Origin of the sequence: Aquibium sp. ELW1220 (genome assembly GCF_030398385.1) — a bacterium.
Taxonomy (GTDB): Bacteria; Pseudomonadota; Alphaproteobacteria; order Rhizobiales; family Rhizobiaceae; genus Aquibium.
Window position 1 is genome coordinate 1 of record NZ_JAOAOQ010000033.1, and the last position, 56,486, is coordinate 56,486.

50 protein-coding genes (1 of these 50 running past the window's edge) are annotated in these 56,486 nt (G+C 68.5%); 30 read left to right on the forward strand and 20 right to left on the reverse strand.

What is annotated here, in order from left to right; genetic code table 11:
• Positions 1 to 162: 162 nt before the first annotated feature.
• Together bchJ and bchE are read right to left on the reverse strand one after the other, a co-directional pair.
• On the reverse strand, positions 163 to 795 hold the full coding sequence (gene bchJ / locus N1F91_RS23075; RefSeq protein ID WP_289995712.1) for a bacteriochlorophyll 4-vinyl reductase: 633 nt from the start codon (positions 793 to 795) through the stop codon (positions 163 to 165).
• A 4-nt stretch (positions 796 to 799) separates the two neighbouring features.
• Positions 800 to 2,425 (reverse strand): magnesium-protoporphyrin IX monomethyl ester anaerobic oxidative cyclase, encoded by a 1,626-nt coding sequence (gene bchE, locus N1F91_RS23080; RefSeq protein ID WP_289995714.1) that lies wholly within the window; start codon positions 2,423 to 2,425, stop codon positions 800 to 802.
• A gap of 542 nt (positions 2,426 to 2,967) precedes the next feature.
• On the opposite strand from bchE, the gene ppk2 reads away from it, so the two are divergent.
• Entirely contained in the window at positions 2,968 to 4,062 is a 1,095-nt protein-coding gene (gene ppk2 / locus N1F91_RS23085; RefSeq protein ID WP_289995716.1) for a polyphosphate kinase 2, read from the forward strand.
• Between the two features lie 72 nt (positions 4,063 to 4,134).
• Positions 4,135 to 5,082 carry an AEC family transporter gene (locus N1F91_RS23090; RefSeq protein WP_289995717.1) on the forward strand — a complete coding sequence of 316 codons (948 nt, stop codon included), beginning with the start codon at positions 4,135 to 4,137 and terminating at the stop codon, positions 5,080 to 5,082.
• A gap of 106 nt (positions 5,083 to 5,188) precedes the next feature.
• Here N1F91_RS23090 and N1F91_RS23095 read toward each other — a convergent pair whose 3' ends face one another.
• A complete protein-coding gene (locus N1F91_RS23095) occupies positions 5,189 to 5,911 on the reverse strand; it encodes a GntR family transcriptional regulator (protein WP_289995718.1) in 723 nt (240 codons plus the stop codon).
• A gap of 143 nt (positions 5,912 to 6,054) precedes the next feature.
• Here N1F91_RS23095 and N1F91_RS23100 point away from each other — a divergent pair, with 143 nt between their 5' ends.
• Together N1F91_RS23100 and N1F91_RS23105 are read left to right on the forward strand one after the other, a co-directional pair.
• Positions 6,055 to 6,342, forward strand: coding sequence for a UxaA family hydrolase (locus N1F91_RS23100; RefSeq protein ID WP_289995719.1), 288 nt, complete (start codon positions 6,055 to 6,057; stop codon positions 6,340 to 6,342).
• A gap of 73 nt (positions 6,343 to 6,415) precedes the next feature.
• Complete coding sequence (locus tag N1F91_RS23105) at positions 6,416 to 7,597, forward strand: UxaA family hydrolase (RefSeq protein WP_289995720.1); 1,182 nt, start codon at positions 6,416 to 6,418, stop codon at positions 7,595 to 7,597.
• Between the two features lie 3 nt (positions 7,598 to 7,600).
• Here the strand turns inward: N1F91_RS23105 and N1F91_RS23110 are convergent, their stop codons facing one another.
• Positions 7,601 to 7,954, reverse strand: coding sequence for a HepT-like ribonuclease domain-containing protein (locus N1F91_RS23110; RefSeq protein ID WP_289995722.1), 354 nt, complete (start codon positions 7,952 to 7,954; stop codon positions 7,601 to 7,603).
• Positions 7,954 to 8,253, reverse strand: a complete 300-nt coding sequence (locus N1F91_RS23115; protein WP_289995723.1) for a nucleotidyltransferase domain-containing protein — start codon at positions 8,251 to 8,253, stop codon at positions 7,954 to 7,956. Before N1F91_RS23115 ends, N1F91_RS23110 begins: the two co-directional genes overlap by 1 nt.
• 105 nt (positions 8,254 to 8,358) lie before the next feature.
• On the opposite strand from N1F91_RS23115, the gene N1F91_RS23120 reads away from it, so the two are divergent.
• From N1F91_RS23120 to N1F91_RS23135, 4 genes are all read left to right on the forward strand, one after another.
• Positions 8,359 to 9,288 (forward strand): hydroxyacid dehydrogenase, encoded by a 930-nt coding sequence (locus N1F91_RS23120; protein WP_289995725.1) that lies wholly within the window; start codon positions 8,359 to 8,361, stop codon positions 9,286 to 9,288.
• Entirely contained in the window at positions 9,288 to 10,295 is a 1,008-nt protein-coding gene (locus tag N1F91_RS23125) for an Ldh family oxidoreductase (protein WP_289995727.1), read from the forward strand. The genes N1F91_RS23120 and N1F91_RS23125 overlap by 1 nt, the downstream gene beginning before the upstream one ends.
• 19 nt (positions 10,296 to 10,314) lie before the next feature.
• Positions 10,315 to 11,772, forward strand: a complete 1,458-nt coding sequence (locus N1F91_RS23130) for an NAD-dependent succinate-semialdehyde dehydrogenase (RefSeq protein WP_289995729.1) — start codon at positions 10,315 to 10,317, stop codon at positions 11,770 to 11,772.
• A 68-nt stretch (positions 11,773 to 11,840) separates the two neighbouring features.
• Positions 11,841 to 12,860: an aldose epimerase family protein gene (locus N1F91_RS23135; RefSeq protein ID WP_289995730.1), complete on the forward strand. Its 1,020-nt coding sequence runs from the start codon at positions 11,841 to 11,843 to the stop codon at positions 12,858 to 12,860.
• Here the strand turns inward: N1F91_RS23135 and N1F91_RS23140 are convergent.
• Positions 12,847 to 13,788 (reverse strand): sugar kinase, encoded by a 942-nt coding sequence (locus N1F91_RS23140; RefSeq protein ID WP_289995731.1) that lies wholly within the window; start codon positions 13,786 to 13,788, stop codon positions 12,847 to 12,849. The genes N1F91_RS23135 and N1F91_RS23140 overlap by 14 nt on opposite strands.
• Before the next feature lie 179 nt (positions 13,789 to 13,967).
• Here N1F91_RS23140 and N1F91_RS23145 point away from each other — a divergent pair, with 179 nt between their 5' ends.
• Genes N1F91_RS23145 through N1F91_RS23155 form a run of 3 tightly spaced genes read left to right on the forward strand, consistent with a single transcriptional unit; the run spans position 13,968 to position 16,142 of the window.
• Entirely contained in the window at positions 13,968 to 14,396 is a 429-nt protein-coding gene (locus tag N1F91_RS23145; protein ID WP_289995732.1) for a FixH family protein, read from the forward strand.
• Between the two features lie 7 nt (positions 14,397 to 14,403).
• On the forward strand, positions 14,404 to 15,666 hold the full coding sequence (locus N1F91_RS23150; RefSeq protein WP_289995733.1) for a cytochrome c peroxidase: 1,263 nt from the start codon (positions 14,404 to 14,406) through the stop codon (positions 15,664 to 15,666).
• Positions 15,667 to 15,710: 44 nt separating this feature from the next.
• A complete protein-coding gene (locus N1F91_RS23155) occupies positions 15,711 to 16,142 on the forward strand; it encodes an ion channel (protein WP_289995735.1) in 432 nt (143 codons plus the stop codon).
• An 86-nt stretch (positions 16,143 to 16,228) separates the two neighbouring features.
• Here N1F91_RS23155 and N1F91_RS23160 read toward each other — a convergent pair whose 3' ends face one another.
• The 4 genes from N1F91_RS23160 to N1F91_RS23175 form a co-directional block, all read right to left on the reverse strand.
• Positions 16,229 to 18,859 carry an AAA family ATPase gene (locus N1F91_RS23160; RefSeq protein WP_289995736.1) on the reverse strand — a complete coding sequence of 877 codons (2,631 nt, stop codon included), beginning with the start codon at positions 18,857 to 18,859 and terminating at the stop codon, positions 16,229 to 16,231.
• Positions 18,856 to 19,980, reverse strand: coding sequence for a DNA repair exonuclease (locus N1F91_RS23165; RefSeq protein ID WP_289995738.1), 1,125 nt, complete (start codon positions 19,978 to 19,980; stop codon positions 18,856 to 18,858). The genes N1F91_RS23160 and N1F91_RS23165 overlap by 4 nt, the downstream gene beginning before the upstream one ends.
• Positions 19,981 to 20,151: 171 nt before the next feature.
• Positions 20,152 to 21,150, reverse strand: coding sequence for a hypothetical protein (locus N1F91_RS23170; RefSeq protein WP_289995739.1), 999 nt, complete (start codon positions 21,148 to 21,150; stop codon positions 20,152 to 20,154).
• A 128-nt stretch (positions 21,151 to 21,278) separates the two neighbouring features.
• Positions 21,279 to 21,920 carry a methyltransferase domain-containing protein gene (locus N1F91_RS23175; RefSeq protein WP_289995741.1) on the reverse strand — a complete coding sequence of 214 codons (642 nt, stop codon included), beginning with the start codon at positions 21,918 to 21,920 and terminating at the stop codon, positions 21,279 to 21,281.
• A 553-nt stretch (positions 21,921 to 22,473) separates the two neighbouring features.
• On the opposite strand from N1F91_RS23175, the gene N1F91_RS23180 reads away from it, so the two are divergent.
• The 9 genes from N1F91_RS23180 (at position 22,474) to N1F91_RS23220 (ending at position 32,529) form a co-directional block, all read left to right on the forward strand.
• Positions 22,474 to 23,832, forward strand: coding sequence for a sugar ABC transporter substrate-binding protein (locus tag N1F91_RS23180; protein ID WP_289995742.1), 1,359 nt, complete (start codon positions 22,474 to 22,476; stop codon positions 23,830 to 23,832).
• Between the two features lie 25 nt (positions 23,833 to 23,857).
• A complete protein-coding gene (locus N1F91_RS23185; RefSeq protein WP_289995743.1) occupies positions 23,858 to 24,784 on the forward strand; it encodes a sugar ABC transporter permease in 927 nt (308 codons plus the stop codon).
• Complete coding sequence (locus tag N1F91_RS23190) at positions 24,781 to 25,641, forward strand: carbohydrate ABC transporter permease (RefSeq protein ID WP_289995745.1); 861 nt, start codon at positions 24,781 to 24,783, stop codon at positions 25,639 to 25,641. Before N1F91_RS23185 ends, N1F91_RS23190 begins: the two co-directional genes overlap by 4 nt.
• Positions 25,642 to 25,687: 46 nt before the next feature.
• Complete coding sequence (locus N1F91_RS23195; protein ID WP_289995746.1) at positions 25,688 to 26,368, forward strand: GntR family transcriptional regulator; 681 nt, start codon at positions 25,688 to 25,690, stop codon at positions 26,366 to 26,368.
• A 59-nt stretch (positions 26,369 to 26,427) separates the two neighbouring features.
• A complete protein-coding gene (gene ugpC / locus N1F91_RS23200; RefSeq protein ID WP_289995747.1) occupies positions 26,428 to 27,507 on the forward strand; it encodes a sn-glycerol-3-phosphate ABC transporter ATP-binding protein UgpC in 1,080 nt (359 codons plus the stop codon).
• A 20-nt stretch (positions 27,508 to 27,527) separates the two neighbouring features.
• The gene (locus N1F91_RS23205) at positions 27,528 to 28,961 is read left to right on the forward strand and encodes an aldehyde dehydrogenase family protein (RefSeq protein ID WP_289995781.1); all 1,434 of its coding nucleotides are present in this window, start codon (positions 27,528 to 27,530) and stop codon (positions 28,959 to 28,961) included.
• Positions 28,962 to 29,208: 247 nt separating this feature from the next.
• Positions 29,209 to 30,441 (forward strand): mandelate racemase/muconate lactonizing enzyme family protein, encoded by a 1,233-nt coding sequence (locus N1F91_RS23210; protein WP_289995748.1) that lies wholly within the window; start codon positions 29,209 to 29,211, stop codon positions 30,439 to 30,441.
• 32 nt (positions 30,442 to 30,473) lie between these two features.
• Complete coding sequence (locus N1F91_RS23215; protein WP_289995782.1) at positions 30,474 to 32,072, forward strand: GMC family oxidoreductase; 1,599 nt, start codon at positions 30,474 to 30,476, stop codon at positions 32,070 to 32,072.
• Positions 32,056 to 32,529 carry a hypothetical protein gene (locus tag N1F91_RS23220; protein ID WP_289995749.1) on the forward strand — a complete coding sequence of 158 codons (474 nt, stop codon included), beginning with the start codon at positions 32,056 to 32,058 and terminating at the stop codon, positions 32,527 to 32,529. The genes N1F91_RS23215 and N1F91_RS23220 overlap by 17 nt, the downstream gene beginning before the upstream one ends.
• A 46-nt stretch (positions 32,530 to 32,575) precedes the next feature.
• Here the strand turns inward: N1F91_RS23220 and N1F91_RS23225 are convergent, their stop codons facing one another.
• Complete coding sequence (locus tag N1F91_RS23225; RefSeq protein ID WP_289995751.1) at positions 32,576 to 33,793, reverse strand: MFS transporter; 1,218 nt, start codon at positions 33,791 to 33,793, stop codon at positions 32,576 to 32,578.
• 248 nt (positions 33,794 to 34,041) lie between these two features.
• Between N1F91_RS23225 and N1F91_RS23230 the strand changes: the two genes are divergently transcribed.
• The 7 genes from N1F91_RS23230 (at position 34,042) to N1F91_RS23260 (ending at position 41,013) form a co-directional block, all read left to right on the forward strand.
• Entirely contained in the window at positions 34,042 to 35,163 is a 1,122-nt protein-coding gene (locus N1F91_RS23230; protein ID WP_289995752.1) for an ABC transporter substrate-binding protein, read from the forward strand.
• A complete protein-coding gene (locus N1F91_RS23235) occupies positions 35,160 to 35,966 on the forward strand; it encodes an ABC transporter ATP-binding protein (protein ID WP_289995753.1) in 807 nt (268 codons plus the stop codon). Before N1F91_RS23230 ends, N1F91_RS23235 begins: the two co-directional genes overlap by 4 nt.
• 18 nt (positions 35,967 to 35,984) lie before the next feature.
• On the forward strand, positions 35,985 to 36,821 hold the full coding sequence (locus N1F91_RS23240; protein WP_289995755.1) for an ABC transporter permease: 837 nt from the start codon (positions 35,985 to 35,987) through the stop codon (positions 36,819 to 36,821).
• A gap of 57 nt (positions 36,822 to 36,878) precedes the next feature.
• Complete coding sequence (locus tag N1F91_RS23245) at positions 36,879 to 38,204, forward strand: NtaA/DmoA family FMN-dependent monooxygenase (protein ID WP_289995756.1); 1,326 nt, start codon at positions 36,879 to 36,881, stop codon at positions 38,202 to 38,204.
• Positions 38,205 to 38,252: 48 nt separating this feature from the next.
• Positions 38,253 to 38,999, forward strand: a complete 747-nt coding sequence (locus N1F91_RS23250) for a GntR family transcriptional regulator (protein ID WP_289995757.1) — start codon at positions 38,253 to 38,255, stop codon at positions 38,997 to 38,999.
• Between the two features lie 94 nt (positions 39,000 to 39,093).
• Positions 39,094 to 39,597 (forward strand): flavin reductase family protein, encoded by a 504-nt coding sequence (locus N1F91_RS23255; RefSeq protein ID WP_289995758.1) that lies wholly within the window; start codon positions 39,094 to 39,096, stop codon positions 39,595 to 39,597.
• A gap of 90 nt (positions 39,598 to 39,687) precedes the next feature.
• Positions 39,688 to 41,013: an NtaA/DmoA family FMN-dependent monooxygenase gene (locus N1F91_RS23260; protein ID WP_289995759.1), complete on the forward strand. Its 1,326-nt coding sequence runs from the start codon at positions 39,688 to 39,690 to the stop codon at positions 41,011 to 41,013.
• 97 nt (positions 41,014 to 41,110) lie between these two features.
• On the opposite strand, the gene N1F91_RS23265 is transcribed toward N1F91_RS23260, so the two are convergent.
• From N1F91_RS23265 to N1F91_RS23305, 9 genes are all read right to left on the reverse strand, one after another.
• Positions 41,111 to 42,067 (reverse strand): acetamidase/formamidase family protein, encoded by a 957-nt coding sequence (locus N1F91_RS23265; protein WP_289995760.1) that lies wholly within the window; start codon positions 42,065 to 42,067, stop codon positions 41,111 to 41,113.
• Positions 42,068 to 42,137: 70 nt separating this feature from the next.
• Positions 42,138 to 42,521: an AtzH-like domain-containing protein gene (locus N1F91_RS23270; RefSeq protein ID WP_289995761.1), complete on the reverse strand. Its 384-nt coding sequence runs from the start codon at positions 42,519 to 42,521 to the stop codon at positions 42,138 to 42,140.
• Complete coding sequence (locus tag N1F91_RS23275; protein ID WP_289995762.1) at positions 42,518 to 44,014, reverse strand: amidase family protein; 1,497 nt, start codon at positions 44,012 to 44,014, stop codon at positions 42,518 to 42,520. The genes N1F91_RS23270 and N1F91_RS23275 overlap by 4 nt, the downstream gene beginning before the upstream one ends.
• Positions 44,014 to 45,630 carry an ABC transporter substrate-binding protein gene (locus tag N1F91_RS23280; RefSeq protein WP_289995763.1) on the reverse strand — a complete coding sequence of 539 codons (1,617 nt, stop codon included), beginning with the start codon at positions 45,628 to 45,630 and terminating at the stop codon, positions 44,014 to 44,016. The genes N1F91_RS23275 and N1F91_RS23280 overlap by 1 nt, the downstream gene beginning before the upstream one ends.
• 34 nt (positions 45,631 to 45,664) lie before the next feature.
• Positions 45,665 to 46,567, reverse strand: a complete 903-nt coding sequence (locus tag N1F91_RS23285) for an ABC transporter permease (RefSeq protein ID WP_289995764.1) — start codon at positions 46,565 to 46,567, stop codon at positions 45,665 to 45,667.
• On the reverse strand, positions 46,564 to 47,517 hold the full coding sequence (locus tag N1F91_RS23290; protein ID WP_289995765.1) for an ABC transporter permease: 954 nt from the start codon (positions 47,515 to 47,517) through the stop codon (positions 46,564 to 46,566). The genes N1F91_RS23285 and N1F91_RS23290 overlap by 4 nt, the downstream gene beginning before the upstream one ends.
• A complete protein-coding gene (locus tag N1F91_RS23295) occupies positions 47,514 to 48,548 on the reverse strand; it encodes an ABC transporter ATP-binding protein (protein ID WP_289995766.1) in 1,035 nt (344 codons plus the stop codon). The genes N1F91_RS23290 and N1F91_RS23295 overlap by 4 nt, the downstream gene beginning before the upstream one ends.
• The gene (locus N1F91_RS23300) at positions 48,545 to 49,582 is read right to left on the reverse strand and encodes an ABC transporter ATP-binding protein (RefSeq protein ID WP_289995767.1); all 1,038 of its coding nucleotides are present in this window, start codon (positions 49,580 to 49,582) and stop codon (positions 48,545 to 48,547) included. Before N1F91_RS23300 ends, N1F91_RS23295 begins: the two co-directional genes overlap by 4 nt.
• A 234-nt stretch (positions 49,583 to 49,816) precedes the next feature.
• On the reverse strand, positions 49,817 to 52,174 hold the full coding sequence (locus tag N1F91_RS23305) for an amidase family protein (RefSeq protein WP_289995769.1): 2,358 nt from the start codon (positions 52,172 to 52,174) through the stop codon (positions 49,817 to 49,819).
• A gap of 484 nt (positions 52,175 to 52,658) precedes the next feature.
• Here N1F91_RS23305 and N1F91_RS23310 point away from each other — a divergent pair, with 484 nt between their 5' ends.
• From N1F91_RS23310 to N1F91_RS23320, 3 genes are all read left to right on the forward strand, one after another.
• A complete protein-coding gene (locus N1F91_RS23310) occupies positions 52,659 to 53,306 on the forward strand; it encodes a cupin domain-containing protein (RefSeq protein ID WP_289995770.1) in 648 nt (215 codons plus the stop codon).
• 442 nt (positions 53,307 to 53,748) lie between these two features.
• Positions 53,749 to 55,323: an ABC transporter substrate-binding protein gene (locus N1F91_RS23315; RefSeq protein WP_289995772.1), complete on the forward strand. Its 1,575-nt coding sequence runs from the start codon at positions 53,749 to 53,751 to the stop codon at positions 55,321 to 55,323.
• A 129-nt stretch (positions 55,324 to 55,452) separates the two neighbouring features.
• A protein-coding gene (locus tag N1F91_RS23320; protein ID WP_289995774.1) for an MFS transporter crosses the window boundary here: on the forward strand, positions 55,453 to 56,486 show its 5' portion. Its footprint extends 229 nt past the window's final position; 1,034 of the gene's 1,263 nt are visible here — the first part of the coding sequence; it begins with the start codon at positions 55,453 to 55,455; the stop codon falls past the right edge of the window.

Consider the following 56,486-nt stretch of genomic DNA (forward strand, 5'->3'; position numbering starts at 1 on the left):
CTTCAAGTCGACGCTCCCCGAGAAGTGGAAATCCTTCCGGGACACCGTCAACGACAACTTTCACATCGTCCGACCCGACAAATTTCGGGTTATCGGGTAGACGGGGTATTACTTAATTCGACTTGAAGACTTCTCAGGGAACGTTCGGGATTATGCCCGAATTCAGTAAACTGTCCCCGCATTTCCCGCCCGCATCTCTCCGCGCCGCCGCCCCGCCAGCCGTATCGCGAAGCGACAGACGCCGCCTGCGCCCTGCTGCGCCCCGCAGCGCACCTCTCGGCAGCGGCAGCGCTCGCTGACGAGGCTGCAGTACAGCCCCTCGAAAACGGCCGCATGCCAGACGCAGAGCGGATGCGCGGACGTCTCGCCGGCCACGAACGGATTGCCCGCGATCTCGAAGGTCCACGCATCGACCGCCCGGAACCGGCCCGTGCCCGCGAAGGTCCAGGCGTGCCGCGCGATGGCGCCCGAGAGCAGGTGCGCTGCGGGCCCGGCCGGCAGCAGCCGCAGCACGGTCCGCGCCGGCGCCGGGATGCGGTTGGCGAGGATGTAGTCGGCGGTCCGCGCGCCGGCCTCGGCCAGAAGCCCGGGCCAGGAGACGGGCTCGGCCGCGCGGACGGCGCGGTGCAGCCGCACCGCCTCGCCTTGCGGGATCATCGCCGTCCCCTCCGGCGGTCCGGCTAGCCCCGCCGCCGTCAGCAGCGGGCCGACGCGCGCGGCGCCCAGCCGTTCCTCCACCACCGGCAGGAGCTGCAGCACCGCGTTCGGCCCGATCCGCCCGCCCGCCGCCCGCACATCCTCAGGCGCCCTCCATCTGCTGCGTGCCGCCGCCGCAGGCGCGCAGCTCCGACCGCTCCTTCATCTGGGCGCGCACGGCCTCCCGCCGCTCGGCCGCGCGCGCGGCGCGGTCGGCCGATGCCTCCCAGTCGTCCATCTGCGCCTCGGCGATGGTCCGCGTCTCGTCGAAGCCGAAGTCGACGCTCGTCTTCGTCTGCGGCCCCCAGTAGCCCGCCTTGCCGAGGTCGTAGAAAGTGCGCTGCACGCCCGCCTTGAGAAAGGCCTTCAGGCAGCCGAGCAGGTAGCGACGGCGGAAGCCGCTGCCGCGCCAGGGGTAGTGGAACAGCGCCTTGCGCATGTAGAAGCGGCGGTAGTTCTTCATCACGCCGTCGAGCAGCTCGCCGCGCTCCATCGCCGCGGGCTTCATGATCGGCGTGACGAAATTGTACTTCGAGAAGTCGAAGATCTCGACCTGATCCCTGATCTCCTGGAACAGCGGCGTGAACGGCCAGGGCGTGTACATCGACCAGTTGGCGAGGTCGGGCTGCCAGTCCCACGCCATGCGGAAGGTTTCCTCCAGCGTCTGCGGCGTCTCGTTGTCGAGCCCGACGATGAACTGCGCCTCGACAAGGATGTCGGCCTCGCGCAGCAGCCGGATCGCGGTCTTGTTCTCGTCGACCTTGGTCTCCTTGTTGAAGCGGTCGAGCTTCAGCTGGGCGGCCGCCTCGGTGCCGAGGCTGACATGCACCAGCCCCGCCCTGCGGTAGAAGGGGAGCAGGTCGCGGTCGCGGAAAATGTCGGTGACGCGCGTGTTGATGCCCCACTTGATCTTGTCGGGCAGGCCGCGCGCGATCAGTTCCTCGCAGAAGGCCACGAATTTCTTGCGATTGATGGTCGGCTCCTCGTCGGCCAGGATAAAGAAGCCGACGCCGTGGTTCTCCACCAGGTCCTCGATCTCGTCGACCACGTCCTTGGGATCGCGCACCCGGTAGTCGCGCCAGAACTTCCACTGCGAGCAGAACGAACAGGTGAACGGACAGCCGCGCGCGAGATTGGGGATCGCCACCCGCGTGCCGAGCGGGATGTAGATGTATTTCGACCAGTCGAGCACCGTCCAGTCCGGCTTGATGGTCGACATGTCCTTCACCGTCCCGGCCGCGGCCGTCGCCACGATCTTCTCGCCGTCGCGGAAGGCAATGCCCCGGATCGCGTGCCGCCCGTCCGGCCAGCGCCCGTCGCGCACCGCCTCCATCAGCGCCGTGCAGATTTCCTCGCCCTCGCCGCGCACGATCACGTCCACCCACGGCGCCTCGCTCAGCACCTGGCTGTACATGAACGTCGCATGCACCCCGCCCAGCATCCGCAGCGCCGTCGGCACGACAGTGGAGGCGATCCGCAGCACCTCCTCGGCGCGGTAGATCGACGGCGTGATCGCGGTCACCCCCACCACGTCCGGCGCGATCTGCGCCATCCGCAGCGCCAGATCCGCATCCGACACGTCGTCCGTCATGGCGTCGATGAAATGGATGTCGTCGAAGCCCGCCCGCCGCAGATGCCCCGACAGATACGCCACCCAGGCCGGCGGCCAGGTGCCGGCGATCTCGGCACCGCCGGAATGGTAATTCGGATGAACGAAAAGAATCCTCACCGCCGTCGCCCTCCCTGGACTGTCAATCAAGGTTGACATGAAGGGCGACAATTCGAATTGACGCAGATCAAGCCCGGGTAGGCTCGCCGCCAGACCCGCCGCCGTCCGGCAGCACCCGTTCCTGTGTCTGACCCGGATGACGGGCGCAACGCCGGAAATACGGGGACAGTTTACTTAATTCGGCCCGACAACTGCTTGCAACGCCAGCGGCTTGCCACCCGAATTAAGTAAACTGTCCCCGCATTTCCTTCCGGCTCTGTCCCCCCGGCTCACACAGCGCTCGCCCGCTGGGCGCTACGCGCTCGACATCGTAAGCAGGCGGCGCGTCGGTCGCGTATCGGGACGGGACGCACCGCGCCGCCGTCCCCCTGTGCCCGCAAATCCGTTGCCGGCGAAGGAATTCTTGATCCACGTCAACGAGCGTCCGCCTGCCGCTGCTAGGCTGGTGGACGGCCAACCGGATCGGGCGGGGCGGGGGAAGCCGTGCCGCGGCCGGTCCGGCGCGATCGGGCAGGCCGGGACGACAGAGGGGAGGCATCACGATGCAGAAGACGCTCCAGGACACCGGCGGCGAGGCCGCACCCGCGCTGTCGCAGGCCGCCCAGGCCGGGCTTGCCGACGAGCAGACGCGGGCCGCGCATGGCGCGGCGGCGGCCGCCGCGCAGAGCATCGCGGCCGGCGCCGACGCCGAACTGCGCGGCGGCATCGGCGCCATCATCGACGGGGCGGCACCCGACGATGCGGTGCTGCTCAGCGAGGCCTTCGGCCTGCCGAAGCCGAAGGGCAAGCCGCGCCGCACCAGCGACGAACTGTCCGCCGACTGGCGGGTCGGCGGCTATCCCTACCGCTACAAGATGCTGCGGCGCGACTACGAGCGCGAGAAGTTCGTCCTGCAGACCGAACTCCTGAAGCTGCAGTCCTGGGTCAAGGAGGCGCGCCAGCGCATCGTGATCCTGTTCGAGGGCCGCGACGCCGCCGGCAAGGGCGGCGCGATCAAGCGCTTCATGGAGCATCTCAACCCGCGCGGCGCCCGCGTGGTGGCGCTGGAGAAGCCGAGCGAGGTGGAGCGCGGCCAGTGGTATTTCCAGCGCTATGTCGAGCACCTGCCGACGGTGGGCGAGATCGTGCTGTTCGACCGCAGCTGGTACAACCGGGCCGGCGTCGAGCGCGTCATGGGCTTCTGCAGCGAGGAGGAGTACCGCGAATTCCTGCGCCAGGTGCCCGATTTCGAGCGCAACCTGGTGCGAAGCGGCACCCACCTGATCAAGTTCTGGTTCTCGGTGAGCCGGCAGGAGCAGTCGCGTCGCTTCAAGGAGCGCAAGGTCCATCCGCTGAAGCAGTGGAAGCTGTCGCCCATCGACATGGCCTCGCTCGACAAGTGGGACGACTACACCCTGGCCAAGGAGGCGATGTTCTTCCACACCGACACAGCCGACTCGCCCTGGACGGTGATCAAGTCCGACGACAAGATGCGGGCGCGGCTGAACGCGATGCGCTACGTGCTCCACTCGCTGCCCTATGCCGGCAAGGATCCGGCGCGCGTCGGGCGGGTCGACGACCTGCTCGTCGGCCGTGCCAACGTGGTGCACGAGCGCGGCGAGTACGACGCGGCCGGCGGCTGGTCGAGCGGCGAGTAGGCTGCCGCGGCCGCAGCTCCCGCAGGGCGGCAGCCCCTATCGCAGCGCCCGGCTTTCCCCTATCACGCGGCGATGTCTCCGCAGGTCGAAGCCGCCCTCTTCATCTTCGGTCTCGTCGCCATCGGCTATCTCGCCGGGCTGACGGGCTATCTGCGCGCAGAGACGGGTGAGGCGCTGGGCGAATTCGCGGTCGGCGTGGCGCTGCCGCTGCTGCTCTTCCGCACCATGCTGTCGGCCGATTTCCAAGGGGCGGCGCCCTGGGCGCTGTGGGCGGCCTACTTCTCGTCGGTGGCCATCGCCTGGACCGTCGGCCACCTGGTGATGACGCGGCTGTTTGGCCGCGACGCGCGGGCTGGCGTCGTCGGCGGCGTATCGGGCTCCTTCTCCAACACGGTTCTGCTCGGCATCCCGCTGGTGCTCGGCGTCTACGGGCAGGCGGGCTTCGAGGTGCTGGCGCTGATCGTCTCGGTGCATCTCGGCGCCATGATAGCCGCCACCATCGTCGTCTTCGCGGTGCTGGAGGGCGGCGACAGGGGCTTCCGTCCGCTCGACCTCGCGCGCACCTTCGTTGGAAAGCTCGCCGTCAACCCGTTGATCATCGGCATCGTGGCCGGGCTGGCCTTCCGCCTCACCGGCTGGCCGCTGCCCTCGCTTGCCGCGCGCTTCGTCGACGGGCTGGGCGACATCGCCGGGCCGCTCGCCCTGTTTTCCATGGGCCTCGGGCTGCGCCGCTACGGCATTTCGGGCAATCTGCGGCCGGGCCTGACGCTGGCCTTCATGAAGCTCATGGTCATGCCGGCGATCATGCTCGGCATGGCGACGCTGTTTGGCCTGCCGCCGCTGGTGGCCTCGGTCGCGGTGCTGACGGCGGCGCTGCCGGCCGGCGTCAACTGCTACCTCATCGCCGTCCAGTTCGGCACCGGCCAGGCGCTCGCCTCCAACACGATCACGCTGGCGACCGGCCTCGGCGTCGTCACCACCTCCTTCTGGATCACGCTGCTGCACGCCATCTACGGATGAAGTGTCGCGCGGAAAATGCGGGGACAGTTTGCTTAACTCGAACGCCGTGCCCGTCGACCATCGAAAGGCACGATGCATCTGAACTCGGTAAACCGACCCGTACTTCTCAGCCAAGCTCCGACGAATAGTGGACCGCCTGCGTCAGGCAGCGCGAGACGCGCAGTTCCACCGGCTTGTTCTCGAGATCGAGGGCGATGCGGGTGATGGCCAGCAGTGGCGCGCCGGGCGCGCAGCCGAGCGCCGTCGCGTCGGCGGGCATGGCCGCCACCGCCTTCAGCTTCTCGCTCGCCCGGCCGATGGTGATGCCGAAGCGTTCCGAATAGAGCCCGTAGACGTTGTTGGGGATGGTTTCGAGATCGCCGAACCCCGGCAGGCGGGCGGCCGGCAGCGTGATCGTCTCGACCAGCAGCGGATCGCCGGACAGAGTGCGCACGCGCTCGATGCGCCAGACGGGATCGCCGGGCGCGAGCGCCAGCGCACCGGCCTCCGGCGCCGTCGCCGCGCCCGGCTGCAGGTCGAGGATGGCCGAATCCGGAAAGCTCGGCTTGCCGTCGTCGGGCACCAGCCGGAAGAACTGGAACAGGATGCGGCTCTCTTCCGGGCGCGCCACGAAGGTGCCGCGGCCCTGGCGGCGGATCAGGAGGTTCTCGGCCGTCATGGCGTCGAGCGCCTTGCGGATCGTCCCCTGGCTGACGCCCACCTCGCGCGCCAGCTCGATCTCCGACGGGATGTGCTGGCCCGGCTGCCACTCGCCGTCGATGAGCCGGCGAACGAGCTGGTCGCGCACCTGCACGTAGAGGGGACGGTAGGCGAAGGCGGTCTGGTCCATGCTCGAATTCCCGCGGAAGCGTCTCCTGATAGCACCCGCCCGATTGACTCTGCCAGCATTTCCTATCTTATATCTTATATAAGACTGCCGGCGCCGAAAGGCGCGAAACTGACTGCGCCGCAGGGCGCGAAGAGGACTCGAGCATGGGCATTCCGCATCTCCTGGTTCACGAGCACGACGACAATGTCGGGGTCGTCGTGGTGGAGGGACTCAAGGCCGGCACGACGATGCTGGCCGTGGTCACCGCCGACAATTCCGCTTTCGAGATCGAGGCGAAGGCCGACATCCCGATCGGCCACAAGGTGGCGCTGAAGGATCTCGCGGCCGGCGACACGGCGGTCAAGTACGGCGAGGACATCGGCCGCTTCGTGGCGGATGTGGCGCGCGGCGCCCACGTCCACGTCCATAATCTCAAGACCAAGCGCTGGTAGGAGCGGCTCGCGGCGCGCGGCGGCACCCGCGCGCCGGCGAGCCGCCGCGTTCATTTCAGGGAAGGGCGGGCTGATGGCCTCGAAATACTCCAACATGACGATCCGCGCCTTTCGCCGCGACAATGGTCGCGTGGGCGTGCGCAACCACGTGGTGATCCTGCCGGTGGACGACATCTCCAACGCGGCCTGCGAGGCGGTGGCAAACAACATCAAGGGCACGATGGCCCTGCCGCACGCCTATGGCCGGCTGCAGTTCGGGCAGGACCTCGACCTGCACTTCCGCACCATGATCGGCACCGGCGCCAATCCCAACGTGGCGGCCGTGGTGGTCATCGGCATCGAGCCGGGCTGGACGAAGAAGATCGTCGACGGCATCGCCGCCACCGGCAAGCCGGTCGCGGGCTTCTCGATCGAGCAGAACGGCGACCTCAAGACCATCATGGACGCCAGCCGCGCCGCCAAGGACTTCGTCCACTACGCCACCGAGCTGCAGCGCGAGGAGTGCTCGGTCTCCGAGCTCTGGGTCTCGACCAAGTGCGGCGAGAGCGACACCACGACCGGCCTGGGTTCCTGCCCGACGGTCGGCAACATGTACGACAAGCTCCTGCCCGAGGGCATCTACGGCTGCTTCGGCGAGACGTCGGAGATCACCGGCGCCGAGCACATCGCCAAGGCGCGCGCAATCAACCCGGAGGTGGGCGAGCGCTGGTACGCGATGTGGAAGGCCTACCAGCAGGACGTGATCGAGCAGTTCAAGACCAACGATCTCTCCGAGAGCCAGCCAACGCGCGGCAACATCGAGGGCGGCCTGACCACCATCGAGGAAAAGGCGCTGGGCAACCTGGAAAAGATCGGCCGCATCTCGCGCTACATCGACATCCTGGAGCCGGCAGAGGCGCCGAAATCGGGCAGGGGCCTCTACTTCATGGATAGCTCGTCGGCCGCCGCCGAATGCGTGACGCTGATGGCGGCCGGCGGCTTCGTCATCCACACCTTCCCGACCGGCCAGGGCAACGTCGTCGGCAACCCGATCGTGCCGGTGATCAAGATCACCGCCAACCCGCGCACCGTGCGCACCATGGGCGAGCACGTCGACGTCGACGTCTCGGGCATCCTGCGCCGCGAGATGACCATCGACGAGGCCGGCGACGCGCTGATCGACATGATCGTGCGCACCTCCAACGGCCGCAGCACGGCGGCCGAGGCGCTGGGGCATCGGGAATTCGTGATGACGAAGCTCTATCGGAGCGCGTGAAGGTCAGGCGCGTTGAATGCCGGATTTTGCGAGCATCTGGAGGATCGTGTGGCGGAGCGCCGGCAGTTCCAGCTCATAAATCTTCCAGAGGACATCGGTCCGGATCGCAAAGTACCCGTGCCTGATGCGATTTCCGATGCCGGCGATCTCGCCCCATTCGATCATGGGAAAAGCCCGTTTGTAAGTTTCTGGAATGTTGCCCGACGCTTCGCTGATGATCATCACGAAGTGACTGACCGCACCCTGACGCATACGGTCATTTTCGAAAGCGGATCGGTTGACGCCGGAAAGTGTTCTGTTGATGTCGTCGATGGCGTCGAGGATATCCTCCAGCCAGTCGGTGTCGAGGCGCTTCATCAGAACACCGTCAGGAGGTCGTCGGAAATCCTCTGCCTGAAGCGGGGCTTCATCTGGGCCGACTCGTCGGTCAATCGCGTCTCGATTCCGAGTTCTTCGGACAAATCCGGTCCGATCCCGAAGAAGTCGAAGCCTGAGACGTTCGGCGGCGGATCATACTCCACCAGCAGGTCCAGATCGCTGTCCTCGCGGTTGTCGCCGCGGGCGCGCGAGCCGAACATCTGCAGACGCGTGATGCCGCGGGCGCGCAATGCGGGCTCCATCTCCTTCAGCCGGGCGATGATCTCGTCGCGTGTCATGGCAGGTCGTATCGGTCCACCGTGGTGCAGGACCGAATATAATACGAATCCCGGCGTCAAGCGAGACGCGCAGGCGCTCCGGGCGATTGAATGAGGGAGGCGCACATGCCTGACGTCGTCATCACCGAATTCATGGACGAGGCGGCCGTCGCGCGGCTGAGGGCCCGTTTCGACACGCTCTACGACCCGGCGCTCGTCGATCGGGGCGACGATCTGCGCGCCGCCGTGGCCGACGCCCGCGCCCTGATCGTACGCAACCGCACGCAGGTGCGCGGCGCGCTGCTGGACGCGGCGACGTCTCTGACCTCCGTCGGCCGCCTCGGCGTCGGTCTCGACAACATCGACGTGGAAGCCTGCCGGGCGCGCGGCATTTCGGTCTACCCCGCCACCGGCGCCAACGATCTCTCGGTGGCCGAATACGTCATGGCGGCGGCAATGACGCTCCTGCGCGGCGCCTTCTTCGCCAGCGCCGACGTGGCGGCGGGCGCCTGGCCGCGCCAGCGCCTGATCGGCCGCGAGCTGGCGGGCAGGACGATGGGCCTCGTCGGCCTCGGCTCGATCGCCCGCGAGGTCGCCTGGCGGGCGCAGGCCTTCGGCATGCAGGTGGTCGCCTATGACCCCATGCTGGCCGCCGATCATCCCGCCTGGCGGAAGGCCCGCAACGTCCCGCTCGACGGCCTGCTGGCGCTCTCGGACGTCGTCAGCCTGCACGTCCCGCTGACCGACGCGACGAGAAACATGATCGGAGCCGGGCAGTTGGCGGCGATGAAGCCCGATGCGATCCTGATCAACGCCGCCCGCGGCGGCGTCGTCGACGAGGCGGCGCTGGCTGTCGCGCTGCGCAACAAGCGGCTGGGCGGCGCGGCGCTCGACGTCTTCGCCGAGGAACCGCTTTCGGCGGTCGCAGGCGAACGCTTCAAGGGGATCGACAACCTGATCCTGACCCCACACGTCGCGGGCGTGACAGTCGAGTCGAACGTGCGCGTCTCCGACCTTATCGCCGACACGGTCATCGCCCATCTGGAGAAGGCCTGATGCCGGACACCACGCTCACCATAGCTGAGGCGCATGCGCTGGTCTGGGCGGCGCTGACCGCCTCGCGGACCTCGTCCGGGAATGCGGCGATCGTCGCCGACGCGCTGATCGGGGCGGAACTGTCTGGTCAGGGCGGGCATGGCCTGCGGCGTGTGCCGGCCTATGCCGCGCAGGCGAAGGCGGGCAAGGTCGACGGCTACGCGGTGCCGATCGCCACCCGCATCCGGCCGGGCGCGGTGGCGATCGACGCCGCGAACGGCTTTGCCTATCCCGCTCTCGACGTCGCGTCGCGCGAACTGGCCTTCATAACCCCCGAGCAGGGCATCGCCGCGGCCGGCATCCGGCGCTCGCACCATGCCGGCGTGGCCGGACTGGTGGTTGAATCATTGGCGGAGAAGGGCCTCGTGGCGCTCCTGTTCTCCAATGCGCCGGCCGCCATCGCGCCATGGGGCGGACGGCGTCCGCTCTACGGCACCGACCCCATCGCCTTCGCCTGCCCGACCGCCGACGGTGCGACCATCGTCGTCGACGTGTCCATGTCGAAGGTCGCGCGCGGCCGGATCATGGCCGCGAACCAGAAGGACGAGCCGATCCCCGAAGGCTGGGCACTGGACGCCGAAGGCCACCCGACCACCGATGCGAAGGCGGCGCTCGCCGGCACCATGGTGCCGCTCGGCGACGCCAAGGGCACGGCGCTGGCGCTGATGGTGGAACTGCTCTGCGCCGGCCTGACCGGCGCGAACTACGCCTTCGAGCAGACCTCCTTCTTCGACGCCGAGGGCGCGGCGCCGGGCACGGGTCAGCTGCTGATCGCCATCGATCCGGAAACCTTCGGCGGAACCCGCGCGTTGGACCGCTTCGCGGCGATGGCGGCGATGGTTGCCGGCACGGAAGGCGCCCGGTTGCCAGGGTCGAGGCGGCAGGCTATTCGTGACCGCCTCCGGCGCGACGGCCTGCAGGCCGATGCCGCGCTCGTCAGGGAAATCGAACATTTGGCCGCCGGCTGAGGCGGCAGGAGGCACACCGATGCTGCAGAAGTCCAATCACTACATGCGCCAGGCCAACCTGATCGGCGGCGAGTGGGTGCAGGCCGATTCCGGCGCGACGCTCGACGTGACGAATCCGGCCAACGGCCAGAAGCTCGGCACGGTGCCGAAGTCCGGCAAGGCGGAAACGCGCCGTGCCATCGAGGCGGCCGACAAGGCCTTCAGGACCTTCCGCAAGACGACCGCCAACGAGCGCTCCAAGATGCTGCGCAAGCTGCACGACCTGATCCTCGAGAACCAGGATGCGCTGGCCGAACTGCTGACGATCGAGCAGGGCAAGTCGCTGGCCGAATCCAGGGGCGAGGTCGGCGCATCGGCAGCCTATGTGCTCTGGTTCGCCGAGGAGGCGCGCCGCACCTATGGCGACGTGGTTCCGTCGCCCTGGGCCGACCGCCGCATCATCGTCACGCGCGAGCCGGTCGGCGTCATCGCCGCCATCACGCCGTGGAACTTCCCGTCCTCGATGCTCGCCCGCAAGATCGGCCCGGCGATCGCGGCCGGCTGCACCACCGTCGTCAAGCCCGCCTCGCAGACGCCCTATTCGGGCCTCGCCTGGGGCGCGCTGTGCGAGGAGGCCGGCATCCCGGCCGGCGTCGTCAACATCGTCACCGGCTCGGCCGGCGAAATCGGCGACGAGATTTGCGCCAACCCGCTGGTCAAGAAGATCACCTTCACCGGCTCGACCGAGGTCGGCAAGATCCTGATCGAGAAGTCGGCAGCGACCGTCAAGAAGGTGTCGATGGAACTGGGCGGCAACGCGCCGTTCGTCGTGTTCGACGATGCCGACATAGACCGCGCGGTCGAAGGGGCCATGGTCGCCAAGTACCGCAATTCGGGCCAGACCTGCGTCTGCACCAACCGCTTCTTCGTCCAGGCGGGCGTCTACGACGCCTTCGTCGAAAAGCTCGCCGCCGCGTCGGCGAAGCTCAAGGTCGGCTCGGGCCTCGATGCCGGCGTCCAGCAGGGCCCGCTGATCGACGGCAAGGCGGTCGAGAAGGTCGAGGAACTGATCGGCGACGCCACCGCCAGGGGCGGCACGGTGGTCACCGGCGGCAAGCGCCATGCGCTCGGCGGCTCCTTCTTCGAGCCGACGGTGATTTCCGGCGCCACGCCCGACATGCGCTTCATGAAGGAAGAGATCTTCGGCCCGGTCGCACCGGTGTTCAAGTTCACCACCGAGGACGAGGCCGTCGCGCTCGCCAACGACACCGAATACGGCCTCGCCTGCTACTTCTACAGCTCCGATCTCGGCCGCGTGTTCCGGGTCATGGAGAACCTGAAATACGGCATGGTCGGCGTCAACGAAGGCCTGATCACAACGCCCGAGGCGCCCTTCGGCGGCGTCAAGGAAAGCGGCCTCGGCCGCGAGGGTGGACACCAGGGCATCGAGGACTATCTCGACACCAAATACGTCTGCATCGGCGGCCTCGGCCTCTGATCGACGCGTAAACGGGCAGGGCGCCCCCGGCACAGGCGCCCGCATCTTCTGGCTGAGGGGAGCGCCATATGGCGGATGCCGAGGAGTTCGGGACGACGCCGGAGGGCGAGGCCGTCCAGCGTGTCGAGATCAGGGGCGGGGGGCTCACCGCCCGCATCCTGACCTGGGGCGCGGTGGTGCAGGACCTGCGGCTGGCCGAGCATGACGCGCCGCTGGTGCTGGGCTTCGAGCGCTTCGAGGACTACCCGGTCCACTCCGCCTATTTCGGCGCCATCGCCGGCCGCTACGCCAACCGCATCGCCAGCGGGCGGTTCACGATCGAGGGCCGGCGGTTTCAGGCCGACACCAACTTTCTCGGCCGGCACACGCTGCATGGCGGCGCAAAGGGGACCGGCAAGCGCGTCTGGCGGCTCACCGACCGCGGGCCGGATTTCGTCACGCTGGCGCTGACCGATCCGGACGGCGCGATGGGCTTCCCGGGCAATCTCGAGATCGCCTGCACCTATCGGCTCAAGCTGCCCGGCACGCTGTCGGTCCAGCTGTCGGCCACCACCGACCAGCCGACGCTGTGCAACCTCGCGCACCACTCCTATTTCAACCTCAACGACGGCGGCATGAACGACGTGCTCGGCCACCGGCTGATGATGCCGGCGCAGGCCTACACGCCTGTCGACGACGAACTGATCCCGACCGGCGTCGTCCAGCCCGTCGAGGGCACGCCCTTCGACTTCCTGCTGCCGCGCCCCGTCGGCATGAAGGTCGGCGGCGAGCAGGTGCTCTACGACCACAATTTCTGCATCGCCGCCGCGCGCGGCCCGCTCAGGCAGATGGCCTGGGCGCAGGGGCCGAACTCGGGCGTCGAGATGGAGGTCTGGTCGACCGAGCCGGGCCTGCAGTTCTACGCCGGCCACAAGGTCGCCCGCACCGTGCCCGGCCTCGGCGGCCGCACCTACGCCGCCTATGCCGGCTTTGCCATGGAGCCGCAGATCTGGCCCGATTCGCCGAACCGCCCCTATTTCCCGCAAGCCCTGCTCTATCCGGGCGACCGCTACCGGCAGACGACGGAGTACCGGTTCAGGCTGGGGTGAGGGGTACCGCGAAGGCCTGGCGCAGCACCTCGAACGGCGCCAGCGCCCCGCGCACCTGCACGACGGCGGCGGCCACCGCGTGCGCCCTGCGCGCGGCGGCCTCGGGCGCGTCGCCTGCGAGGCGGGCGGCGAGGTAGCCGCCGTTGAAGCTGTCGCCGGCGCCGGTGGTGTCGACCGGGTTTTCCACGGCAACCGCCGGGATCGTCTCGCGCCGATCGTCCGAGACCACCAGCGCCGGCCCGGCGCCGTCCTTGATCACGATCTCGGAAACGCCCGCCTGCTTCAGCCGCGCGACGGTGTCGGCCGGCGTCGCGTCGCCGAACAGCGCCTGCTCGTCCGGGAAGGTCGGCAGCGCGATGTCGCAGACGGCAAGGGCCTCCGCAATGGCTGCGCGGGCGGCATCGATCGAAGGCCACAGGCGCGGGCGGTAATTCGGGTCGAAGGCGATGCGGGTACCGGCCCGGCGTGCGTCCGCGATGGCCGCAAGCAGCGTCCGGCGCGGCGTTTCGTCGAGGATGGCGAGCGTGATGCCCGAGACGTACACCAGCGCGCGGTCCGTGAGCGAGGCGCGAAGCGCTGCCGGATCGTCGGCGAGGCGCCGCGCGGCGGCGTCGGCGCGCCAGTAGGTGAAGGAGCGCTCCGCCCCGGTGAGCGTGATGGCGTAGAGGCCGGGCCGCGCGCCGGGGATGACCGGGCTCCCGGCGATGCCGATGCCGGCGTCGCGCATGAAGGCGATCTGTTTTTCGGAGAAGGGGTCGTCGCCGAAGGCGCTGACATAGTCGGCCGGACGGGCCGTATCCGTCAGCGCCCGCAGCGCCCAGAGCGTGTTGAACGTGTCGCCGGCAAAGCCCAAGTGCCAGGCATCGCCGCCGGTGCCGGACAGTTCCAGCATGCATTCGCCGATCGACGCGATCCCCTGTCCGGCCATGATCTTCTCCCTTTTCCGCCCCCTCTACACGCGCCGCTGCACGAAGGCGAGGGGCAGAGATACCGGTCCTTGACCTTCCGGCAACTGGAGGCCCTACACCTGCTTTCGCAATGCGGGCATAGTCGCGTCAGGGCATTGGGCAGGCCGCCCTTCGCGCGGCCAGACGGGTTGAACCGACCATGAAGAAGCTGATCTACGTTCTCGTCGCCGTGGTGGCACTCGCGGTCGCCTTCGTCGGATGGCGCATGACGATGTCGCCGCCGGACGATCTCGACCTTGCCCGTTCGAAGCCCACGCAGGCCGGCACTTTCGTGGTCGCCGTCGGGCCGGAGAGCGAACCGCTGCTGCAGGGACCTCTGCACAGCTGGATCGTGACCGTGACGACGCCCGCCGGCGCGCCGGTCGACGATGCGACGATCAGCGTCGACGGCGGCATGCCGCAGCATGGCCACGGCCTGCCGACCGCGCCCGCCGTGACCGCCGCGCTCGGCGAGGGCCGCTACCGGATCGAGGGTGTCCGCTTCAACATGGGCGGCTGGTGGGAACTGAAGCTCGCCATCGCCGCCGGCGGCGCCAGCGACGCCGTCACCTTCAACCTCGTGATGTGAGACGGCGATGCGCCCATCTCGGCTGACGACGTCCCTGGCCGCCCTGGCAGCTGTGCTGCTGTCGGCCGCCTGCAAGCCGTCGAGCGTCACGGAGGAGGAAGCGCGTATCGTTGCCTCGCTGTCTCTGTCGGCGCTGCCGCCGCTGCCAGCCGACCCGTCGAACCGCGTCGCCGACGATCCCGCGGCCGCCGCGCTCGGGCAGGCGCTGTTCTTCGACCATGATCTGTCCGCCGACGGCGCGGTCTCCTGCGCCTCCTGCCACCAGCCGACGCGGCGCTTCCAGGATGGCATCGCGCGGGCGATCGGCGTCGGCGAGGCCGACCGCCGCACCATGCCGCTGGAGGGCGTCGCCTGGAGCCCGTGGCAGTTCTGGGACGGCCGCGCCGACAGCCTGTGGGCGCAGGCACTCGGACCGTGGGAGAACCCGGTCGAGCATGGCGGCAACCGTGTCGCGCTGGTGCGCCGCGTGGCGAGCGCCTACCGCGCCGAGTATGAATCGGTGTTCGGGCCGCTGCCCGACCTGTCGGGACTGCCCGAGAACGCGGGTCCGTTCGGCAGCGAGACGGAGCGCGCGGCCTGGGCGGCATTGTCGAACGAGGAGCGCACCCGCGTCGACCGCATCTTTGCCGACATGGGCAAGGCGATCGCCGCCTTCGAGCGCCGGATCGTGCCGGTCGAGACCCGTTTCGACCGCTTCGCCGACGCCCTCGCCGCAGGCCGGCGACCGGAGGGCGAAACCGCCCTGTCGGACCTCGAGATCGAGGGACTGAAGCTCTTCGTCGGCAAGGCCGCCTGCGTCGACTGCCACAACGGGCCGCGCCTCACCGACGATCATTTCCACAACACCGGCGTTCCGGCCGTGCCCGGCCTGCCGGAGGATCGCGGCCGGGCCACGGCGGTCGCCCGTGTGCTGGCCGATCCGTTCAACTGCCTCGGTGCCTTCTCCGATGCAGCGCCCGGGCAGTGTGGCGAGATCCGCTTCATGGTGAAGGAGGGCGAGGAACTGGAACGCGCCTACAAGACGCCGTCGCTGCGCGGGGTGGCGGGGAGGGCGCCCTACATGCATTCCGGCCAGATCGCGACCCTGGAAGTGGTGGTGGACCATTATTCGCGCGCGCCCGAAGCGCCGTCCGGACATACGGAGCTGGAGCCCTTCGTGCTGACCGACCGGGGACGCATGGCGCTCGTCGCCTTCCTGAGGACGCTGGAGCCGGCGGGCGAGGAGGCGGGTGCGGCAGCGCTTGCCGGCCGGGCGCCGTCCGGAAGTTGATCCGGCGCAACACCGCCGGTACCGGATGCGGCTAGAGAAACCAGATGCTCGTCAATCTCGCCCTCGGCACCTTCGTCATCGCGCTCACCGTCGTCATCCACACCTGGGGCCTGATCGCGGTCACGCACATGATGCGCATCCTGACTGCCCGGTTCCGCGTGCACGGGCACCGGAGCCGGACCCTGGCCATGGTCACGACCGTCATCGGCATCTTCGCCATCATGACCGTCGAGGTCTGGCTCTGGGCCGCCTTCCATCTCGGGCTCGGCGTGTTCGGCGACTTCGAGACGGCGCTCTACTTCTCCACCGTGACCTTCTCGACGCTCGGCTACGGCGACGTCGTTCCGGCCGCCGAATGGCGCCTCTTCGCCGCGCTCGAAGGCGTCAACGGCTTCCTGCTGATTGGCTGGTCGACCGCCTACCTCGTGGCGGCTGGCGTCAGGATCGGGCCTTTCCAGACGGGCGAGCATTTCTAAAAGGCGAGCCGGAGACGTTCGGGAAACCGCTGCGAAGACAAGGGCTTGGGCGCCGAGCCTGATTCAGTTCCTGCACTCAGCCCGCGTCAGGATTCCGGCCTCCAGTCGATCATCCGCAGCGCCCGCCCGCCGAGGCGGGCAAACGCGCGCTGGCGGCAGGAGAAGACGATGATCTGCTGGTCGGCCGACTGGCGGTGCAGGGCGTCGAACATCTTCTCGATCCGGTCGTCGTCGGAATAGACCAGCGCGTCGTCGAGGATCACCGGCGCCGGGCGGCCGTCGCGGGCCAGAAGCCGGGCGAAGGCCAGCCGGGTCAGCACCGACAACTGCTCGCGGGTCCCGCCGCTCAGCCGCTCGACGTCCTCCTCGGCCCCGCCGCGCATGATCTTGTGCGGCAGCAACGTCTTTTCGTCGAAGGTGATGGTCAGGTCGTCGAAGAGCAGCGCCAGCAGCGGGCGCAATTCCATCATTACCGGCTTCAGATAGAGGTCCCGGGCAGCCGATCGGGCGGCCTGCAGCGTCGCCTGCAGCCGGTCGAGCAGCGCGACCTCCGCCTCGAAGGCCGCCACGCGCCCGTTCGCCGCGTCGAGCGCCTCGCGCGTCTCGCGCCATTGTTCCTCGACGGCCTCGTCGGCGCGGGCGCGGATCGTGCCGTCGAGCCCGGCGATGCGTTCGCGCAGGTCGCCGATCTGCCTGGAAGATGTCTCCTCGGCCGAGCGCAGGCGCTTCACGGCGGCTTCCGCCGAGGCGAGATCGGGGGCGGCGTCGCGCAGTTGCGCGGCCTTCGCCTCCGCCTCGGCAAAGCTCTCCGCGGCGAGGCGGGCGTCCTCGGCCAGCGCCCGTTCGCGCTCGGCGCGGCCGTCCGCGGGGCCGAGCGAGGCTTCCACCTGTGCGCGTTCGCCCTGGAGCGCGGCCAGGGCGGTCTCGGCCTTCCGCAACGCGTCCTCCGCGAGGCCGCGTGACGGCTGGGCTTCGCGGAGCGCGAGCCGTGCCGCGCCAACGCGCTGGCTCGCGTGCTCGGCGCCGAGGCGGGCCGCGTCGGGATCGCCCTTGATCTCCAGTTCGGGCGATGCGGCTGCGGCGAGCCTGGCGATCTCCTCGCGCAGCGCCGGCAGGCCCTGCGGCGCCAGGGCCTCGATGCGGGCGGCGAGGCGAACGATCTCGGCCTTCGCCCGCTGCGCCGCCGCCTCGCGCTGCCGGACCTCCGACAGGTCGGCTGCGCCGAGCTTTGCCAGCAGCGCGTCGCGCTCGGCCACGGCCTTGCGCAGCGCCGCGTCGTCGCCGGCCGGCCGGCTGGTCCGCAGCGTCACCGTCCCGATGCCCGGGATGTCGAGCCGAGCCGGGTCGGCAAGGCCGCGCTCCTCGCCGTCGCCGAGCGCGATGCCGTCGAGCCTCACGCGGGCGGCGGCGCCGGCGTCGTAGACGATGGCGAGCTTGGGCTCGCGCGCGGATGCCAGCGCCGCCAGCGCGGCGATCTCGACCTCCAGCGCCTGGAGCCGCTCGACCGATTTCGCCGGCACGGCGATCGGCGCCAGCGCGGCTTCGGCGGCCTCGCGTTCCGTCCGCAGCGTCTCGACGGTCTCGAGCGTCGTCGCGAGCGCCGCAACCCGCTCGGCCCGGTCCCTGGCCTTCAGCGCCGCGTCGAGCCGCGCGAGCAGGTCGCGGGCCTGCTTCTCCTCGGTCTCGGCCGCCTGCGCCTCGGCCTCCGCCCGGGCGATCGCGTCCGTCGCCGCGCGGTGCCGGGCAAGCGCCGTGTCGCGGGCCTGCTCGGCGGCGGCGATCCGGCCGCCGAGCTGCACGGATGTAGCCAGCGCGCCACGAAAGGCATCCAGCTCCCGCCGGGTCGCGTCGCGGCGGCTGCGCGCATGCGAAAGCTCCGCCTGAGCGGACTTCAGCGCCTCGCCATGCGCCCGGGCGGCATCGAGTGCCGTCTGTGCCCTTTCGAGCGCCTGGCGCCGGGCGGCGCGTTCGTCGGGGTCGTCGAGTTCCTTGAGGTGCTTTGCCGCGGCGGCGCGCTCGTCCAGATCCTTGCGCAAGGCGTCGACGTCGGCCTCGAGCCGCGCGACTTCCGCCGCCAGCCGCTTCTGCTCTGCCAGCGCGATCTCGTAGGGACCGCCGGCCTTCGGGCGTCCGCTGGCGGTGACGAGGCGGCCGAGTTCTTCCGCGCAGCGCGCCGACACCTCGGCCATGCGACGCCCGCCGGTGACGGCCTCGACCTCGCCCTGGACGGATTCCAGCAGGCTCGCGCGCACCCGGCGCTCGTCCTCCTCCTCGCGCCTGTCGCGATCCTCGATGCCGGTGATGCCCTGCCGCACCCACAGGAGGCCGGCCGGACCCGCCGTGCCGCCGCGCGTCAGCCCGGCGATGAAGTTCTCGGCCTCGTCGGCCTGCGCGACCAGCCGTCCGCTGCCGATGTCGGTCACGGTGGCGCGCTTGCCGCCGATGAACTGCTTGGCCAGCCGATAGCGCCCGGCCTCGGTCTCGATGTCGGCCTCGATCACCGGATTGCCGCCGCTGTAGGGCTGGAGCCGCTTCACGTCCTTCGGCTGGCCGGTATGGGCCTGGAAGAACAGCGCATGCAGCGCCTCGAAGCTGGTCGACTTGCCGAATTCGTTGGCCGCGCAGAGCACGTTGACGCCGTCGCCGATGTCCTCGATCGCGACGCCGCGGCCCGCGAAGCGCTTGACGTTGAAGAGCCTGAGCGCGGTGATCTTCATGAGGAAGCCGCCGCGCAATAGGAAAACAGCCGCACCAGCGCCGCGCGCGCGACCGCCCGGTCGGCCTCTGCGCGGCTGTCGTCGCCGGCCTGCGCCATCAGCATGTCGGCCGCGTCGCGCAGCGCGCCCGTACGGTCGATCCGGTCGAGATCGGACGCGTCGTACTCGGTCGACAGCGCGGTCTCGTCGAGTTCGAGCAGCGCGAAGTCGGGCGCGGCGGCCTCGACGGCAGCGGCGAGCGCGGTACGGCCGGCGATGCCCGCGCGTCCTGAGGCCGCCACGCGCAGCAGCGTCTGCCGGCGCAGGCGCGGCTGCGGCAGCAGGGCTGCCAGTGCCGCCCCGCAATCGTCGGTCGCCAGCAGGTGCAGCGGTTCCGTCCTCCAGCCGAACAGGCCGGTCTCGACCGGCTTGACGGCGGGCGCGGCGCCCGCGGCCTCGATGCCGACGAGGAGCGCCTGGCCCGGCCGGTCGTGCTTGAACCGGTCGGGCTCCGGCGTTCCGCTGTAGTGGGTGCGGGCGTCGATGGCGACGGCGCCGTGCCAGTCGCCGAGCGCGAGATAGTCGAGCCCCGCCCGGCGCGCCCGGTCGGGTGCCAGGATGTCGGAGGCGACCGTGTCTTCCGAGAAGCTCTGGACCGGCCCGTGCGCGAGCCCGATGCGGATGGCGCCTTCGGGCGTCGCGACGGCGTCCATCCATTCGCTCAGGTCGCGGCCCGGCCGCCGCGTCGTGCACGGGGCGGGCAGAAGGACGACGCCCGGGGCAAGCGCGAGCGGCGCGGCTTCCGTGGCGAGGATCACGTTGTCCGGCAGGCCCGTGCGCAAGGCGGCCCACAGCGGCGCGGCCTGCAGTGAATCATGGTTGCCGGGCAGGATCACGAAGCGCAGCGGCGCGTGGTGAGCCATCTCGGCGATCGCCTGGCGGCGGATGTCGGGCGCCGGTGTCTCTGTGTCGAAGGTGTCGCCTGCGAGCAGGACGACCTCGGCGCCGTTCGCCCGCGCCTGCTCGGCCAGGCGGGCGATCGCGCCGTGCCGCGCCTCGCGCAGCCGTCCGCGCAGATCCTCCGCCAGATTGCCGAAGCGCTTGCCCAGATGCAGGTCGCTTGAGTGAAGGAAACGGATCAAGAGGTCTGCGGCTCCCGGGTGGTCTCGCAGGACTATGGCCCTGCCGGGGAGCACGTCCAGCCGCCCGAGCCGATTGCGGCCCGCGCGGCCGGGATATCCACAGATGCCTCGCCCGAGCGCGACGAGCCCGGTCGCCAGGCAACTCCGGATGCCATGCAGAGGGAGACGTGGTTACCGTTCGGGCTCCGCGGCCTCGACGATCTCCTCCGGCATCGCCGGTGCGTAGCGGTCGCGCAGATAGCCGGCCCAGGCGTCGCCGGCCGGGGCATCCGCGATCAGCGGGGCAAACAGCGCTTCCGTCGTGCGGCTGACGAAGCTTTCGGAATCGGCGAGCAGGCCGCCGAACACCGCGAAGGCGTCCTCGCCCAGCGCGCGCAGGGCAGGCGAGGTCACGCGGCGCAGGCGCCAGTTTCCGGCAGGCGCCACGTGCAGCACCCGCACGCGCTCCGCCCCGTCCTCCTTGGCCGCCTGCATGCGAAGCGCAAGGATCTGCTGGCGCATCAGCTGGTAGAACGGGTCCCAGAACAGGTCGGCGGGCTTCAGCCCGGCATCACTGCGCAGCGGTCCGAAGGGCGAAAAGATGAGTTTCTGGTAGCGGCGCAGACGCTCGGCCTCACGCTTCTGCTCCGGCGGCGTGCCGTAGGACTCGGTGTACTTCCATTCGACGAGCAGGGTCTCGACGCGCCCCGCCTGCCTGAAGCGCAGGATCGCGTCGGCCGAGGTGACGTTGGCGCCGCGCCGGGGCTGGCCGCTGCGCGGCCATTCGTTGAGGTAGTCCGCCCGTCCGATCCATTCGAAGCCGACATGCCAGGGCGCGCCGTCCGGTCCCGTCTCGACCGGCAGCATCTCCGGCAGTTCGCCGCCGACGGCCGACTGGACCAGCCGGGCCAGGATTTCGGGCCGCGTGGCGAGCGGCATGAGGAAGTTGAGGCAGGCGGCCTGCGACGACAGGCCGTGCGCCGCATGCTGGTGCCAGGCGATGGCATTGTCGGCGAAGTAGCGCTCGGCCGCCTCGCGGATGACCGGGTTGAGATTGAGGAGCCGCTGCTCCGGAGGCAGGCGGTAGGCGCTGCCCTCGTGCCCGGCATGGCCGGGGATCGTCGCCGCGAGAAAGGCCGATTGCACGGCGCGCTGTTCGGCGACGAAGTCGGGGCGGGAGGGCGTGGTCATGCTGCATTGCTCCGGTTGGCGCCTCTCGGCGTCGTCGCGTGGCGCGGGTGCCCGGATCCCGTGGATGGCGAAGTCCAGTTAAGGGCTTCCCGCGTCGGCGAACGGTTAGCGTCCGCCGACCACGCCGTCTACAGGATTGCGGTGCCGGGACGGGCACCGACGCTGCTCTCCGTCGACGCAAGGTCGAAGACGGCCATCTGGCTGGCGCCGCCGAGCTGCGGATGCCGGCCGGCGATATCGCAGCAGGACACCGCATAGCGATGACGGCCCGCGACGCCATAGGCCCAGGCCCGAAAGCGCGCGCGGTCCCATTCGAAGCGGTGGTCGGGATGACGGAAGCGGTGCGCCGGTACGCCGAGCAGCACGTTGAACTCCGCATTCGGGGTGGTGACGACGAGGGTCTGCGGGCGCAGCCGGCCGAGGATGGTGCGCTCGAAGGCGCCGAGCTGTCCGGCGTCGAGATGCTCGATCGTCTCGACGAGGACGGCGCAGTCGAAGCCGCGCAGCCGGTCGGGCGCATCGAGCAGCGACACGTGCAGGAGTTCCACCTCGCTCCTGGCGGGTTCTTCCGCGGCGAGGCGCGCGCGAAGCCGGGCGAGCGACCGGGCGCAGAGGTCGACCCCCACGATGCGCTCGACCCGTCCCTCCCGCGCGATTGCGACGAGGAGGTCGCCGTCGCCGCAGCCGAGATCGAGAAGCGAGCGCGTCGAGCGCTGCCGGATCACGTCCAGCACCGCGTCGAGCCGCTGTTGGTGCAGGAATCCGGTCACTCGCAACTGCCGGGATTGCTCTGATATACCCGGTGTTTATGTGGCTTCCCGGAGATGGGATCGAAGCGTCGAGACATGTTCTGCACCGCTTCCTTCCCTCGAAGACGAGATTCGCCGGATCACGGCAGACGGCAACGCTATCCTGACCAGCGCGTGGCGGGCAGATATGTCCAGCCCGGAAATTCGACCCGAACGCCGATCCGTCCGCCGGGTCTGCTCGGCGCGCCACCGGTCGTGGCGCAGCAGGCGATCGACAGATAGCAGCAGATGCGCGGCGAGAGTAGGGGCCTCATCGAGGCTCGTCATGGCGATGACCCGTCCCGGTCGGCGTCGCGCGCGGCTGATCTCGCAACGACCGGATGATCCACCCGTCCGCGCCGGCGGTTCGGTGCAGGACTTCGGGCAGGCCTGTTACGCCCCGACCCGCTTGACAAGGCGGCGAACCAGCCGTACCCGTTTCCTACATTCTGGATTCTATAGAATGTAGGGCAGGAGCAAGGATGACGATGGCGGGGGAAACTCCGTCGCGGATCGTCACGCAAGGGAGGAATGCATGTCTCGTATTCATGAAGCAGCAGGCTCGGTGTCGCGCCGCGCGTTGATGGCGGCGGCGGTATCGACGGTCGCGATGGCGGCCTTTGGTGGGACCGCGGCGCGCGCGCAGGACGGGCTCGGCACGCCCGAACAGCCGATCGAGGTAAGGATGATCGCCAACGAGGCGTTCGCCAACCAGTGGCAGACGCTGATGGTGCCGGAGTTCAACAAGGCCTATCCGAACATCAAGGTCACGATCGACGGCGTGCCCTATGTCGAACTGCTCGCCAAGAGCATGCTCGACGCGACCGGCCCGAGCCCGACCTACGACATCATCATCGCCGACGACCCCTGGGTGCCGCAGCTGGCCGAGGTCGGCGCGTTGATGGACCTGAAGAGCGCCGAGGCTGCGGCCTGGACCGATGCCGGCTACGACTGGGACGACTTCAACGCGGCGCCGCTGGCGGCCGGCGAATGGAAGGGCGTGCAGTACGGCGTGCCGCTGCGCTCCAACATGCTGATGATGTTCGTCAACAAGGCGCTCTACGAAAAGGCGGGCGTGCCCGTGCCGACGCCGGACATCACCTGGGAGCAGTATCTGGCGCAGGCGCCCAAGCTGGTGCAGGACACCAACGGCGACGGCAAGGTCGACGCCTGGGCGATCGACACCTACTTCGTGCGCGAGCCGCTGACGCCGACCATCTGGCAGACCATCATGAACTCCAACGGCGGCAGCCTGCTCGACGAGAACGGCAAGCCGGCGTTCAACACCGAGATCGGCATTGCGGCGCTCGAGACCCATAAGAAGCTGCTCGAATTCGCGCCGACCGGCGCGGTGAGCCACGGCTTCTCGGAATCGCTGCAGGCGTTCCGCCAGGGCCTCGTCGCCACGATGTTCAACTGGGGCAGCGTCTACAAGGGCTCGGCCATCGACGAGAAGACGACGACGCTGAAGCCCGACCAGGTCGGCATCCAGGCCCTGCCGGCGGGCTCCGGCGGCCCCGGCGCGCATCGCGGCATCTGGAACGGCACCGTGTCGTCCAAGAGCGAAAACAAGCAGGCCGCCTGGACCGTCATCCAGTGGCTGTCCTCGAAGGAGGGCGAGGCCTGGCATTCGGCCAATCTCGGCGTCTTCCCGGCCCGTAAGTCGACGCTGGCCGCCAAACCGTCCGTGGAATGGCTCGGGCCGGTCTTCGTCGGGCTTCAGCAGGCCTATGATGCCGCCGAAAAGGGCAAGATGTGGCGCATCCGCCACCCGCGCTCCGACGCCGCGCAGCAGATCCTGGCCGACGAGCATTCCCGCTTCATGGCCGGGCAGATCGGCGCGGCCGAGGCCTTGCAGGTCGCCGCCGACAAGATCGAAAAGGTTCTCGACTGATCCGTCGGACCGGGAGGGCATCGCCATGAGGACAATGACGGCAGCCGGGGCGCGCAAGGTGCGCTCCCGCACATGGACGACACTGGCGGACGTGATGTCGCGCTGGGCGTTCATGGGGCCCGCGGCCATCATCCTCGGGGCGATGCTCGCCTATCCGATCTTCTACACGGTCGAGATCAGTTTCTCCCGCTTCGACCTGATGACGTTCAGCGCGGTCGAATGGATCGGCTGGGAGAACTACGCGCATGTGCTCGACGACTACCGGTTCTGGTCGTCGATGAAGGTGACCCTGGTCTATCTGGTCTTCGCCTTGCCGTTGCAGATCGTCCTGGGATTCGGCATTGCCTTCCTCATCAATGCCGATTGGCGCGGACGCGGCACCGTCCGCGCCCTCTTCATCATCCCCATGGTCGTGGCCCCGGTCGTCGCCGGCGGCATCTGGCGGATGATCCTCGACCCGCTCTGGGGCATCATGAACTGGTTGATCGGCCTGGCCGGCTTCGCGCCGCTCGACTGGTTCGGCGATCCCAACCTCGCCATGGCCGCGATCGTCATCATCGACACCTGGCGGTGGACGCCCTTCGTCGTGCTGATCGCCACGGCAGCACTTCTGTCGCTGCCGCGCGACATCTTCGAGGCGGCCGAGATCGACGGCGCCAACTGGTGGTCCATGCTCTGGTCGATCACGCTGCCGCTGCTCGTGCCGATCATCGCCGCCACCTTCGTCGTGCGCTGGCTTGGCGCGGTCAAGATGTTCGACATCGCGCTGGCCGCCACCTATGGCGGACCGGGCGGGGCGACCAACGTCATCAACCTGTTCATCTACGAGGAAGCGTTCCGCTCGCTGCGCTTCGCCGAATCCGCGGCCATGGCCGTCATCGTTCTGGTGCTGACCATGGTGCTGACCGGCATCTTCCTCTTCGGCACCCGCAAGCTGGAGGAACGCTGTTGACCGCCGCCGCATTCGACGCTCCGCTGCGGCGCAGGTCGCGGCTCGGCAGGAAGGTCCGCATCGCCGCCGGCGTGTTCGCCTGCGTCGTCTTCCTGTTCCCCGTGTTCTGGATGGTTCTGAGCTCGTTCAAGGAGCAGCGCGACATCTTCACCGTGCCGCCGACCCTGTTCTTCACGCCGACGCTCGAAACCTACATCAGCTACATGCAGCGCGCCGACATCTCGCGCCGCCTGATCAACACCGTCATCGTGGCGGCGGGGTCGGGCCTGCTGTCGATCGTGGCGGGCGCCATGGCCGGCTATGCGCTTGCGCGCATCAAGCTGCGCGGCGCGGGCACCATCGGCGTGATCATCCTTCTGTCGCGCGGCGTGCCGCCGATCGCGCTGGCCGTGCCGATGTTCCTCGTCGCCCGTTCGCTCGGCGTCACCGACATGCACATCACGCTGATCCTCGCCTACTGCACCTTCCTCATCCCCTACGTGATGTGGCTGATGCGCGGCTTCTTCCTCGCCCTGCCGAAGGAACTGGAGGAATCGGCCATGATCGACGGCTGCAGCCGTTTCGGCGCCTTCTTCAAGATCATCGTTCCGATCTCGATGCCGGGGCTGCTGTCGACCATGATCTTCAGCATGATCCTCGCCTGGGAGGAACTGCTCTTCGCCCTGGTGCTGACCAACCGCTACGCCTCTACGATCCCCGTCGCCATCGCGGGGATCGCCGGCGACACGGTGAACGGCGCGAACTGGGGCGCGTTGACGGCGGTCGGCACCATAACCGTCATCCCGGTGGTGGTCTTTGCCCTCCTGGTTCAGAAATGGCTGATCCAGGGTCTGGCCGACGGCGCAACGAAGGGGTGAACCGGATGATCGACGTGACTGTCGCAATGCAGGGGCGGGGGAACCGATGACGCAGCCGCATATCTATCTGTCGAAGGCGGACCTCGCACGCCGGCACATCGAGGAGCTGATCATCTCCCGGAAAGTCAAGCCGGGAGACCGGATCACGACCCGCGAGATCTCCGAGGCGCTCGGAATCTCCGAGACCCCGATCCGCGAGGCGATCCGCAGCCTCGCCTCCGAGGGCTGGCTCGAGGTCCAGATGCATGTCGGCGCCGTGGTGGCAAGCGCCGGGCGTGAGCAGCTGCGCGAGATCTACGCCCTGCGCGGTCTGATCGGCGCTCTGGCGATCGAACTGGGCGCGGCGAGCTACAGCGCGAGGCGGCTTGCCGAGATCGACGCCAACATCGAGGCCGCGACGCGCGCCGTGGAGGCGCAGGATGCGGCGCGCTACATCCAGCTCAACCACGAGTTCCACACGCTGCTCTACGACACGCCGCATTCGCAATGGTCGCTGCGCATGCTGATGAACCTGAGCGCGCTGACCTCGGTCCACAGCGGCTTCAAGATGATCGCCGGCCGCATGGCGGACTCGCTGTCCGAGCACAAGGCGATCCGCGACGCCATCCGCGGCGGCGCGTTCGAAGCGGCGGCGGCGCTCGTCAAGCTGCACGAGCGCGCGGCCTACGAGGCCATCACCCGCGAACTCGAATCCGACAATCCGGCACAGGCCAAGAACGCGGGCTAGCGCGCGTACGGCAGAGACCGGCAGCAAGCCGGCCGCACATCAGGGAGAGACAGAACGCCATGGGCACAGTCGCGATCAGGAGCGTCCGCAAGACCTACGGGCAGCTCGAGGTGATCCACGGCGTCTCGATCGACATCGCCGACGGCGAGTTCGTGGCGCTCGTCGGGCCGTCGGGCTGCGGCAAGTCGACCCTGCTGCGCATGATCGCGGGCCTGGAGGAAATCACCGGCGGCGAGATCGCCATCGGCGGTCGGGTCGTCAACGACGTGGTTCCGAAGGATCGCGACATCGCCATGGTGTTCCAGAACTACGCGCTCTATCCGCACATGAACGTGCGCGACAACATGGGCTTCGCGCTGCGCCAGCGCCGGCTGCCGCGCGCCGAGATCGATGCCCGCGTGGCTGACGCCGCGCGGATCCTCGGGCTCGAGCAACTGCTCGACCGCAAGCCGCGCGCGCTGTCGGGCGGCCAGCGCCAGCGCGTCGCCATGGGCCGTGCGATCGTGCGCCAGCCCAACGTCTTCCTGTTCGACGAGCCGCTCTCCAATCTCGACGCCAAGCTGCGCGTCCAGATGCGTTCGGAACTGAAGGAACTGCACCAGCGGCTGGGCGTCACGACGGTCTATGTCACGCATGACCAGATCGAGGCGATGACGCTCGCCGACCGTGTCGTGGTGATGAACGGCGGCATCGTCGAGCAGATGGGCCCGCCGCTCGACCTCTACGACCGGCCGAAGAGCCTGTTCGTGGCGGCTTTCATCGGCTCGCCGCCGATGAACTTCCTCGAGGGCATCGTCGACCGGGACGAGACGCTGGTGCTCGACGACGGGTCGCGCCTTTCGCTGCCGATGCCCGTTCGCGGGAAAGCCCGGGTGACGGTCGGCATACGCCCGGAGCATCTCGCATTGGCTGCGATCGGCTGGCCGGCGGTCGTCTCGGTGATCGAGCCGACCGGCTCGGAGACCCAGATCACCGCGCGCATGGGCGACCACGTCATCCGCGTCCTGATCCGGGGCCGGACCGAGGTCCGTCCGGGCGAGACGATCCATCTCGAGGCGCGCGCCGAGGACGTCCACGTCTTCGACACCGGCTCGGGACGGCGGCTGACGGCCGAGGCCCTGGAAGGAGCGGATCGGTGAACCACACGAGAGACCATGCCATGACCGAACTGCTCGATTTCTACATCGACGGCCGTTGGATTCCCGCCGGCTCCGACGCCTGGCAGACGCTGGTCGACGCGTCGACCGAAGAACCCTTCGGCACCGTCGCGCTGGCCTCCGACGCCGACGTCGATGCCGCGGTGGCCGCCGCACGGCGCGCCTTCCCCGTCTGGGCCGCGACAGCACCGGAAACGCGCATCGCCTTCGTGGAGAAGATGCGCATGATCCATCTCGAGCGGACGGAGGACATGGCCCGCGCCATCTCGCGGGAGATGGGCGCGCCGATCGATCTCGCGCGCGCCGCGCAGGCCGGATCCGGGCCGCGGCACATGGCCAACTTCATCGCTGCGGCCAAGGATTTCGATTTCGTGCGGCCGCTCGGCCACCACGCGCCGAACGACCGCATCGTGCACGAACCGGTCGGCGTCGCGGCCCTGATCACGCCGTGGAACTGGCCGATCAGCCAGATCACGCTGAAGGTGGCGGCAGCGCTCATCGCCGGCTGCACGGTGGTGCTGAAGCCGTCCGAGATCGCACCCTTGTCGGCGATCGTCTTCGCCGAGATCGTCGACGCGGCGGGCCTGCCGCCCGGTGTCTTCAACCTAGTCAACGGCGACGGGGCGGGGGCGGGCAACCGGTTGGCCACCCACCCCGACATCGACATGGTGAGCTTCACCGGCTCCACGCGGGCGGGCATCTCGATCACCAGGGCGGCTGCCGACAGCCTGAAGCGCGTGGCGCTGGAACTCGGTGGCAAGGGGGCGAACCTCGTCTTCGCCGATGCCGACGACAAGGCGATCGAGCGCGGCGTGCGCCAGTGTTTCGTCAACAGCGGCCAGAACTGTAACGCGCCGTCGCGCATGCTGGTCGAGCGCTCGATCTACGAGCGCTCCGTCGAGACGGCGGGCGAGATCGCCCGTTCGATCGCGGTCGGCCCTTCGGGCGAGCCGGGAGCACATATCGGCCCGGTCGTGTCGGCCCGCCAGTTCGAGCGCATCCAGGGCCTGATCGAAACGGGCATCGCCGAGGGCGCGCGGCTCGTCGCCGGCGGGCCGGGCCGGCCGGCGGGGTTCAACCGCGGCTATTTCGTCCAGCCGACGGTCTTCGCCGACGTCGCCAACGACATGACGATCGCCCGCGAGGAGATCTTCGGCCCGGTGCTGTCGATCATCCCGATCGAGACCGAGGACGAGGCGATCGCGATCGCCAACGACACGCCCTACGGGCTGACCAACTACGTGCAGAGCCAGGACGGCGAGCGCCGCAATCGCATCGCCCGGCTGCTGCGCTCCGGCATGGTGGAAATGAACGGCCAGCCGCGCGGCGCCGGCTCGCCCTTCGGCGGCGTCAAGGCCTCGGGCCGGGCACGCGAAGGCGGCCGCTGGGGCATCGAGGAGTTCACGGACGTGAAGTCGATATCGGGCTGGGGGTGAGGTCGATGCGCCTCCCAGTCTCTTGAACGAAAGGAATGCCCGGCAGCAACCACCCCCTCACCGTCCGCTTCGCGTCCACCTCTCCCCCGGGCAGGGGGGTCCGAAGGACGGGCGAGACAAGTGGCTCGCCCCAAAAAGGTGGCACGCGAAGCGTGACGGTGAGGGGGTGCTTCGCGCGGGTCGAACTCATCCAACTGCGCCGGCAAGCGCCGAGCGCTTCATTAGCAGACTACTCTGAAGCCGAGGAATGACCGTGAAGAACAAGGCCATCGTGGGCGAAGTGAAGACGCTGTCCTGCAGCAATTCGTTTCGCAACTACCACTTCCTGAAGATCACCACCGAGGACGGCGTCGTCGGCTGGAGCGAGTATGACGAGAATTTCGGCTCGCCGGGCGTCACCTCGGTGATCGAGCAGATCAGCCACCGCGTCATCGGCCAGAGCGCGATGCTGCACGAGCACATCCGCGAGGACCTGCACAACGTCACACGTCCGGCGTCGGGCGGCGTCGTCGGCCAGGCGCTCGGCGCGATCGAGAACGCGCTGCTCGACGCCAAGGCAAGGACGCTCGACGTCCCCTGCCACGTGCTGCTCGGCGGCAAGGTGCGCGACAGGATCCGTGTCTACTGGTCCCATTGCGTCGCCTACCGCATGCGCACCGAGCATTTCTCGCCCGGCATCGTCGACGCGGACGGCGTTCGCCAGGTCGCCCGCGACGTGCGCGACGAGGGCTACACAGCGCTGAAGACCAACATCTTCCACTATGACGCGGACGACCGCATCGAGGCCTGGTCGCCGGGCTTCGGCCGGCCGCACGAGCCGTCCCTCAACGTCGAGCGCAAGACCTTGAAGGATCTGCGCAAGCACCTGGAGATCATGCGCGAATCGGCCGGGCCCGACATCGACATCCTGCTCGACCTGAACTTCAACGCCCGCACCGAAGGGTTCTTGAAGATCCTGCGCGAGACGGCCGATCTCGACCTGTTCTGGGTGGAGATCGACACGCTCGACCCGCAGGCGCTGGCCTATATCCGCGCGCACAGCCCGCACCCGATCTCGTCCTGCGAGACGCTGATCGGCCTGCAGCAATTCCTGCCCTACTTCCAGAACCAGTCGATCGACGTGGCTATCATCGACACGCCCTGGAACGGGGTGTGGCAGTCGCTGAAGATCGCCGCCGCCGCCGCCGCCTATGAGATCAACGTCGCGCCGCACAACTTCTACGGCCATCTCTGCACGATGATGAACGCCCACTTCAGTGCCGTCGTGCCCAACATGCGCATCATGGAAACCGACATCGACCGCATCGCCTGGGACGCGGAGGTGTTCACCCACGCGCCCGAATACAGGGATGGCTACCTGATCCTGCCCGACCGGCCGGGCTGGGGAACGGAGCCGAACGAGGCGGCGCTGGCGAAATATCCGCCGCTGCAGAAGACCGGCCTGATCAACCGCACGCAGACGCCGCGGCTGGCGCTCTGAAGCCGCAGGTATCCCTCGTGAACCGGACGAAGATCAACGCACCCGTCGACGTGCTCATCATCGGCGCCGGCGCCTCCGGCGCGGCGGTCGCCTGGAGCCTGGCGGACACCCGCATGCGCATCCTGTGCCTGGAGCAGGGCGACTGGCAGCAGACGTCGCGCTATCCGAGCACCGGGCGCGACTGGGAGGCGCGGCAGTTCGAGGACTACGCGATCAGTCCGAACCGGCGGGCGATGCCGGCCGACTATCCCGTCAACGACGACGATTCGCCGATCAAGGTGGCGAATTTCAACGGCGTCGGCGGCGGCACCATCCTCTATGCCGGCCATTTCCCGCGCATGCATCCCTCCGACTTCAGGGTGCGAACGCTCGACGGCGTGGCCGACGACTGGCCGATCGACTACCGGACGCTGGAACCCTTCTACGCGCTCAACGACCGCATGACGGGCGTGGCCGCGCTCGAAGGCGATCCGGCCTATCCGCGCAAGGCGGCGGTGATGCCGCCGCTGCCGCTCGGCCGCACCGGCGAGGTCCTGGGGCAGGCGATGAACGGCCTCGGCTGGCACTGGTGGCCGTCCGACACCGCCATCAATTCGCGCGACCACGAGGGCAGGGCAGCCTGCATCAATCTCGGCCATTGCGGCCATGGCTGCGCGCAGGGCGCCAAGGCCTCGACCGACATCACCTACTGGCAGGAAGCCATGCGCGCCCGCGTCGAGGTGCGCACACGCTGCCGGGTCAGCCGCATCGAGACCAGCGAGGACCGGATGGCGACCGGCGCCTGGTATTTCGATGCCGATGGCGAGGAGGTCTTCCAGCCGGCCGAGATCGTCATCATGGCCTGCAACGGCATCGGCACGCCGCGCATCCTGCTCAACTCCGCATCGGAACGGTTTCCCGACGGGCTTGCCAATTCGAGCGGCCAGGTCGGCCGCAACCTGATGTTCCACCCTTACGCTCTGGTACGCGGGCGCTTCGACCAGCCGATGGACGGCTATCGCGGCTCGCGCGTCTTCATGTGGTCGATGCAGTTCTACGAGACCGACCCGGCCAACGACTTCGTCCGGGGGTACTGCTACCAGTTCACCCGCGGCGCCGGACCGGTCGCCACCGCCATCAACGGCATGGCCGACGGCCTGCTGCCCTGGGGCGAGGGCCATCACGCCGCGTTCCGCTCCCTGTTCGACCACCAGGCGGGCATGGTCTCGATCTGCGAGGATCTGCCGGAGGCGATCAACCGCGTGACGCTCGACCCGCAATTGCGCGACGCCAACGGCATTCCGGCGCCGAAGATCACCTATCGGCTGAGCGAGAACACGCAAAGGATGCTCGACCATTCGGTCGCGCGCGGCACCGAGATCCTCAAGGCAGCGGGTGCCCGCGACATCGTCACGCGCGCGCCGCTTTCCTATGCCGGCTGGCACCTGATGGGCACGGCGCGCATGGGCACCGACCCGAAAACGTCGGTCGTCAACGAATGGGGCCGCAGCCACGACGTGAAGAACCTGTTCATCGTCGACGGCAGCGTCTTCGTCACCTCCGGCGGCGTAAACCCGACCTCGACCATCCAGGCGATCGCGCTCTACGTCGCCGACCAGATCAAGGCACGGATCCATGACCTCTTCGATTGAAGCGACGACGACCGGTCCATGCGGACTGTCGGCCGGGGAGATCGAGTGCCTGCGCTGCGTGGCGGGCCACATGATCCCGGCGAGCGCGGTCCATGGCGTGCCGGGCGCGGACGACGACGTCATCCTGGCCGACATGATCCGCTCGCCCGGCCGCGACGGTGCCGCACTCGCCGCACTGCTTCGCCGTATCGACGCCGCAGCCGGCGGACGGCTCGCCGCGCTGGATGCAGCCGTGCAGGTCTCGCTGCTGTCCGCGATGCGTGCGGAAGAGCCGGCGGCGCTGGCGGTCCTCGAGGCCGTCGTGTGTCGCGCCTACTATCGCGACGACCGCGTGCTGGCGTCGATCGGGATGGAAGCGCGGCCGCCCTTTCCTCTGGGCTACAAACTGCCCACGACGGACTGGTCGCTGCTCGATCCGGTGCGGCAGCGCGGCCCGCTCTGGCGGCCGGCCGACTGATCCGGCCGGCTGCAGGCGCGGCCGCCGCGGGCCGGGCGGCTTCGCCTCACAGGTCTGCGGGCGCGGGTGCCGGAGCGGGCGGCGCCGAACGGTGTCCCAGCCCCTTCGCCAGCCACGCGGCACTCACAGCCAGGATGGCGGCCGACAGGAAGTAGACCGGCGGCAGCCCCCAGCGGTCGACGATCGGCGCCACCAGGGCGACGCCGGCCGACTGGGCGACGAACAGGCTGGTGGCGAACATCGCCACACCGGTTCCACGCGCCGCCGGGATGATCTGCGTGGCGTGCACCTGCAGCGGATTGTGGATCAGGTAGAAGCCGAAACCCATCACGGCGACCGCGATCGGCATCGACCAGAGGTAGGGGCTGGCCCCCAGCGTGCAGAGACCGACGGCCGCGAAGCCGCCGCCGGCGGCGATCATCGATGCCTGCCCGTACCGTTTCAGGAGGCGCGACAGCCAGAACGAGTAGACGAGGCCGCCGAGGGGAAAGCAGGCGATGACGAGGCCGACCGTGCCGAGATCGATGCCGAAACGGTGGTGCAGGCTGGCACCGGTGAAGGCGAGCGGCCCGAAGAAGGCGATGCCCTCGATGACGACGCCGCCGAGCACGGTGAGGCCGTATCGATTGTGCCGCAGCGCGCCGAGATGCGTCATCATGCTCGTGCGTTCGGACGGAGCCGCCGGGCTCCGACTCGTGAAGCGCGTTCCCCAGGCGAGCGCGGCGGCGACGACCAGAAAGCCGGCGGCGAAGACGACCGTCGTCATCCGCCAGCCGAAGTGCTCGGCCAGGATCCCGCCGATCACCTGTCCGAGCAGGCCGCCCGAGATCGTGCCGGACATGTAGCGCGCCATCACCGGCTGGCGCTCGGCCATCGGAACGTGATCGCCGATCCAGGCCATGGCGAGCGGCACGATGCCCGAGGCAGCGACCCCCGCCAGCAGGCGGGCGACGGCGAGCTGGCCGATCGACGCCGCCAGACCGGCGGCCGCGCTGGCGACCGCGCTGAGCAGGCACAGGATCATGATCAGCCGGTACTTGCCGAAACGGTCGCCGATCAGCCCGACCGCCAGTTGGCAGGCGCCGTAGCCGAGCGCATAGGCGGTGATGACGACCGACGCCTGCCCGACGGTGACGCCGAAATCCGCCGACAGGCTGGGCAGCATGATGTCCATCGAACGCAGGTTCACGCTCGCCGCAAACCCGGAAGCCGACAGAAGCAGGACCGTGCGCCCAATCTGGCTGGATGTGGCGCCCGCGCTCATGCTGCGCCCCCGGAGCCGGTAGGGGGCGCTGCGGAAGGGCGATACGGGTCGATGGGGCGGGGCAGGCGGCGGATGGCGGTTTTCGTCACGACATGCACACGAATTAAGCAAAAGTGAAAATCGACACAAAAACAGGCTTAACAGCTTGACAAGGCGCTGGCCATGGGAATTTTATAAATTATAAAAAACGTGGGGAACGTCCAAGGCGGATCGTTGTGCAGCTCGAAAGCGAACAAGGAACCGCCGACATGTCTACAATTCGATACCTTACGGTCACGGGCGCCTTCGCAGGCGGCACCTGGCTTCGGGCCGGCATAGCCGGTGTGTCCATCCTCGCCCTGCTTCCCCTCGGCGCCGCTTCGGCCCAGGAGATGAAGAAGGCGACCATCGTGCTCAGCACGACCGACCAGGACGTCTCCTATGAACCCTACGGACCGCTCGCCGAGCAGCTGGGATATTTCGAGGAGGAAGGTCTCGACGTGACGATCGAGACCGCCGGCACGAGCGGGCAGGTGATGCAGCTCCTGCTCTCCGGCCAGGCGCAGTTCGCCATGCTCGGGCCGGACAGCGTGCTGCTGACGGCCGAGAAGGGCGGCGATCTGCCGGTCAAGATGATCTACGTGCTCATCCGCAAGAGCATCTATACGGCCGCCGTGCTCGATGGTTCGCCGATCCAGGACTTCGGCGATCTGGCCGGCAAGGTCGTCGGCATGCCGGCGCTGTCGACGACGCTGGAAGCCTTCACCACGATCCGCATGGACGACGACAAGGCCGAGGCGCCCGCCAAGAGCGTGGTCGAGACCGGCTACGGCGTCACCTCCATGGAAGCGCTGAAGTCCGGCACCATCGACGCCTTCATCGCCTGGCCCGGCCTCTTTGCCGCCTACCAGAACGCCGGCTACGACCTGCGGCTGCTGCCCTATGGCGACTGGCAGAACGATTACTACGGCATCGGCCTCGTCGCCCGCGACGACTACATCGCCGCCAATCCCGACATCGTCGAGACGATCGCCCGCGGCGTCGCCAAATCGGCGGTCTTCATCAAGACCAATCCCGAGAAGGTGGTGGAGACCTTCTGGGCGACCTACCCCACGCGCGCCCCGCTTCCCGGCGAGGACGTCGCAGCCGCGATGAAGAAGGAGATGCGCATTCTCGGCGCCACCATCAGCCAGATGCGCATCGACGAGTTCCCGATCGACTTCATGTGGGGCTCGCAGGACGCGGCCACCTGGCAGCGCCACTACGATCTCCTGAAGAAGACCGGCCAGATCAAGACCGACTTCGATCCGACCAAGTTCTTCACCAACGAGTTCAACGCCAAGGCGAACGAATTCGACCGCGCTCCGATCATGGAGGCGGCCAGCCAATGAACATGCAGTTTTCCCAGGCGGCCGGGCTCCCGACGTCGAGCAAGGCCAGCCCCATCCATGTCTCGGCCCTGACCAAGGTGTTCAGGACCCGCACAGGCGACGAGGTGATGGCGCTCGCCGACACCACGTTCAAGATCGCCGGCGGCGAGTTCGTCTCGATCGTCGGTCCGTCGGGATGCGGCAAGTCGACGGTCATGCGCATCATCGCCGGGCTGATCGATGCCTCCAAGGGCGCCGTCCTTCTCGGCAAGGACGTCGTCACCGCGCCGTCGCCCGAAATCGGCATCGCCTTCCAGAAGGCGGTGCTCCTGCCCTGGCTCACCGTCGCGCGCAACATCGCGCTGCCGGCCGAGCTCGAGGGCCGGAAATCGGAGGCGGAAATCGCGGCGCGTGTCGAGCAGCTGCTCGCCATGGTCCGGCTGACGGGCGTCGGACAGCGCTATCCGGGCGAACTGTCCGGCGGCATGCAGCAGCGGGTCTCCATCGCCCGCGCCCTGATGACGGAGCCGTCCGTGCTCTTGATGGACGAGCCCTTCGGTGCGCTCGACGCGCTGACGCGCGAGCACATGCACGACGAGCTGCTGGCGATCTGGGAGTACAGCCACCCGACGGTCGTGTTCATCACCCACGACATCGCCGAGGCGGTCTACCTGTCCGACCGGGTGCTGGTCATGGCGGCCCGTCCCGGCCGGGTGGTGGCCGACATCCGCATCGACCTGCCGCGCCCGCGGCAGGCCGACATCCGCGGCGAAGCGCGCTTCGCCAGGCTGGGCGCGGAAATCCGCGCCCTCATCCCGCACTGAGCGGAGGGAGCCGTGGCCATGACGGACGAAAAGGCTGGAGGAACGGCGGCGATCGCCGCCACGCTGGCGGGGCTGCAGAACTCGCGACTGGGCACGATCACCCAGCAGGTCACGATCAAGATCCTCCAGCTTCTCGGCGGGATCCTGGCCTGGGAACTGCTCGTGCAGGGTCTCGACGTCGATCCGCGCATCGTGCCGGGGCCGGCCGAGGTGCTGCAGTCGCTCTGGGCCCTGACGATCTCGGGCATCCTGATCGGCGCGATCTGGATCACCATGCAGGAGACCGTGATCGGTTTCGTCATCGGCGCGGTCCTGGGCATCGGGCTCGCCGTGATCCTGTCGGAGGTTCCCGTGCTGAAGGCGATCCTGCAGCCCTACATCGTCGCCCTGCAGGCGGTGCCGAAGGTGGCGGTGGCGCCGCTGTTCCTGATCTGGTTCGGCTTCGGCATGGAATCGAAGATCGCGCTGGTCATCAGCATCCTGTTCTTTCCGGTGCTGGTGAACACCATGGCCGGGCTCGAATCCACCTCTGAAGAGCAGATGGAACTGATGAAGGCCTACCGGGCGACGCGCTGGCAGACGCTCCTGCGCGTCAAGGCCTATGTCGCGCTGCCCTTCGTCTTTGCCGCCTTCGAGGTCAGCCTCGTGCTCGCCCTCACCGCCGCCGTCGTGGCCGAACTGCTCGGGTCCGGCACGCTGGTCGGGCTCGGCACGCTGATCAAGATCTACGACGCCCGGATGAACTCGGCCGGCATCTTCGCCGTGCTGATCGTGCTTTCGGTGCTGGGCGTGGCGCTCCACGCCATCGTCGTCGCCGCGTCCCGCCACTTCCTGTCCTGGAGCCGCCCCGTCTGAGCCACGCCTGATCCCGTCGCCTCCGCCGCATTCACCGCATAACGAAAGGCCGCCTCCATGTGCCAGTCCGAGACCATGCACCTCGCCGTCGACTGCTCCTTCATCCACACCGACCATCTCTGGGCGCAGCCGGGCTCCTGGGTGAACTACCAGTATTACGGGCCGGACTTCTACGAGGACGTCGCCCGCATCGCCCAGCGCGGCTTCTTCGACATGATCTTCTTCGGCGATGCCGCCGAGACGCCCGAGAATTTCGGCGGCAATTACGACGTGCCGCTGGAGCAGGGCATCCGCTGGCCCAAGCACGACATGGTGCCGATGATCCCCTACATGGCCAGGGTCGCCCCGAACCTCGGCTTCGGCACCACCATGTCGACCACCTATCACCACCCCTTCCACGTCGCGCGGCTGTTCTCCTCGCTCGACCACGTCACCGGCGGGCGCGTCGCCTGGAACGCCGTCACCTCGGCCTACAAAAACGAGGCGGCCAACTGGGGCTTCGACACTATGCTGCCGGCCGCCGAGCGCTACGAGAAGGCGCGCGAGCACATGAAAGTCGTCCGCGCGCTGTGGGACAGCGTCGAGGCCGACGCCATCGTCATGGACCGCGAGACCGGTGTCTTCGCCGATCCCTCCAAGGTCCATCTCGTCAATCACTCCGGCAAGTACTTCAAGGTGCGCGGGCCGCTGCCCTGCCTGCCTTCGCCGCAGGGCAGCCCCGTCGTCATCCAGGCGGGCCAGTCCGACGACGGGATGAACCTCGCGGCGATGCATGCCGACATGCAGTTCGTGTCCCGCCGCACGCTGAAGAGCATCGCCGACCACCGCGCCGTGCTCGACGACCTGACCGTGAAGCATGGCCGCTCGCCGCGCGATCTCGGCGTGTTCTGGTCGGTGCGGGTGCAGGTCGGCGACACGAAGGAAGACGCCGTCCGCAAGGAGAAGCGCTTCCTCGATTCGCTTCCCGAGAACGCCGGCATCATCGAGCTGTCCTTTCTCTACGGCATCGACTTCTCCAAGTTCGACGGCAAGATGAAGCTCCGCGATCTGCTCGACGTGGTGCAGCAGCAGCAGGTGCACTGGGGCACCTTCCAGGAGCTGGTGAAGACCGAGGGCGCCGAGACGACGCTGGAGGAGGTCGGGCGCCGCTACATCGCCGACCGCTCGAACTACGTCGTCGGCTCGGTCAAGGAGGTGGCGGATCATCTCGAGGCCGTGCACGAGTCCGGCGGCCGCAACGGCGGTATCATCCTGGCGAAGAGCTTCGCCGCGCCAGGCATGCTGCGCGACTTCGCGGAGACGGTCGTGCCGGAGTTGCAGCGCCGCGGCCTCGTGCGCACGAAATATGCCGCGACGACGCTGCGCGGCAACCTGAACAGCTAGAGCATGCCGGCCCGCTCCGGCGGGCCGGAAAACCAGAGGGAGGACGCCATGAACACGAGTGCCCCGAAGGCCGCCGCGGAAGGCGACGGAAGCGTGACCGACTTCGCCGGCGCGGTGCGGCACCTGCGGGCCGACGGCACGCGTCGGCAGACGCTGAAGCAGTTCGCGCGCGAGGGCATCCTCGCCGCGATTCTCGCCGGCGAGGTGAGGCCCGGCGAGAAGCTGCTGCAGAAGGACCTGGCCGAGGGCCTGGGCATCAGCATCACCCCGGTGCGCGAGGCGCTGAACGAACTCAGCGCCGAGGGCTTCGTGCATCTCGACCCGCATCGCGGCGCCGTCGTGCGCAAGATGAGTGAGGAGGAGATGATCGAGACGACGAGCATCCTCGCCGCCCTCATCCCGCTGTCTGCGAGACTGATGGCGGAGAACATCACGCAGGCCGAGCTTGAGCATGCGAACGCGCTGCAGGACGAACTCGAGGTCGTCACCGACGTCACCGAATTCGTCCGGCTGAACCGGGTATTCCACAATTTCCTGACCAACTGCACCCGCGCGCCGCGTCTGAGCGCGATCATCAATCCCCTGCGCGACTCGCTGACGGTCATGCTCAACATCACCGTCCGCCGCATCGAGGACCGCCTGAACCAGGCCAATCGCGAGCACCGCGCGCTGCTGGCCGCGCTGGCGGCCCGCGACGTGGAGGCGACGGTTGCGGCGATGGTCGAGCACCAGCGGCCCAACCGGCGGGCGGTGCGCGATTTCTTCGAGGACCAGGCGCGTCCGCTCCTGCGGTGACGGGAAAAGCGGGCGCGCCTGCGGGCGATCAGTGTTGCGGAGGAGACGGACAAGACATGACACGCACTTCTGCGACAGCCGGAAAGGACCGACCATGACGATCGCCATCGACGTGCCGAAGGATGCCCGCGCCCTGCGCGATGCCTTCGCCTGCTATCCGAGCGGCGTGACGGCGCTCTGCGCCGTGACGCAGGGCGAACCGACGGGCATGGCCGCCTCGTCCTTCACCTCCGTCTCCCTCGAACCGCCGCTGGTCTCGGTCTGCATCCAGACCAGTTCGGCCACCTGGCAGCGGCTGAAAGACGCGCCGCGGATCGGCGTCTCGGTGCTCGGCGAGGGCCACGACGCGGCGTGCCGCAGCCTGTCGTCGAAGAACGGCGACCGCTTCGGCGGCGTCGAATGGTCGGCGACGCCGCAGGGTGCGATCTTCATCGAGGGTGCGGCGGCCCATCTCGACTGTTCTGTGCATTCGACCGTCGATGCCGGCGACCACGTCATCGTGCTGCTGGCGATCCACGCGCTGGGCACGGAGCCCGGTGTCGAGCCGCTGGTCTTCCACGGCTCGCGGCTCAGGCGCCTGTCGCCGGTCGCCGCATGATCCAACCAGGCGGCCGCCATGCACGGCCGCCGAAGTCCCGGGAGGGACGACTTGGCGGGCGCTCCATTCAATGAAAGATTGAGCGCGCCCATGTGTGAATCCGAATCCATCCATCTCGCGATCGACAGTTCCTTCATCCACACGGACCATCTGTGGTGCACGCCGGGATCGTGGATCAACTACGACTATTACGGCCCGAGCTTCTACGAGGACCTGGCGCGGATCGCCCAGCGCGGCTGTTTCGACATGATCTTCTTCGGCGATGCCGCCGAGACGCCCGAGAATTTCGGCGACGGCTACGCCACGCCGCTGCGCGACGGCTACCGCTGGCCCAAGCACGACATGATGCCGATGATCCCGCTGATGGCGAAGGCCGCGCCCAATCTCGGCTTCGGCATCACCATGTCGACCACCTACCACCACCCGTTCCATGTCGCACGGCTGTTCTCCTCGCTCGACCACGTCACCGGCGGGCGTGTCGGCTGGAACGCGGTGACCTCGGCCTACAAGAACGAGGCGGCCAACTGGGGCTTCGACACCATGCTGCCGCCCGACGAGCGCTACGACATCGCCCGCGAGCATCTCCAGGTGGTCATCGATCTCTGGAACAGCGTCGAGGCCGACGCCATCCTCATGGACCGCGAGAACGGCATCTTCGCCGACCCGTCGAAGGTCCACCTCATCAACCACGTCGGCAAGCACTTCAAGGTGCGCGGACCGCTGCCCTGCCTGCCTTCGCGCCAGGGCCGGCCGGTCGTCATCCAGGCCGGCCAGTCGGACGACGGCATGAACCTTGCGGCCAAGCATGCCGACATGCAGTTCGTCTCCCGCCGCACCAACAAGAGCATCGCCGCCCACCGCGCCGTGCTCGACGACCTGACCGTCAGGCACGGCCGCAAGCCGCGCGACCTCGGCGTCTTCTGGCAGGTGAGGGTGGTGGCGGGCGATACCCGCGAGGATGCGATCCGAAAGGAACGCCGCTTCCTCGAGACGCTGCCGCCGAATGCCGGCCTGATCGAACTGTCGTTCCAGTTCGGCTTCGACTTCTCCAGGCTCGACGGCAAGATGAAGCTCGTCGACATGGTCGACCTGATCAAGTCGCAGAAGACCTACTGGGGTCCCTTCCAGGAACTCCTCAACACCGAGGATCCCGACACCGAGATCGAGGATCTCGGCCGGCGCTGGATCACCGAGCGCTCGAACTTCGTCGTCGGCAGCGTCAAGGAGGTGGCCGACCACATCGAGGGCGTGCACGAGGCCGGCGGCCGCAACGGCGGCATCATCCTGACCAAGAGCTACGCCGCGCCCGGCGCCCTGCGCGACTTCTGCGAACTCGTGGTCCCGGAACTCCAGCGCCGCGGCCTGATGCGCACGAAGTACACGCACGACACCCTGCGGGGGAACCTGAACAGCTGAGGGCGGCGAGACGGTCCCCGGTACACACGATGGCACGAGGCCTCGCCCGGAACGGGCGGGGCCCTGCCACGTGAACGCGACCGCAGGTCGGGTGGTCCTAGAACAGCAGCCCCTTGCGCAGCATGCCGTGGACGCCCTTCTCCCCGTTGACGGTCTGCGTCACGTGGAAGTCGACGGCGAGCGAGCAGCTCTTGTAGGCCTCGCCGCGAGACCAGCCGGTGCGCTCTGAGATGAAGGCGATCATCTCGAGCACCGCCTCGCGCATGGCGACGTCCAGGTCCTCGTCGATGCCCATGCTGAGATAGTGGGTGGGCGTCTCGGCGCGGGGGAAGCGGAGCTTCGGGGTGTCCGCGCCGCCGCCCTTGTGCAGCACGAAGGTGAAGGTGCCGGTGAGCGAGGTCTCGAGCGCAGTCACGCAGACCTCGCCGTCGCCCTGGACGCCGTGCCCGTCGCCGACCACGAAATTCGCTCCGGGAACCCACACGGGCAGGAACAGCGTGCTTCCCGCGGTCATCTCCTTGTTGTCGAGATTGCCGCCGAAGTCGCGCGGTTCCTTGGTCGACAGCTGCCCGTAGGACGGCTTCGGTCCGCTCGCCATGACGCCGAAGAAGGGTGCCAGCGGCAGCTCCGGTCCCCAGGGCAGCGTGCAGGTCCGCTTGTCCATGTCGATGGGGATATAGCTCAGGTCGCGGAAGGGGAAGGCGTCCGGCACGGTGCCGGTGAGCGGCCGGAACAGGCAGTAGCCCCAGTTCATGCCGAGTTCGATCCGGTCGATGCGCACCTCCAGCATGTCGCCGGGCTCCGCGCCCTCGATGGCGACCGGGCCGGTGACGATGTGCGGTCCCGTTCCCGGCGGCACGGCGGCGAGAATCTCCGTCAGCGCCGCCGGCATGCCGAAGCCGGATCCGGCCGGCGGCAGCGCCTGTTCGTTGCCCGACACGGTCTGGATCGTCACCGTGTCACCCGAACGGATGGTGAGGACCGGCGGAAAGCTGCCGTCAAGCACGCCGCGGCGGACGGTCTGCGGCGTTGCGTCGAGTGTGTGGGTGGCCATGGTTCGTCGCCTCTCGTCTTCGATCGGATGTCGTGGTCTCGGTGTCGGGTCTGGCGCTCGGTCGCCGGCGTCAGGGCGGGCTGGCGCTCACATGGGCAGCCACGATGCGCCAGCCTTCGGGCAGGTTGACCCAGGTCTGCGACTGCCGGCTCACCGACCCGTCGGCGGAGCGGATCAGCGCGTTGGTCGTCGCCATGTCCGGGCCGAAGGCGGTGACGACGACCGTCTCGATGATCCGTACGCCTGCCGTGCCCTTCCATGTCCGGGAACGGAAGGCGGCGATCGCCTCGTAGCCGAACAGGGTTTCCGTCGGGCCGAAGCGGATCGTTGCGGGCGAGTTCCAGAAGAACCCGTTCAGCGCTTCGACGTCTCCCCGGTCGAGCGCGCCATTGTAGCGCTCGAAGCAGTCGCGGACCGCCGCGACGGTCGCTTCGGTGCTGATCTCGCCGATCATGGCCGCGCCCGCAGGGCCGGAGTGGTCGACGGCGGCTTGCGATGGCGCGTCGCCTGTTCGTAGCCGTAGGCGATCTCGATCAGCATGGCCTCGCTCCACGGCCGCGCGACGATCTGCAGCCCGGAGGGCAGGTCTTCGTAGGTGTAGCCCATCGGAACGCTCATCGCCGGCCAGTGCAGGCTAGACGCGATCCAGGTCCTGGCGCCGGCCGGGGTGACGTTGCGGTCGCCGTTGAGCTTTGGGGGATAGGTGGCCACCGGCAGCACGAAGGCGTCGACGCCGGCCGCCGCCATCGCCGCGTCGTAGGCCTCGCGCATCCGGATCTCCAGCGCCTCCAGCGCCAGCACCACCGGGTCGGTGAGAGGCTCCGGCGCGACCGCGGTGACCCGCAGGCTGCCTTCGTGGACGGGATGGAACTTGTCGGCCGCCACGATCTCCGCCAGCGTCTTCGCGAAGCCGGGGCCGGTGCCGGCGAGGTAGGTCTCGATCGCGAAACGCACCTTGCTCAACGGGTGCATGTGCTGGGGAAAACGGTCGAACTCCGGGATCTCGAAGGGATCGACGATCTCGGCGCCGGCTGCGGCGAGGTCCTGGACGGCCCGGTCGAGCAGGGCGACGACCTGCGGATCGGAATCCTCCGGCGGGAAGGCCTGCCGCAGCACGCCCAGACGCTTGCCCTTCAGCCCGTCGGCCCGCAGGAACGGCGCGTAGCTTGCCTCGACATGGCCCTCGGCATGGGCGGTGGCCGGATCGGCGGGATCGACGCCCGCGATCACGTCGAGCAGCGCCACGAGGTCTTCCATGCTCCGCGCCATCGGGCCGGCCGTGTCGCGCTCGTCGTAGAGCCCGACCATGCCCGCGCGCGACACCAGCGCCCAGCTCGGCCGCAGCCCCACCAGCGCGTTGTTGGAGGAGGGGTTGCGGATCGACCCCAGCGTGTCGGAGCCGAGCCCGACCACGCCGAAGCTGGCGGCAAGGCCCGACCCCGTGCCGCCGGACGAGCCGCCGGTGGCATGGGCGGTGTTGTAGGGATTGCGCGCGAAGCTGGGCAGCACCGAATTGATGTTGTCGAAGCCGCCGCGCGCCCATTCCGACATCGTCGTCTTGGCGATGATGACGGCGCCCGCCGCGCGCAGCTTTGCCACGACCGTGGCATCGCGCGGCGGCACCCAGCCGATCAGGGCCGAGGAGCCGCCAGTCGTCTGCAGCCCCGCGACGTCGTAATTGTCCTTCACCAGCACCGGGATGCCGTGTAGCGGGCCGATGAGTTCGCCGGTCGCGGCCAGATGCGCATCGAGCGCGCGCGCATCGGCGATGGCGTCGGGGTTGGTCACGACGACAGCCCACAGCTGCGGGCCGCGCCGGTCATAGGCCTCGATGCGGTCGAGCGAGGCCTGCACGACCGCCTCGGCCGTGGTCCGGCGCGCCCGGTAGGCGTCGTGGATGCCCACGACCGACGCCTCCGCGATCTCGAAGGGAGCGAGCGCGTCCATCAGTCCGTCACCTCGATCGGCGTGAAGTCCTGGTACCAGTTCTTGGCCTGCACGAAGCCTTTCAGCTTCGGCGACAGGGCACGCGGGTTGGTGTCGTGCACCACCACCAGCGCCGCCGCGTCGTCGGTCACCACCTCCATCACCTTCGACATGGCGGCGTCCAGCGCCGCCGGGTCGAAGGTCGCGCGCGCCGCGGCCAGCGCCTCGTCGAAGGCGGGATTGTTGTAGAAGCCCCAGTTGCCGCCGGCCGGCGGCGCGAGCACGGAGGTGAAGGAGACGACGCCGGTCGCCGGTTCCTGCATGGTCATCGCCACGTTCAGCGCGTCGGCGCCGGACTCCTTTGCGCCCTGCCGCAGCATGGTGATCATCGTTCCGAAATCGCGCACGTCGAACGTGACGTTGATGCCGACCTCGCGCATGTAGCTCTGGATCACCTCGTTCATCGACAGCGGCACCATCTGTCCGCCGCCCGACGAGGAGATCACGATGGTGAGCTCGACCGGCTTGTCCGGTCCGTATCCCGCCTCCGCCAGCAGCGCCTTGGCCGCTTCCGGATCGTAGCGGAACTCGAACGCCGGCTTGCCGTACCAGGGCGAGCCGGGCTGGGCGAATGCCTTCGCGGCCGTGGCATGCCCGCCGAGGAACTCCACGATCGCGTCGCGGTCGATGGCGAGATTGGCGGCTTTGCGGACGCGGATGTCGGAGAAGGGCGAGTCCTCGGTGAAGTTGAGACGCCAGATCCAGCTGTGCGGATAGGTGTTCTCGATGATCGTGAAGCCGGCCGCCTCCAGCGACGGGATCGAATCCGGCGGCAGCGTGTCGACGAGGTCGACCTGGCCGGAGCGCAGGGCCGCCACGCGGGTGTTGGCGTCTGGAACGGGCATCAGGACCAGTTCCGGCGTCCGGGGCACGCGCTGGGGGTTCCAGTAGCTCTCGTAGGCCTTGAGCCGGAGCTCCGAGCCGGGTGTCAGCGAGACGAAGGCGTATGGGCCGGTCCCGGACGGGTTGACCGCGAAGTTCTCCCAGTTGCCGACCTCCGCGTGGCGGGCGGGGCTGGCGAAGAACAGCGTCGACAGTTCGAACGGCAGCAGGCTGTTGAGATATTTGGTCTCGAGGTAGATCGTCATGTCGTCGATCTTGCCGTAGCCGGCGATCGACTGGGTGCGTGCGCCCGCCATTCCCGCCCGGCCGGGATGGAAGTGAGGCGCGTCCCTGTTCAGGTAGCCCTCGAAGTTCCAGATCGCCGCGTCCGCGTTCCACGGGGACCCGTCGTGGAACGTCGCCTCGCGCAGCTTGAAGATCCAGCGCTTCTGGTTGTCGGGATCGACGGACCAGGATTCCGCAAGCCCCGGCACCAGTCCGGACGGCTTGTCGGCGGAACTCATGTCCCAGGACACGAGGGGATCGAAGAGCGTGTAGCCGCCGAAGCGCGCGCCCTCGAAGCCGCCGGTCGGCACCGCCCACAGATTGGGGATGTCGCTGAGCGAGATGGCGATGCGCAGCGTCTTGCCGGCCGCGCGCGCCGGTCGCGACGCAATCGGCATGGCGGCGGTCGCCATCATCAGGGTGCTCGAGAGGCCCTGGAGGACGCCGCGGCGGGTGGGTTCGAATGGCATGGCAGGTTCCCCAATTCTCGGTTGTCGGTGAAGGTCAGGCGCGAACGTCCATGGCTGTCCGCAACCCGTCGCTGACGAAGTTGAAGCAGACGCTGGTCATGAAGATGCAGATGCCCGGCAGCGTGGCGATCATCGGCTGCGAGTAGATCGCGCTGCGCAGCGTGTTCAGCATCAGGCCCCATTCGGGATCCGGCGGTTTGATGCCGAGGCCGAGGAAGGACAGGCCCGAGGCCACGATCATCGACACGCCGACGAGGCTGGTCGCGTAGACGAAGATCGGCCCCAGCACGTTGGGCAGGATGTGGACCACGACGATCGAGCGCGCGCCGGCGCCCGTCGCGCGCGCGGCCTCCGCATAGTCGAGGTTGCGCACGCCGGTGGTGACGCTTTCCGCCACGCGGATGATCGGCGGGATGAAGACGATGGTGAGCGACATGATGGCGTTGGCGATGCCTGCACCGAGCGACCCGCTGACGGCGACGGCGAGCAGAACGGAGGGGAAGGCATAGAACACGTCGGTGACGCGCATGATCGCCATGTTGATCTTGCCGCCGGCAAAACCGGCGATGATGCCGATGGAGCCGCCGACGAGGAAGGCGATGGCGACCGGCGTGATGCCGACGAACCAGGAATAGCGCCCGCCATGCAGCAGCCGGCTCAGCATGTCGCGGCCGAGTTCGTCGGTGCCCAGCAGGTGTCCCGGCGTGCCGATCGGCTTCAGGCGCCGGACGATGCTGCCGTCGGTCGGCCCGTAGGGCGCCACGAGGGGGGCAAACAGGATGAGCGCGGCCATCAGCATGAGGATGGCGCCGCAGAACAGCGTCACCTTGTCCCGCATCAGCCGCCGCCCGACGGCGCGCCAGTAGGTGTCGTCGTTCTCCGCCACCTTCGGCGGCGCCGCGTCTTCCGCGATCCCGGAGCTGTAGGTCGTGGTCATCGGCGGCTGATCCTTGGGTCGATGGAGGTCTGCACGAGGTCGACCAGCAGGTTGAGGACGACGAAGAACAGGGCCAGCACCAGCGTGGTGGCCTGCAGCACCGGGATGTCGCGCTGGAAGATCGCCGTGTTCAGCATCATGCCGGTGCCCGGCCAAGCGAAGACCGTCTCCACCAGGATCGACCCGCCCATCAGGTTGGCGAGCTGCAGCCCGATGACGGCGAGCGTAGTCGGGGCGGCGTTGCGCACCACGTGGCCGACGATGCCGTGCCGCCGCAGACCCTTGCCGCGCAGGGTGGTGATGTAGTCCTGGCTCATGATGTCGCTGACGAGGCCGCGCACGGTGCGCGTCACGATGCCGGCGGGAATGACGGCGAGCGTGATCGAGGGCAGGATCAGGTAGCGGATGTGCTCCCAGTCGAAAATCGAGACGGCCGAGCCGCCGGGGCCGGCGCCCATGGCGGGCAGCATGTTCAGGTTCACCGAGAAGATGATGACCAGCACCATGCCCAGCCAGTAATGCGGCACGGAGACGCCCGCCACGGCGACGGCAAGCAGGACGCGGTCGATCCAGCTGTCGCGATAGACCCCGGCGATGCCGCCGAAGACGCATCCCGTCACGAAACCGAGCAGGCCGCCGGTGCAGGCCAGTACGAAGGTGGCCCCGCTCGCCGAGATCAGGTCGGGCAGCACGGGGCGGCCCTTGATCAGCGACGTGCCGAAATCGCCCTGCACGACCTTCAGGAGCCAGAGGCCGAACTGGACGGGGAGCGGCTGGTCGAGGCCGTATTCGGCGCGGACGCGGTCGATCACCTCCTTGGGCGTGTCGGGCTGCACCATGGCGTCGATCGGGTCGCCGGGCGCGATGTGCACGAGCATGAAGCAGACGAGGCTGACCGCCAGCGAGATCGGCACGATGTAGAGAACGCGCCTCAGGATGTAGGCGATCATGGCAGGAGCACTCCCTGTGGCGTCGTCCTGGAAGGGGGGCGGGTCGTCGCGCCCGCGATCTCCTCGCTGCGGAAGCAGCGCACGGCACGGCCGGCCTGCATGGGCCGGAACTCCGGCACGCCGGCGGAACAGGTCTCGAGCGCGTGCGGGCAGCGCGGCGCGAAGGCGCAGCCTTCGATCGGATGGCGCAGGTCCGGCGGCGAGCCCGGGATCGTCGTCAGCCGCGTGCCGCGCAGGCCCGAATGCACCGTCGCGCCCAGCAGGCCCTTCGCATAGGGATGCAGCGGCCCGCGCATCACGTCGACGGTCGAACCCGCCTCGACCATGCGCCCGGCATACATGACCGCGATGCGGTCGGCGATTTCCCCCGCGACGCCGAGGTCGTGGGTGACGAAGATCACGCCCATGCCGAGTTCCTGCTGCAGCTGGCGCAGCAGCAGGAGGATCTGGATCTGCACCGTCGCGTCGAGCGCTGTGGTCGGCTCGTCGGCGAGCAGCAGCTGGGGCCGACAGGAGATCGCCATCGCGATCATGGCGCGCTGGCGCAGTCCGCCCGAGAGTTCGTGCGGATAGGCCTGAAGCCTTCGTTTCGCCGACGGGATCTGAACCAGTTCGAGCAGTTCGAGCGCGCGCTGCTCCGCCTCGCGCCGGCCGATGCCTTCGTGCCGGACCAGCGTCTCGCCGATCTGGCGGCCGATCGTGTAGACGGGATCCAGCGCCGTCATCGGCTCCTGGAAGATCATCGAGACGACCTTGCCGCGCACCGACGACAGTTGCCGGTCCGAAATCGTCACCATGTCGTGGCCGGCAACCGAGAGCTCGCCGGAAACGACCGCCTTGTTGGGTGGGTTCAGCCGCATCAGCGCACGCAGCGTCACCGACTTGCCCGAGCCGCTTTCGCCGAGGATGCACAGCACCTCGCCGGCATCGAGATCGAGATCCACGCCGTTGACCGCCTTCACGGTCGCGTCGCGCGACACGAAGCTCACATGCAGGTCGCGCGCCCGCACCAGCGGAGCCGGCGCGGTCATGCCGCAAGCCTCCGGCTGTCGCCGTAGCCGCTGTCCGCCTGCGTGGCGTGGCAGGCCGCCTGATGGCCTGCGCCAATCTCGTAGAGGCCGGGCTCCCGCTCCGCGCAGATCTCGCGCGCCAGGGCGCAACGGGTGCGGAACCGGCAGCCGGAGGGCGGGTTGATCGGGTTCGGCGGGTCGCCGACCAGAGGCGGCTGCGTGCGCCGGCGGGTCGGATCCATCGACGGACGGCTCGCCAGAAGCGCCCGGGTATAGGGATGGCCCGCCCGTCCGAAGATGTCGTCCACCGGCCCCAGCTCGGCGATCTTGCCGAGATACATGACGAGCACCCGGTCGGCGACGTGCTCCACCACGTTGAGGTCGTGGCTGATGAACAGGTAGGTGAGGCCGAATTGCTCCTTGAGGTCGAGGAGAAGGTTGAGCACCTGCGCCTCCACCGACTTGTCCAGTGCCGACACCGGCTCGTCGAGGATGATGAGGCGCGGCCGGAGCGCGAGCGCGCGGGCGATGTTGACGCGCTGCCGCTGGCCGCCGGAAAGCTCGTGCGGGAAACGTCGCGCATATTGCCGCGGCGCCAGCCCGACGGCCTGAAGCAGGTCGCGGGCGCGTTCGCCCGCCTCCCGGTGCGGCGTGCCATGGACTTTCGGCCCGTAGGCGATCGATTCCTCGATGGTCAGGCGCGGGTTCAGGGACGAGTAGCTGTCCTGGAACACCATCTGCACCTGGCGGCGGTATTCGGCCAGGCTGATGCCGCCGGCTGCGCCGACGAGGTCGCCGTCGAAGACGATCTCGCCTTCGGTCGGCGCGATCAGGGACATGATCAGGCGCGACGCGGTGGACTTGCCGCAGCCGGATTCCCCGACGATGCCGAGCGTCTCGCGCTTGTCGATGGTGAAATCCAATCCGTCGACCGCGCGCACCACCTGCTTGCCGGTGAAGACGGAGCCGATCGGGAAGTGCTTCACCAGTCCCTTGACGATCAGAAGGGGCTGGGCGGGACCGCCGCGGTCCTCGATCTGCTGCGTATCGGACATGGACGATCTCCCATCCTGGTGGCTGGTGTCGGTCTCCTTCTGCCCTTTGCTTCGACGCTTCGTTCCCCTGACCGGCGCCATCTCATGCGCCTGGCTGTCTTCGACCGGGGGTCGCGCAGCCTATTTATTGTGCATGCATCCGAAGTGATCAATTATAAGATGGTCACAGATCGGATCGGCGGTACAAGCGCCATTTTGGCATGGCTCCGCGGCCAGAACCGCGGAGCCATCATGTCAGCCCCGCATCGGGATCGGTCCGAAGGCCGGCGGGGGCACCCGCCTCTTCGAGGCATTCTCGTAGGAGGACGCGACCTTCAGCAGGATGTCCTCCTTTCCGGGCTCGGCGCGGAAGGTGAAGGAGAAGGGCAGGCCAGGTGCCGGCAGTTCCGTCGGAATGTCGGAGAGCGTGGGCACGTATCGCGTGCCGTCCTCGCTCAGCTTGAACACCGGGTCGTAGACCGTCCGCACGAAGCCGGCGGGGATCAGCACCTCCGACAGGCCCGCATTGGGGCCGTAGAAGGACTCCAGGCGCAGGTTCTGCAGCGTACCGGGCTCGGTGGCGCCGCCGATCTTTGCCGGCGGGAGCGGCGTGTGCAGCCGCACGAAGCAGTCGAGCTTGTTCTCGAGAATGACCATCATGTCCGTGCGGCGCAGCAGTTCGCGCAGCATGATGCGCTCGTTGACCCCCTGGCGACCGTCGAGCTTGTTGCGCGGATCGACCGTCTCCTCCCAGTTGAGGAAGGCCGCCCGCTGGTCGTCACCCCAGTACTTCGATCGCTTGTTCATCTCCTCGAAACTGACGAGCGTCTCGTCCACGCCCTTCTTCTTCCAGTCGCGCGAGCGGCGCGTCAGGTACTGCGGCAGGTGGAAGCGGAAGGTCGTCGCCAGTTCCTGCTGCTGGATCGCCATGATGTCGAGGTTCGACGGCGGCGCGATGACCCCGTCCGCCATCGCCACCAGATAGTCGATCGGCGTCATTGTCCCGGTGCCGAACACCTTGCCCGGCCAGAACTCCGTCGGCCGGATGGCGGCGGCGAATTCGGCAAACAGCGGCGTGCCGTCGGGCTTCAGCCGGAACATCAGGTCGGGCATGAACACCGGCACCAGCCGCGCCAGCGCCACGCGGAAGTCGACGCTCATGACCTCCACCTCGGGATCGCGCGTCCAGCGCGGATCGGTGGATTCAACCAGCGTCGCGCCGAGATGATCCTTCAGCACCGCCTTCATTTCGATGGCCGCGGCCTGGGTGATGGGCTCGGCGGCCTTCGAGCCGGCGGTGATCATCGATTCACGCACGACCCCCAGCCGCACGCCCGTGAGCGCGCCCTTTTCGCCGCTGCCCCTGGCGTGGCTGAGATAGGGCGTGGCCAGGACGGAACTGCGCGGCACCGTGGTGAAGGGGTCGCGGGGGTCGTAGTAGCCCTCGCTCTCGTCCTTCAGCGCGTCCAGCACCTTGGCCGCGTCGGCGATCTTGCGGGCGTGGATGCCGGTGCGGTCGCAATAGATGTCGGCGCCGATCGCGCCGCCGTCGAAACCGATCATGGCCTTGTGCGGCAGGATCAGCGCGATCGAATTGTGGTTGGAGGGGCCGCGGCACGAGGCGCGGGTCTCCTCGCCGAGGCTGATCATGCACAGATTGGCATTCACCGAGACGCCCGAGCCCGAACTGGAGCCGAGCGAGGCTGCCCGCGTCGTGTCGAAGGGATTGGAGGGATTGCCGCCCCAGCTCGAGCGCTGGTAGCCGAGCACCGACGGCAGCACCTTGTCCGGCACGTGCCGTCCGCCGGGATCGCCCGCGCGGCCATTGTATTCGGTGTTGATCGCCTTGGCGAAGATGATGCCGCCCTTCTTGCGGATCTGCGCCACCAGCACATGGTCCTCGGCCGGGACGTCCATGTCGTAGGCGGCGTCGCCGCCGCCGGTGGAGCGCATGTCCTTGGTGTCGAAGGGATCCTTGAAGGAGAACACCACGCCGTAGAGCGGCATCGCGTCGAGGTCCGGATTCGTGCCGTAGGCGGCGTCGAGGGCTGCGGCCGTCTCCAGCGCGTCGGGATGGCGCCGAAGGATCTCGGCGCCCGCCGGCGCGCCTTCGGGGAGGGGGCCGGCATCCGGATGCCGGTCGAAGTCGCCGCGGCAGGTCACGGAGCGTTCGCCGCGGATGTTGAGCGTGCCGAGCGCATTGACCTGCCCGGCATCGGGCTTGCCGACGATCATGCCGTATTGCTGGGAGACCGCAGGATCGGACGCGGTCGCCTCCATGCGGCCGAATTCGAGCGGCTTGCCCTTGTATCTGTCGTAGTCGGGAAGGATGTCCGAAACCTTCACGGTCTCGGTGGGAAAGGCCAGCACCTTCGTGGCGCGGACGGTTCCAGGTGCCTCGGCGACCGGCGCTCCGTCCTCGGTGACCAGCAGGCTGGCGACGCCGTTGAAGGCACGCGCCCGGTCGATGTAATGCTGCACGATCTGGACGACCGTGATCTCCCCGGCCCGGATGGCCGCGTGCATCTCGTCGATCGTCGCCTCTTCCAGCTGGAAGGCGGGCGTGACGGGTTCGGCGTCCATGGCTGTTGCGACATGTGCGTGTTCGTTCATAATCGTCTCCTCGTCGGCCGCCCGCGGCCGTGGGGCCCCCGGAGGGGCGGCATTCAGATGAGATCCTTTGCGGTCCGGGCGCGCAGAGGCGCTCCGCGGATGGTGCGGGATCCGGTTCCGAAGGCAGACGCGCGACGCCGCGCATGCGCTTCCCGATCGGCCAGAGCCGTCTGAGAGGGTGTTTCGCCTTGGGCAGCAGGACCTTTCGGATGTCCGCTTCCGGATGGCGATGGGAGCAGCCTGACCAAGCGGAAGGGCGTTGTCAAGTGACTTGAACACGAATCAAGTCCCGACTAGTCTGCCGCTATGGAACGCAGCCGGTTCGAGAGTTGCGGCCACAGGGAGAGCGGTCAGCGGAGGCGTGGTCGAACGGTCGTTCGGCCGTCGCGGTACCCGATCCTTCCCCTGTCGTTTCGGTGAAGCCGTCCATGCGGGGCGGGAAGTTCGAGGATAGATCTTGGTTCAGCCATCAGGAACGCGCGCCATGGCGCAGACACGGGCCGAAACCCCGGCCGACGGCGGCACGCCCCCGGGCCGGAAGCCGCGTCAGGAGCCGGAGGCGGGGAGCGAGGTTCGCATCGGCTCCAAGCTCAAGCACGGGCGCCTGCTCAAGGGGCTGACGCTGCGCGAGCTGGCAGACGTCGTCGGCTGTTCGGAAAGCATGCTGTCCAAGCTCGAGAACGACCGGCTGATGCCGTCGATTTCCTTTCTCCACCGGCTGGCGAGCGCGCTCGACACCAGCATTGCCGAACTCTACGCCGAGCCGGACGGCGACGCGCACGGGGTGCACCATTTTCCCGCCGACCGCCGCGCCCGCATCTTCGACAACCACGACCCGGCCAACACGGGCACCTGGTTCGAGCGCCTCATTCCCGTGGCCAGGAGCGGCCTGCTGCAGGCCAATATTCTCAACATCCCGGCAGGCGTGAAGAGCGACGGGCTGGTCGAGCATGTCGGCGAGGAATTCGGCTACCTGATCTCGGGCGAACTCGACGTCCAGGTCGACGGAAAGACCTATGCCATGAAGGAGGGAGACCTGCTCTTCTTCTCCTCCTCGCTGCCGCACGGCTACGAAAACCGGGGCGGCACCGTCGCCCGCATTCTCTGGGTCAACACCCCGCCGAGCCTGTGAGGCAGCCATGTGCGGGCGGCATGCCTGCCATGCACAGGGCGCGCGGCACTCATCCATTCAAGTCACTTGACTAACAGTCAACAAACGGACACCCTTGCGTCATGAACGCCGAAGGTTCCGGCCGTGTCCGCCTGTATGGGGCGCTGCGGAAACCGTGCGGGCGTTCATGCCGCGAGACACGCAGCCGGCGCCGCATCGACGGGCCGCGACGCGCTCTGCGGTGCTGACCGCACCGGCTCGACGACGCATCGGGCCGGGGCGACGACCCTTTCGGACATCTCCGCATCCGCCTCCGGGCGGGTCGGCAAGCCGTATCACCGGCAACCGGTCTCCCGACGCCAACGTCGCGGATGGTCGGAAGGACGACGCGACACGCGTCGCCGGAGGAGCGACCGAACGACGGCAGGCTGGATTCTGGACATCTCCGGAAAGGGGAACTGCTATGAAGGCAATTCGGATACTGATGCTGGCGGGCGCCGTCGCGTTCGCCGCATGTGGCGCGCAGGCCCAGACGCTGCGCATCGCCATGACGACGTCGGACGTCCCGACCACGGGCGGCATTCCCGACAATGGCAGCGAGGGCGGCCGCTTCGCCGGCTACCCGATCTACGACGCGCTGGTGAACTGGGACTTCACCCGCACCGACGCTCCCGCCGACCTGACGCCCGGCCTCGCCACGGAATGGTCGGTCGATCCCGCCGACCCGAAGCGCTGGATCTTCACCCTCCGCGCCGGTGTCCGCTTCCACGACGGGTCGCTCCTGACGGCCGACGACATCATCTGGAACTTCGACCGCCACCTGAACAAGGACGCGGCCCACTACGACAAGGCGTCGGCATCCTATGCCACCTACACCTCGCAGGTGGCCGCCTACGAGAAGCTGGGCGACGACAGGATCGTGCTGACGACCAAGGTGCCGTACAGCATGCTGCCCTACCTGATCTCGCGGGTCTTCATCGTCAGCCCCCGCCAGTATGAGGCGGTCGGGTCCGATTGGCTCGCCTTCCAGGCCAGGCCCTCCGGCACCGGCCCGTTCAAGGTCGTCAGCGTCACCCGCCAGACCTCGATCGAACTCGAGCGCAATGCCGACTACTGGGACACGACCCGCATTCCGAAGGTCGAGAAGCTGGTGCTGATGCCCATTCCCGACGCCAACACCCGCGTGGCGGCGCTGCGGTCCGGGCAGGTCGACTGGATCGAGTTCCCGATGCCCGATTCCATCCCATCGCTTCAGGCCGCAGGCTTCCAGATCGTCACCAAGCCCTACCTCCACGTCTGGTCCTGGCGCTTCAACCTCGTCGAGGACGGGCCGCTCAAGGACGTGCGCGTCCGCCAGGCGCTGAACTACGCCATCGACCGCGAGGGCATGGTCGGGCTGCTCAACGGCACCGCGGTGCCCGCCGTCGGCATCTATGCGAAGGAAAACAAGTTCTTCGGCGAGCCGGCGAACGCCTACACATACGATCCGGAGAAGGCGAAGGCGCTGCTGGCCGAGGCCGGCTACGGCCCCGACAAGCCCTTCGACGTCTCGATCCTCCTGCCCACCGCCGGCTCCGGCAACATGGTGCCGCTGCCGATGGCCGAGTTCATCCAGCAGTCGCTGGCCGAGTTCGGCGTCAACGTGCAGTACGAGGTCGCCGACTGGGGCACCGTGCTGCAGGGCATGCGCACCGCGCCCGGCACCGCCGGCGTGCCGCACCGCGACGCCATCAACCATGGCCAGCCCTTCGGCGACCCGACCAACTTCTATTCCAACGTCACCTCGATGGGCGGCACCTCGAACTGGGGCCAGTACCGGAACGTGGAGGTGGACCGGCTGATGGCGGAGGCCTTCTCGACCTTCGACTCCGAGAAGCAGGATGCGCTGATCGCCAAGGCTCATGCGATCGTCGTCGACGAGGCGCCGCGCCTCTTCATCGTCCACGATCTCAACCCGCGTGCCATGGCGCCCAACGTGAAGGGCTTCGTGCAGGCGCAGAGCTGGTACCAGGACTTCACCCAGGTCACCGTGGAGTAGAGCGGGCGTCCGCTCCCCTCGGCGCCGGCCCCGTCGCACCGCGGGGCCGGCATCCCTTCATCCGATGCCTGCACGGGGAGGGGCGCGCCTCCTTCGGCGCCGCACCCGGCGCCTTCCGGAGATCCGTCCATGATGCACCGCTTCGTCGACCGCGAACTGTGGAGCAACCGCGAGTTCGCCGCCTTCGTGCTCGCCAATTCCGTCGAGCGCTTCGCGGCCTCGGCGCTGACGATCATGCTGGCCTTCCACGTCTACGATGCCCGCAAGTCGGCCTTCGACATCGCCCTGCTCGGTTTCGCCCAGGTCATCCCCGCGCTCGCCTTCGCGCTCCATGGCGGCGAGATCGCCGACCGGGTCAGCCGCCGCCGCATGGTGCTCATGACCATCAGCCTCCTCGTCGCCGTCTGCGCCGGGCTGGTCATGGTGTCGGTGGTCGATGCCTGGCTGGTTCCCTCGCTGCTGATGGCCGCCTTCCTGTCGGCATCGGTGCGGGCCTACCAGACCCCCGCCGCCGTCGGCCTTGAGGCACAGGTCCTGCCGCTCCGGCTCGTGCTGAAGGGCGTGCCCGTCATTGCCACCTCCGCGCGCATCGCCGACATGGTGGGGCCCGTCGTGATGGGCTTCGTCTGGGCCGCCTGGGGCCCGGCCGCGACCTACGGCGTTCTCGGCCTCCTGTTTGCGCTGTCGCATCTCGGCTTTGCCCGCGGCATCGGCGAGAAGCCCGTTCCCGCCCATGCCGCCGACGGGCCGGGGCCGATCGCCCGCATCAGCGAGGGCGTGCGCTACGTCATCGGCAACCAGGTCCTGATCGGCTCGATGGCGCTCGATCTCTTCGCCGTCTTCTTCGGCGGTGCGGCCGCCCTGCTGCCGATCTTCGCCACCGACATCCTCGACGTCGGCCCGTCGGGCTTCGGCCTGCTGCGGATGGCGATCGCCGCCGGCGCGCTGACCGCCGCCATCTTCTCGATCCGCTTCATGCCGCGCGCCAATGCCGGGCTCGCGCTGCACATGATCATCGCCGGCTTCGGGCTGTCGATGATCGCCTTCGGCCTGTCGACCAGCTTCTTTCTCTCGATGGCGCTGCTCTTCGTGGCCGGCATCTGCGACGGGCTGAGCATGGTGATCCGCCACGCCATCCTGCGGCTCGCCTCGCCCGAGGAGAT

What these genes read in the sequence shown, in the direction of transcription:
- ppk2 (WP_289995716.1), top strand. Translation starts at nt 2,968, where the DNA reads ATGCAGAAGACGCTCCAGGACACCGGCGGCGAGGCCGCACCCGCGCTG.
- N1F91_RS23090 (WP_289995717.1), top strand. Translation starts at nt 4,135, where the DNA reads ATGTCTCCGCAGGTCGAAGCCGCCCTCTTCATCTTCGGTCTCGTCGCC.
- N1F91_RS23095 (WP_289995718.1), bottom strand. Translation starts at nt 5,911, where the DNA reads ATGGACCAGACCGCCTTCGCCTACCGTCCCCTCTACGTGCAGGTGCGC.
- N1F91_RS23100 (WP_289995719.1), top strand. Translation starts at nt 6,055, where the DNA reads ATGGGCATTCCGCATCTCCTGGTTCACGAGCACGACGACAATGTCGGG.
- N1F91_RS23105 (WP_289995720.1), top strand. Translation starts at nt 6,416, where the DNA reads ATGGCCTCGAAATACTCCAACATGACGATCCGCGCCTTTCGCCGCGAC.
- N1F91_RS23110 (WP_289995722.1), bottom strand. Translation starts at nt 7,954, where the DNA reads ATGAAGCGCCTCGACACCGACTGGCTGGAGGATATCCTCGACGCCATC.
- N1F91_RS23115 (WP_289995723.1), bottom strand. Translation starts at nt 8,253, where the DNA reads ATGACACGCGACGAGATCATCGCCCGGCTGAAGGAGATGGAGCCCGCA.
- N1F91_RS23120 (WP_289995725.1), top strand. Translation starts at nt 8,359, where the DNA reads ATGCCTGACGTCGTCATCACCGAATTCATGGACGAGGCGGCCGTCGCG.
- N1F91_RS23125 (WP_289995727.1), top strand. Translation starts at nt 9,288, where the DNA reads ATGCCGGACACCACGCTCACCATAGCTGAGGCGCATGCGCTGGTCTGG.
- N1F91_RS23130 (WP_289995729.1), top strand. Translation starts at nt 10,315, where the DNA reads ATGCTGCAGAAGTCCAATCACTACATGCGCCAGGCCAACCTGATCGGC.
- N1F91_RS23135 (WP_289995730.1), top strand. Translation starts at nt 11,841, where the DNA reads ATGGCGGATGCCGAGGAGTTCGGGACGACGCCGGAGGGCGAGGCCGTC.
- N1F91_RS23140 (WP_289995731.1), bottom strand. Translation starts at nt 13,788, where the DNA reads ATGGCCGGACAGGGGATCGCGTCGATCGGCGAATGCATGCTGGAACTG.
- N1F91_RS23145 (WP_289995732.1), top strand. Translation starts at nt 13,968, where the DNA reads ATGAAGAAGCTGATCTACGTTCTCGTCGCCGTGGTGGCACTCGCGGTC.
- N1F91_RS23150 (WP_289995733.1), top strand. Translation starts at nt 14,404, where the DNA reads ATGCGCCCATCTCGGCTGACGACGTCCCTGGCCGCCCTGGCAGCTGTG.
- N1F91_RS23155 (WP_289995735.1), top strand. Translation starts at nt 15,711, where the DNA reads ATGCTCGTCAATCTCGCCCTCGGCACCTTCGTCATCGCGCTCACCGTC.
- N1F91_RS23160 (WP_289995736.1), bottom strand. Translation starts at nt 18,859, where the DNA reads ATGAAGATCACCGCGCTCAGGCTCTTCAACGTCAAGCGCTTCGCGGGC.
- N1F91_RS23170 (WP_289995739.1), bottom strand. Translation starts at nt 21,150, where the DNA reads ATGACCACGCCCTCCCGCCCCGACTTCGTCGCCGAACAGCGCGCCGTG.
- N1F91_RS23180 (WP_289995742.1), top strand. Translation starts at nt 22,474, where the DNA reads ATGTCTCGTATTCATGAAGCAGCAGGCTCGGTGTCGCGCCGCGCGTTG.
- N1F91_RS23185 (WP_289995743.1), top strand. Translation starts at nt 23,858, where the DNA reads ATGAGGACAATGACGGCAGCCGGGGCGCGCAAGGTGCGCTCCCGCACA.
- N1F91_RS23195 (WP_289995746.1), top strand. Translation starts at nt 25,688, where the DNA reads ATGACGCAGCCGCATATCTATCTGTCGAAGGCGGACCTCGCACGCCGG.
- ugpC (WP_289995747.1), top strand. Translation starts at nt 26,428, where the DNA reads ATGGGCACAGTCGCGATCAGGAGCGTCCGCAAGACCTACGGGCAGCTC.
- N1F91_RS23205 (WP_289995781.1), top strand. Translation starts at nt 27,528, where the DNA reads ATGACCGAACTGCTCGATTTCTACATCGACGGCCGTTGGATTCCCGCC.
- N1F91_RS23210 (WP_289995748.1), top strand. Translation starts at nt 29,209, where the DNA reads ATGACCGTGAAGAACAAGGCCATCGTGGGCGAAGTGAAGACGCTGTCC.
- N1F91_RS23220 (WP_289995749.1), top strand. Translation starts at nt 32,056, where the DNA reads ATGACCTCTTCGATTGAAGCGACGACGACCGGTCCATGCGGACTGTCG.
- N1F91_RS23225 (WP_289995751.1), bottom strand. Translation starts at nt 33,793, where the DNA reads ATGAGCGCGGGCGCCACATCCAGCCAGATTGGGCGCACGGTCCTGCTT.
- N1F91_RS23230 (WP_289995752.1), top strand. Translation starts at nt 34,042, where the DNA reads ATGTCTACAATTCGATACCTTACGGTCACGGGCGCCTTCGCAGGCGGC.
- N1F91_RS23235 (WP_289995753.1), top strand. Translation starts at nt 35,160, where the DNA reads ATGAACATGCAGTTTTCCCAGGCGGCCGGGCTCCCGACGTCGAGCAAG.
- N1F91_RS23240 (WP_289995755.1), top strand. Translation starts at nt 35,985, where the DNA reads ATGACGGACGAAAAGGCTGGAGGAACGGCGGCGATCGCCGCCACGCTG.
- N1F91_RS23245 (WP_289995756.1), top strand. Translation starts at nt 36,879, where the DNA reads ATGTGCCAGTCCGAGACCATGCACCTCGCCGTCGACTGCTCCTTCATC.
- N1F91_RS23250 (WP_289995757.1), top strand. Translation starts at nt 38,253, where the DNA reads ATGAACACGAGTGCCCCGAAGGCCGCCGCGGAAGGCGACGGAAGCGTG.
- N1F91_RS23255 (WP_289995758.1), top strand. Translation starts at nt 39,094, where the DNA reads ATGACGATCGCCATCGACGTGCCGAAGGATGCCCGCGCCCTGCGCGAT.
- N1F91_RS23260 (WP_289995759.1), top strand. Translation starts at nt 39,688, where the DNA reads ATGTGTGAATCCGAATCCATCCATCTCGCGATCGACAGTTCCTTCATC.
- N1F91_RS23265 (WP_289995760.1), bottom strand. Translation starts at nt 42,067, where the DNA reads ATGGCCACCCACACACTCGACGCAACGCCGCAGACCGTCCGCCGCGGC.
- N1F91_RS23270 (WP_289995761.1), bottom strand. Translation starts at nt 42,521, where the DNA reads ATGATCGGCGAGATCAGCACCGAAGCGACCGTCGCGGCGGTCCGCGAC.
- N1F91_RS23275 (WP_289995762.1), bottom strand. Translation starts at nt 44,014, where the DNA reads ATGGACGCGCTCGCTCCCTTCGAGATCGCGGAGGCGTCGGTCGTGGGC.
- N1F91_RS23280 (WP_289995763.1), bottom strand. Translation starts at nt 45,630, where the DNA reads ATGCCATTCGAACCCACCCGCCGCGGCGTCCTCCAGGGCCTCTCGAGC.
- N1F91_RS23285 (WP_289995764.1), bottom strand. Translation starts at nt 46,567, where the DNA reads ATGACCACGACCTACAGCTCCGGGATCGCGGAAGACGCGGCGCCGCCG.
- N1F91_RS23290 (WP_289995765.1), bottom strand. Translation starts at nt 47,517, where the DNA reads ATGATCGCCTACATCCTGAGGCGCGTTCTCTACATCGTGCCGATCTCG.
- N1F91_RS23295 (WP_289995766.1), bottom strand. Translation starts at nt 48,548, where the DNA reads ATGACCGCGCCGGCTCCGCTGGTGCGGGCGCGCGACCTGCATGTGAGC.
- N1F91_RS23300 (WP_289995767.1), bottom strand. Translation starts at nt 49,582, where the DNA reads ATGTCCGATACGCAGCAGATCGAGGACCGCGGCGGTCCCGCCCAGCCC.
- N1F91_RS23305 (WP_289995769.1), bottom strand. Translation starts at nt 52,174, where the DNA reads ATGAACGAACACGCACATGTCGCAACAGCCATGGACGCCGAACCCGTC.
- N1F91_RS23310 (WP_289995770.1), top strand. Translation starts at nt 52,659, where the DNA reads ATGGCGCAGACACGGGCCGAAACCCCGGCCGACGGCGGCACGCCCCCG.
- N1F91_RS23315 (WP_289995772.1), top strand. Translation starts at nt 53,749, where the DNA reads ATGAAGGCAATTCGGATACTGATGCTGGCGGGCGCCGTCGCGTTCGCC.